The sequence below is a fragment of the Pseudomonas sp. SM4 genome (genome assembly GCF_051913165.1).
In the GTDB taxonomy this organism is placed as follows: Bacteria; Pseudomonadota; Gammaproteobacteria; order Pseudomonadales; family Pseudomonadaceae; genus Aquipseudomonas.
This window is the reverse complement of the sequence record NZ_JBODOE010000018.1, coordinates 55,980-112,058: the sequence shown is the minus strand read 5'-3', so window position 1 is coordinate 112,058 and position 56,079 is coordinate 55,980. Positions and strand designations below refer to the sequence as shown.

General features: G+C 60.4%; 56 protein-coding genes (2 of these 56 running past the window's edge). 26 read left to right on the top strand and 30 right to left on the bottom strand.

All coding sequences use genetic code 11. From position 1 onward, the window contains the following. From ACQ4MY_RS26685 to ACQ4MY_RS26650, 8 genes are all read right to left on the bottom strand, one after another. A protein-coding gene (locus tag ACQ4MY_RS26685) for an OmpW/AlkL family protein (protein WP_008081866.1) crosses the window boundary here: on the bottom strand, window positions 1-105 show its start. 594 nt of this gene lie to the left of the window's left edge; the window shows 105 of its 699 coding nt (coding positions 1-105); its start codon is at window positions 103-105; its stop codon lies beyond the left edge, outside the window. A 310-nt stretch (window positions 106-415) separates the two neighbouring features. Next, window positions 416-934: a DUF3299 domain-containing protein gene (locus tag ACQ4MY_RS26680; RefSeq protein WP_158834218.1), complete on the bottom strand. Its 519-nt coding sequence runs from the start codon at window positions 932-934 to the stop codon at window positions 416-418. An 11-nt stretch (window positions 935-945) separates the two neighbouring features. After that, entirely contained in the window at window positions 946-2,211 is a 1,266-nt protein-coding gene (locus ACQ4MY_RS26675) for an ABC transporter permease (RefSeq protein ID WP_008081862.1), read from the bottom strand. A gap of 1 nt (window position 2,212) precedes the next feature. After that, window positions 2,213-2,923, bottom strand: coding sequence for an ABC transporter ATP-binding protein (locus ACQ4MY_RS26670; RefSeq protein ID WP_440096996.1), 711 nt, complete (start codon window positions 2,921-2,923; stop codon window positions 2,213-2,215). A 140-nt stretch (window positions 2,924-3,063) separates the two neighbouring features. Continuing rightward, window positions 3,064-3,663: a DUF2796 domain-containing protein gene (locus tag ACQ4MY_RS26665; RefSeq protein WP_440096995.1), complete on the bottom strand. Its 600-nt coding sequence runs from the start codon at window positions 3,661-3,663 to the stop codon at window positions 3,064-3,066. Between the two features lie 158 nt (window positions 3,664-3,821). Further along, on the bottom strand, window positions 3,822-4,388 hold the full coding sequence (locus tag ACQ4MY_RS26660; protein WP_008081856.1) for a hypothetical protein: 567 nt from the start codon (window positions 4,386-4,388) through the stop codon (window positions 3,822-3,824). Further along, a complete protein-coding gene (locus ACQ4MY_RS26655; RefSeq protein WP_440096994.1) occupies window positions 4,385-4,999 on the bottom strand; it encodes a hypothetical protein in 615 nt (204 codons plus the stop codon). Before ACQ4MY_RS26655 ends, ACQ4MY_RS26660 begins: the two co-directional genes overlap by 4 nt. A gap of 48 nt (window positions 5,000-5,047) precedes the next feature. Further along, window positions 5,048-5,452: a PAAR domain-containing protein gene (locus ACQ4MY_RS26650; protein WP_440096993.1), complete on the bottom strand. Its 405-nt coding sequence runs from the start codon at window positions 5,450-5,452 to the stop codon at window positions 5,048-5,050. A 134-nt stretch (window positions 5,453-5,586) separates the two neighbouring features. On the opposite strand from ACQ4MY_RS26650, the gene ACQ4MY_RS26645 reads away from it, so the two are divergent. Beyond that, window positions 5,587-5,946, top strand: a complete 360-nt coding sequence (locus tag ACQ4MY_RS26645) for a hypothetical protein (protein ID WP_440096992.1) — start codon at window positions 5,587-5,589, stop codon at window positions 5,944-5,946. A 113-nt stretch (window positions 5,947-6,059) separates the two neighbouring features. Here the strand turns inward: ACQ4MY_RS26645 and trxA are convergent, their stop codons facing one another. From trxA to ACQ4MY_RS26630, 3 genes are all read right to left on the bottom strand, one after another. After that, window positions 6,060-6,932 (bottom strand): thioredoxin, encoded by an 873-nt coding sequence (trxA, locus tag ACQ4MY_RS26640; protein ID WP_440096991.1) that lies wholly within the window; start codon window positions 6,930-6,932, stop codon window positions 6,060-6,062. 198 nt (window positions 6,933-7,130) lie between these two features. After that, a complete protein-coding gene (locus ACQ4MY_RS26635; protein ID WP_440096990.1) occupies window positions 7,131-7,784 on the bottom strand; it encodes a class I SAM-dependent methyltransferase in 654 nt (217 codons plus the stop codon). Next, window positions 7,781-8,245: a hypothetical protein gene (locus ACQ4MY_RS26630; RefSeq protein WP_008081849.1), complete on the bottom strand. Its 465-nt coding sequence runs from the start codon at window positions 8,243-8,245 to the stop codon at window positions 7,781-7,783. Before ACQ4MY_RS26630 ends, ACQ4MY_RS26635 begins: the two co-directional genes overlap by 4 nt. A 128-nt stretch (window positions 8,246-8,373) precedes the next feature. On the opposite strand from ACQ4MY_RS26630, the gene nrdR reads away from it, so the two are divergent. The 12 genes from nrdR (at window position 8,374) to ACQ4MY_RS26570 (ending at window position 17,331) form a co-directional block, all read left to right on the top strand. Continuing rightward, entirely contained in the window at window positions 8,374-8,838 is a 465-nt protein-coding gene (gene nrdR, locus ACQ4MY_RS26625) for a transcriptional regulator NrdR (RefSeq protein WP_007910946.1), read from the top strand. Continuing rightward, window positions 8,835-9,968 carry a bifunctional diaminohydroxyphosphoribosylaminopyrimidine deaminase/5-amino-6-(5-phosphoribosylamino)uracil reductase RibD gene (gene ribD / locus ACQ4MY_RS26620; protein ID WP_440096989.1) on the top strand — a complete coding sequence of 378 codons (1,134 nt, stop codon included), beginning with the start codon at window positions 8,835-8,837 and terminating at the stop codon, window positions 9,966-9,968. The genes nrdR and ribD overlap by 4 nt, the downstream gene beginning before the upstream one ends. A 47-nt stretch (window positions 9,969-10,015) precedes the next feature. Continuing rightward, the gene (locus ACQ4MY_RS26615; protein ID WP_440096988.1) at window positions 10,016-10,693 is read left to right on the top strand and encodes a riboflavin synthase; all 678 of its coding nucleotides are present in this window, start codon (window positions 10,016-10,018) and stop codon (window positions 10,691-10,693) included. 16 nt (window positions 10,694-10,709) lie between these two features. Next, window positions 10,710-11,801, top strand: a complete 1,092-nt coding sequence (gene ribBA, locus ACQ4MY_RS26610; protein ID WP_008081846.1) for a bifunctional 3,4-dihydroxy-2-butanone-4-phosphate synthase/GTP cyclohydrolase II — start codon at window positions 10,710-10,712, stop codon at window positions 11,799-11,801. 235 nt (window positions 11,802-12,036) lie between these two features. Next, window positions 12,037-12,513 (top strand): 6,7-dimethyl-8-ribityllumazine synthase, encoded by a 477-nt coding sequence (ribH, locus tag ACQ4MY_RS26605; RefSeq protein WP_003228649.1) that lies wholly within the window; start codon window positions 12,037-12,039, stop codon window positions 12,511-12,513. Then, window positions 12,510-13,010, top strand: coding sequence for a transcription antitermination factor NusB (gene nusB / locus ACQ4MY_RS26600; protein ID WP_034153728.1), 501 nt, complete (start codon window positions 12,510-12,512; stop codon window positions 13,008-13,010). The genes ribH and nusB overlap by 4 nt, the downstream gene beginning before the upstream one ends. 18 nt (window positions 13,011-13,028) lie before the next feature. Then, a complete protein-coding gene (gene thiL, locus ACQ4MY_RS26595) occupies window positions 13,029-13,994 on the top strand; it encodes a thiamine-phosphate kinase (protein ID WP_440096987.1) in 966 nt (321 codons plus the stop codon). Continuing rightward, a complete protein-coding gene (locus ACQ4MY_RS26590; protein ID WP_440096986.1) occupies window positions 13,991-14,494 on the top strand; it encodes a phosphatidylglycerophosphatase A family protein in 504 nt (167 codons plus the stop codon). Before thiL ends, ACQ4MY_RS26590 begins: the two co-directional genes overlap by 4 nt. A gap of 37 nt (window positions 14,495-14,531) precedes the next feature. Beyond that, window positions 14,532-15,275: a substrate-binding periplasmic protein gene (locus tag ACQ4MY_RS26585; RefSeq protein WP_440096985.1), complete on the top strand. Its 744-nt coding sequence runs from the start codon at window positions 14,532-14,534 to the stop codon at window positions 15,273-15,275. Between the two features lie 222 nt (window positions 15,276-15,497). Beyond that, window positions 15,498-16,115: a GTP cyclohydrolase II gene (ribA, locus tag ACQ4MY_RS26580; RefSeq protein ID WP_008081835.1), complete on the top strand. Its 618-nt coding sequence runs from the start codon at window positions 15,498-15,500 to the stop codon at window positions 16,113-16,115. Beyond that, window positions 16,112-16,531: a hypothetical protein gene (locus tag ACQ4MY_RS26575; protein WP_008081834.1), complete on the top strand. Its 420-nt coding sequence runs from the start codon at window positions 16,112-16,114 to the stop codon at window positions 16,529-16,531. Before ribA ends, ACQ4MY_RS26575 begins: the two co-directional genes overlap by 4 nt. Further along, window positions 16,531-17,331: a cobalamin-binding protein gene (locus ACQ4MY_RS26570; protein ID WP_440096984.1), complete on the top strand. Its 801-nt coding sequence runs from the start codon at window positions 16,531-16,533 to the stop codon at window positions 17,329-17,331. Before ACQ4MY_RS26575 ends, ACQ4MY_RS26570 begins: the two co-directional genes overlap by 1 nt. A gap of 132 nt (window positions 17,332-17,463) precedes the next feature. On the opposite strand, the gene ACQ4MY_RS26565 is transcribed toward ACQ4MY_RS26570, so the two are convergent. The 4 genes from ACQ4MY_RS26565 to ACQ4MY_RS26550 all read right to left on the bottom strand — a co-directional run bounded on the left by ACQ4MY_RS26565 (window position 17,464) and on the right by ACQ4MY_RS26550 (window position 22,607). After that, the gene (locus ACQ4MY_RS26565) at window positions 17,464-19,350 is read right to left on the bottom strand and encodes a TonB-dependent receptor domain-containing protein (RefSeq protein ID WP_440096983.1); all 1,887 of its coding nucleotides are present in this window, start codon (window positions 19,348-19,350) and stop codon (window positions 17,464-17,466) included. Window positions 19,351-19,490: 140 nt separating this feature from the next. Continuing rightward, window positions 19,491-21,389 carry a 1-deoxy-D-xylulose-5-phosphate synthase gene (gene dxs, locus ACQ4MY_RS26560; protein WP_440096982.1) on the bottom strand — a complete coding sequence of 633 codons (1,899 nt, stop codon included), beginning with the start codon at window positions 21,387-21,389 and terminating at the stop codon, window positions 19,491-19,493. Between the two features lie 91 nt (window positions 21,390-21,480). Then, window positions 21,481-22,368, bottom strand: coding sequence for a (2E,6E)-farnesyl diphosphate synthase (gene ispA / locus ACQ4MY_RS26555; protein ID WP_008081830.1), 888 nt, complete (start codon window positions 22,366-22,368; stop codon window positions 21,481-21,483). Next, a complete protein-coding gene (locus ACQ4MY_RS26550) occupies window positions 22,365-22,607 on the bottom strand; it encodes an exodeoxyribonuclease VII small subunit (protein WP_003228627.1) in 243 nt (80 codons plus the stop codon). Before ACQ4MY_RS26550 ends, ispA begins: the two co-directional genes overlap by 4 nt. A gap of 565 nt (window positions 22,608-23,172) precedes the next feature. Between ACQ4MY_RS26550 and ACQ4MY_RS26545 the strand changes: the two genes are divergently transcribed. From ACQ4MY_RS26545 to ACQ4MY_RS26520, 6 genes are read left to right on the top strand one after another with little or no spacing between them, the layout of a single operon-like run. Beyond that, window positions 23,173-23,964 carry a YfaP family protein gene (locus ACQ4MY_RS26545; RefSeq protein ID WP_008081828.1) on the top strand — a complete coding sequence of 264 codons (792 nt, stop codon included), beginning with the start codon at window positions 23,173-23,175 and terminating at the stop codon, window positions 23,962-23,964. Between the two features lie 48 nt (window positions 23,965-24,012). Beyond that, window positions 24,013-25,725: a DUF2138 domain-containing protein gene (locus tag ACQ4MY_RS26540; protein WP_440096981.1), complete on the top strand. Its 1,713-nt coding sequence runs from the start codon at window positions 24,013-24,015 to the stop codon at window positions 25,723-25,725. Continuing rightward, window positions 25,710-26,360 (top strand): DUF1175 domain-containing protein, encoded by a 651-nt coding sequence (locus ACQ4MY_RS26535; protein WP_008081825.1) that lies wholly within the window; start codon window positions 25,710-25,712, stop codon window positions 26,358-26,360. Before ACQ4MY_RS26540 ends, ACQ4MY_RS26535 begins: the two co-directional genes overlap by 16 nt. Then, the gene (locus ACQ4MY_RS26530) at window positions 26,357-30,931 is read left to right on the top strand and encodes an alpha-2-macroglobulin family protein (RefSeq protein WP_440096980.1); all 4,575 of its coding nucleotides are present in this window, start codon (window positions 26,357-26,359) and stop codon (window positions 30,929-30,931) included. The genes ACQ4MY_RS26535 and ACQ4MY_RS26530 overlap by 4 nt, the downstream gene beginning before the upstream one ends. 1 nt (window position 30,932) lies before the next feature. Then, window positions 30,933-32,552, top strand: coding sequence for a DUF2300 domain-containing protein (locus ACQ4MY_RS26525; RefSeq protein ID WP_440096979.1), 1,620 nt, complete (start codon window positions 30,933-30,935; stop codon window positions 32,550-32,552). Window positions 32,553-32,555: 3 nt separating this feature from the next. Continuing rightward, window positions 32,556-33,368 (top strand): YfaP family protein, encoded by an 813-nt coding sequence (locus ACQ4MY_RS26520; protein WP_253481692.1) that lies wholly within the window; start codon window positions 32,556-32,558, stop codon window positions 33,366-33,368. A 9-nt stretch (window positions 33,369-33,377) separates the two neighbouring features. Here the strand turns inward: ACQ4MY_RS26520 and ACQ4MY_RS26515 are convergent, their stop codons facing one another. The 11 genes from ACQ4MY_RS26515 to exaC form a co-directional block, all read right to left on the bottom strand. After that, complete coding sequence (locus ACQ4MY_RS26515; RefSeq protein WP_440096978.1) at window positions 33,378-33,809, bottom strand: hypothetical protein; 432 nt, start codon at window positions 33,807-33,809, stop codon at window positions 33,378-33,380. A gap of 76 nt (window positions 33,810-33,885) precedes the next feature. Continuing rightward, the gene (locus ACQ4MY_RS26510; RefSeq protein ID WP_440096977.1) at window positions 33,886-35,055 is read right to left on the bottom strand and encodes a GGDEF domain-containing protein; all 1,170 of its coding nucleotides are present in this window, start codon (window positions 35,053-35,055) and stop codon (window positions 33,886-33,888) included. Window positions 35,056-35,541: 486 nt separating this feature from the next. Beyond that, window positions 35,542-36,288, bottom strand: a complete 747-nt coding sequence (locus tag ACQ4MY_RS26505; RefSeq protein WP_158834283.1) for a S24 family peptidase — start codon at window positions 36,286-36,288, stop codon at window positions 35,542-35,544. Between the two features lie 222 nt (window positions 36,289-36,510). Further along, the gene (gene ppa / locus ACQ4MY_RS26500) at window positions 36,511-37,038 is read right to left on the bottom strand and encodes an inorganic diphosphatase (protein WP_008052339.1); all 528 of its coding nucleotides are present in this window, start codon (window positions 37,036-37,038) and stop codon (window positions 36,511-36,513) included. 112 nt (window positions 37,039-37,150) lie between these two features. Beyond that, window positions 37,151-37,963 carry a zinc-dependent peptidase gene (locus ACQ4MY_RS26495; RefSeq protein WP_008081800.1) on the bottom strand — a complete coding sequence of 271 codons (813 nt, stop codon included), beginning with the start codon at window positions 37,961-37,963 and terminating at the stop codon, window positions 37,151-37,153. A 4-nt stretch (window positions 37,964-37,967) separates the two neighbouring features. Beyond that, window positions 37,968-38,618, bottom strand: a complete 651-nt coding sequence (locus ACQ4MY_RS26490) for a DedA family protein (RefSeq protein ID WP_008081798.1) — start codon at window positions 38,616-38,618, stop codon at window positions 37,968-37,970. Between the two features lie 246 nt (window positions 38,619-38,864). Beyond that, window positions 38,865-39,326, bottom strand: coding sequence for a GNAT family N-acetyltransferase (locus tag ACQ4MY_RS26485; protein ID WP_440096976.1), 462 nt, complete (start codon window positions 39,324-39,326; stop codon window positions 38,865-38,867). A gap of 115 nt (window positions 39,327-39,441) precedes the next feature. After that, on the bottom strand, window positions 39,442-40,275 hold the full coding sequence (eutC, locus tag ACQ4MY_RS26480) for an ethanolamine ammonia-lyase subunit EutC (RefSeq protein WP_440096975.1): 834 nt from the start codon (window positions 40,273-40,275) through the stop codon (window positions 39,442-39,444). Further along, window positions 40,272-41,666, bottom strand: a complete 1,395-nt coding sequence (locus ACQ4MY_RS26475; protein ID WP_440096974.1) for an ethanolamine ammonia-lyase subunit EutB — start codon at window positions 41,664-41,666, stop codon at window positions 40,272-40,274. Before ACQ4MY_RS26475 ends, eutC begins: the two co-directional genes overlap by 4 nt. A 164-nt stretch (window positions 41,667-41,830) precedes the next feature. After that, a complete protein-coding gene (eat, locus tag ACQ4MY_RS26470) occupies window positions 41,831-43,201 on the bottom strand; it encodes an ethanolamine permease (protein WP_008083672.1) in 1,371 nt (456 codons plus the stop codon). Window positions 43,202-43,484: 283 nt separating this feature from the next. Further along, on the bottom strand, window positions 43,485-45,005 hold the full coding sequence (exaC, locus tag ACQ4MY_RS26465; protein ID WP_008083670.1) for an acetaldehyde dehydrogenase ExaC: 1,521 nt from the start codon (window positions 45,003-45,005) through the stop codon (window positions 43,485-43,487). A 380-nt stretch (window positions 45,006-45,385) separates the two neighbouring features. Here exaC and ACQ4MY_RS26460 point away from each other — a divergent pair, with 380 nt between their 5' ends. From ACQ4MY_RS26460 to ACQ4MY_RS26445, 4 genes are all read left to right on the top strand, one after another. Then, complete coding sequence (locus tag ACQ4MY_RS26460; RefSeq protein ID WP_440096973.1) at window positions 45,386-47,296, top strand: sigma-54-dependent Fis family transcriptional regulator; 1,911 nt, start codon at window positions 45,386-45,388, stop codon at window positions 47,294-47,296. Between the two features lie 185 nt (window positions 47,297-47,481). Further along, window positions 47,482-48,831: a UDP-N-acetylmuramate:L-alanyl-gamma-D-glutamyl-meso-diaminopimelate ligase gene (mpl, locus tag ACQ4MY_RS26455; RefSeq protein WP_008083666.1), complete on the top strand. Its 1,350-nt coding sequence runs from the start codon at window positions 47,482-47,484 to the stop codon at window positions 48,829-48,831. Beyond that, complete coding sequence (gene ubiX / locus ACQ4MY_RS26450; protein WP_007909567.1) at window positions 48,828-49,475, top strand: flavin prenyltransferase UbiX; 648 nt, start codon at window positions 48,828-48,830, stop codon at window positions 49,473-49,475. The genes mpl and ubiX overlap by 4 nt, the downstream gene beginning before the upstream one ends. Continuing rightward, window positions 49,468-49,752, top strand: coding sequence for a YceK/YidQ family lipoprotein (locus ACQ4MY_RS26445; RefSeq protein WP_008083664.1), 285 nt, complete (start codon window positions 49,468-49,470; stop codon window positions 49,750-49,752). Before ubiX ends, ACQ4MY_RS26445 begins: the two co-directional genes overlap by 8 nt. Before the next feature lie 130 nt (window positions 49,753-49,882). On the opposite strand, the gene ACQ4MY_RS26440 is transcribed toward ACQ4MY_RS26445, so the two are convergent. From ACQ4MY_RS26440 to ACQ4MY_RS26430, 3 genes are all read right to left on the bottom strand, one after another. Then, window positions 49,883-50,524 carry an oxidoreductase gene (locus ACQ4MY_RS26440; protein WP_008083662.1) on the bottom strand — a complete coding sequence of 214 codons (642 nt, stop codon included), beginning with the start codon at window positions 50,522-50,524 and terminating at the stop codon, window positions 49,883-49,885. A gap of 27 nt (window positions 50,525-50,551) precedes the next feature. Beyond that, window positions 50,552-52,279: a C13 family peptidase gene (locus ACQ4MY_RS26435; RefSeq protein WP_440096972.1), complete on the bottom strand. Its 1,728-nt coding sequence runs from the start codon at window positions 52,277-52,279 to the stop codon at window positions 50,552-50,554. Between the two features lie 102 nt (window positions 52,280-52,381). Beyond that, window positions 52,382-52,837, bottom strand: a complete 456-nt coding sequence (locus tag ACQ4MY_RS26430; protein ID WP_007909575.1) for a MaoC family dehydratase — start codon at window positions 52,835-52,837, stop codon at window positions 52,382-52,384. Window positions 52,838-53,027: 190 nt separating this feature from the next. On the opposite strand from ACQ4MY_RS26430, the gene ACQ4MY_RS26425 reads away from it, so the two are divergent. From ACQ4MY_RS26425 to ACQ4MY_RS26415, 3 genes are read left to right on the top strand one after another with little or no spacing between them, the layout of a single operon-like run. Further along, window positions 53,028-53,390, top strand: coding sequence for a CidA/LrgA family protein (locus ACQ4MY_RS26425; RefSeq protein ID WP_440096970.1), 363 nt, complete (start codon window positions 53,028-53,030; stop codon window positions 53,388-53,390). Beyond that, the gene (locus ACQ4MY_RS26420) at window positions 53,390-54,106 is read left to right on the top strand and encodes an LrgB family protein (protein ID WP_008085111.1); all 717 of its coding nucleotides are present in this window, start codon (window positions 53,390-53,392) and stop codon (window positions 54,104-54,106) included. The genes ACQ4MY_RS26425 and ACQ4MY_RS26420 overlap by 1 nt, the downstream gene beginning before the upstream one ends. Before the next feature lie 10 nt (window positions 54,107-54,116). Further along, window positions 54,117-54,707, top strand: coding sequence for an LON peptidase substrate-binding domain-containing protein (locus ACQ4MY_RS26415; protein ID WP_440096969.1), 591 nt, complete (start codon window positions 54,117-54,119; stop codon window positions 54,705-54,707). Between the two features lie 91 nt (window positions 54,708-54,798). On the opposite strand, the gene ACQ4MY_RS26410 is transcribed toward ACQ4MY_RS26415, so the two are convergent. Then, a protein-coding gene (locus ACQ4MY_RS26410; protein ID WP_008085115.1) for a bifunctional DedA family/phosphatase PAP2 family protein crosses the window boundary here: on the bottom strand, window positions 54,799-56,079 show its 3' portion. 36 nt of this gene lie beyond the right edge of the window; only the last 1,281 of its 1,317 coding nucleotides appear in the window; its start codon lies off the right edge, out of view; the stop codon is at window positions 54,799-54,801.

Here is a 56,079-nt window from a genome sequence, read left to right as displayed (position 1 = left end):
GATTGCACCGGCGCGAACGATGATGTCACCGGCATCGTGGGCGTGGGCGAGCGGGGCTGCGAGCGCGAGGGCAAACAGCGAAGCGCTGAGCAAGGACTTGTTCATGGGGGCTCCAAAGGACGTTAAAAATTTCTGATGTCCTATGGTACGAAGCCAACTGATACGGTCTTTTGACTCAGCTCAATGAAACAGTGAAGTCCGCAAAAGATCGCAGCCTTCGGCAGCTCCTACAGAGAAACATGATCCCCTGTAGGAGCTGCCGAAGGCTGCGATCTTTTGATCTTGAACTACCGGGATTTACTCCGGCAGCAACCTTTGCGGCCCCATCGCGAGCAGGCTCACTCCTACATTGGAATGCGTTCACCTGTAGGAGCTGCCGAAGGCTGCGATCTTTTGATCTTGAAACTACCGGCGTTTACTCCGGCAGCTCATACACATAAATCTTGTCCGCCTCCATCTGATACCCGGCATCCGCCAGCTCGCTGCTCGACGCCTTGACCTGCAACGGCCCCTCGATCCAGTACGGCTGATACAGCTCGTCGAGCTTCACGCCCAACTCGCTTTTCACATGCACGATCTGGTTCGACGGCGGTGGCGGCACATGAATGCACGCGCCGAAATACGGCACCAGCAAGAAGTCCGTGGTACGCCCCTCTTCATTGACTTCCAGCGGCACGATGTAACCCGGCAGTCGAATAGTCTGACCGTCGAGCGACTGCACCACCGGCGCATTCGGCATGTCCTGCTTCGCCGCTGGCGCGGATTCGGCAGACAGCGCATCGCCCATCTTCGACAGGTCGTGCAGCGGGGTCATGTTCGGCACTTCCGGGGCGGCGTCCGGCGGGATCATTTCCGACCACGTCAGGTCTTTCGGCGCCGCGGCCCATACGGGCAAGGCGACCAGCAACAGTAGCGCAAGCAAGGCGCGGGGCATGGTGAACATCCTCATAAACGGATCGACAGGCCATCGGCCAGGGATTGGCGATACGCACGCCAGGCCGGCACGCTGCCCATCAGCAGCGCGGCCGCCAGAATGCCACCGAGCAGCGTCCATTCATACTCGCTCGGCCATGCCAGCGGCAGGAACAAACCGTAATTGGCTTGCACGTAACCCTGCGCAGCGGCGATGCCGATGTACAGCAATGCCAGACCTGCGATGACGCCGGTCAGCGCCAAAGCAAACGCTTCCAGCACCAGCAGACTCGCGATGTGCCACGGCCTTGCGCCGACCGAACGCAGAATCGCCATCTCGCGGCGGCGTTCGTTGAGGCTGGTGAGAATCGCCGTGAGCATGCCGATCAATCCGGTCAGCACCACGAACAACGACACCACGAACAACGCTTTTTCAGCGGTGCTCATCAGGCTCCACAATTCCTGCAACGCCACGCCCGGCAGGATCGCCAGCATCGGCTCGCCACGGAATTCGTTGATCTCGCGTTGCAGCGCAAAGGTGGAAATCTTGCTGTTGAGACCGAGCATGAATGCGGTGATCGCTTGTGGCGTCAGGTCCATATTGCGCGCCTGATCAGCGCTGATCCGCCCATTGCCTCGGGCCGGCACGCCGTTGTGCCAGTCGATGTGAATCGCCTCCATGCCACCGAGGCTGATGTGCAACGTGCGATCGACCGGGGTGCCGGTGCGCTTGAGAATGCCGACCACGGTGAACGGTTTGTCATCGTGTTTGACCAGACTGATCGCCGCCACGCCGTGGGCCAGCACCAGTTTGTCGCCGAGCTTGTAATGCAGCGCATCGGCCACTTCAGCGCCGAGCACCACTTCAAACGGATCGGTGGCAAATGCACGACCGTCGGCCAGTTGCAGATGCTGCTGGCGACCGTACTGGTAATGCTCGAAATAGGCCTCAGTGGTGCCCATCACCCGGTACCCGCGATGGGAGTCGCCGAGGGACATCGGGATCGCCCACTTCACTTTCGGGTTGTTGGCGAAATGTTCGAAGCTGTCCCAGCGAATGTTGTTGGTGGCGTTGCCGATGCGGAACACCGAGTACAGCAGCAGGTTCACCGAACCGGAGCGCGCGCCGACAATCAGGTCGGTGCCGCTGATGGTGCTGGCGAAACTGGCTTTGGCTTCGGTGCGCACCCGTTCAACAGCGAGCAACAGGCACACCGACAGGGCGATGGCGAAAGCCGTGAGTAGCGCGGTGAAGCGACGGTTGGCCAGGCTGGCCATGGCCAGACGAAACAGATACATCTCAGACCTCGGCAGACGTGGCGGCGCGATTGAGTTCGGCCAGGGATAGATGACGGTCGAACAGCGGCGCCAGACTCTGGTCGTGGCTGACGAACAACAGACTCGATCCGGCCTCGCGGCATTCGGCGAACAGCAGGCGAATGAAGTTTTCCCGGGCGTCGTAATCCAGCGCCGAGGTTGGCTCGTCAGCGATCACCAACTCTGGCTGACCGATCAACGCGCGTGCGGCGGCGACCCGTTGCTGCTGACCGATCGACAGCGAATCGGCGCGACGGCTGAGAATGCTTTCATCCTTCAAACCCAAGTGCGCGAGCAGGGTGGCGGCGGCTTGATCAACGCTGCCGTGACGCTGTTTCGCCCGTTGCGCACGCAGTTTGGAGAAGTGGCATGGCAGCTCAACGTTCTCGCGTACCGAGAGAAACGGCAGCAAGTTGAACTGCTGGAAAATGTAGCCGGTGTGATCGACACGAAAGGTATCGCGGGCGCCGGCCGAGAGTTGAGTCAGCTCCTGGCCGAGCAGACGAATGCTGCCACGACCGGGTTTCTGCACACCGCCGAGCAGGCCGAGCAGGGTGGTCTTGCCGCTGCCGCTGGGGCCTTTGAGGAACAGGGTTTCGCCGGCTTCCAGGCGAAACGCCGGGATGTCCAGCAACGGCGGGTGACCGGGCCAGTTAAAGCCCAGGTCGGACAGTTCGATGAGTGCTTGGGTCATGACACCAATTTCATGAGTTTTCATAGCCCCTGTAGGAGCTGCCGAAGGCTGCGATCTTTTGCTCCTGATTTTTTTGAAAGCAAGATCAAAAGATCGCAGCCTGCGGCAGCTCCTACATTGGAATACATGTTTCGGTGTTATCAGAATTTCAGTGAGGCAGCCTTGGCCGTCACTTCGGTCCCTTGCTGGCCGCTGGTGCTGATCAGTTGTACCTGAATTTTCTGCGTCGCCGGGAAGGTCTTGAACACGTTGGCCAGGTCCAGCGTCTTCAACGCGCCCGGTGCCGCGCAGTTGAATTGATAATGCGCGTGGATTTCGCTGTGGTCGTGGTGATGCTCATGACCGTCCTTGTCCGCTTCATCGGCGTCATGATCGTCGGCATCCGGTTTGTCGCCGAACAGCGGGCTCTCCAGCTCCTGACTGACCACTTTGCAGCCAGCAGCGGCTGGCAGGCTGAACAGTGCCAGCGGTTTTTCCAACTGCGCACGGGCGGCGGCGACCTTGGCCTTGTCGGCATCGCTGGTGGCGACGTGTTCAAAACCCACCAGGTTCATCGCCGGGCTTTCCAGCTCCAGTTCCAGAGTCTGACCGTCCAGCGCAGCGTTCAGACGGCCAACGCCGTGTTCGTGCGCGCCGAGGCTGCCGTGTTCATGGTCGTGATCGTGGTCATGCTCATCGGCCGCGTGGGCGATGGCCAGCGGCAACAGGGCAAACGGCAAAGCGAGCAACAGACGACGCATGGCGGTCTCCGGGAAGTAAAGTGAAGAGTTTGTTATGTAATCTTATAACGAAAGTCCGCAGAGTTTGCCCGTGCGTTCCGCTTTGCGCAAGGCATGACTGAGCACCGCCCGGGACAGATTCCGGGGCGGTACATAGATTGGAGGTAATGCTTGTAGAGTCAGAAGCCTGCGCCGGGATAGTCGAACCAGTAATGGCCCGATAGCACATACTTGATCAGATTTGCCTCAAGCACGCTCGCGGCATCGCGAGTGAAGCGCTGGCGCCATGCTGGCAGCCACCAGTAATTGATGGCTGTTCCGCGTGGACGTATTACCACTTTCATGACCTCCTGATCTATTTTGCCCTCTGCATAGAGTTGATGGGTGCGATCCATGAAGGCCATGTATTGGCCTATCGGCAACTGGAACATCAACGCAGTGGTGAAGATTTTTTCACTCTGACTGAACGCCGGGCTTTGTAGTATCTGCAGTGCTTCGCAGGTGTACGGCTTTGGTTGGCCAGCGATTTTTTGGCCTTCAGGAGTAGAAAGTATGTCGAAACGGTCGTCCATATCCCGCCAGTCGATGCGGCTATTGCCCTCAAAATAATTGCGGACCACGGCGGTCAGCGGACCCGGCGCTATGTTTTCGTAGGTACAGGCTGAAAGGTTGGCGGGCGACCAAAATCGCCATGCCACAATCAGTAAAAGTGAAGCAGTCAGGATTATCCAGAAAAGACGTTTCATTGTGGTTTGCTGTATTTGTAGCGTCGGAAGATGGTGAAGTCGTGGTCACCGCGAGCGGCATTGCCCGATGCGATTCGAAAACCGACATCGTTGACTTCTATTTTGTCCCAGCCTGCAGAAATGCAGACACCCTGGGTCAGAACAAAACCTACGTGGCCGCTGGCATCCGTGTAATTGACAGCATAAGCACCGACGTCTCCGGGAAGCGGTGATTTCTCGGCGTTCCAGCTATTAAGCAGTCGGGTTTCGTCTGCCCATTCTCCTGCGGTCGGCGGACTCACTTTGGAATAACCCGGAATGTATTTTGAAGAGCCATGTTCGATCATCGCCACATTGACACCGATTGCGGTCAATACGTCATAGACGAACACATTGCACTTGTTTGATTCCGCCCGGAATTCCACGCTTTTCTTAAGTGTTGGATGCGGTAAAGAGTGTTTAACGTTGTTACCGGCCCATACGGTCGAACCTCGGTGTGAAAGCGCCTCCATCAATATGCGGCGCGGCATATCCTGGATGACCACTTTCACGGTGCGGGTCTCGTTTTTGCGTTTGACCCCGTACTCCACCTCGTAAAAGGTGTCATTGGAAACGGCACCGCTGGTGGACAAAGGCACCTTCACCCACGGTGAAACGGCGACGATCGACAGGGACTTGCCTTAGGTCAGCGTGGCTGTGTGCATCGCCTTCGTCGCTCCCGATGAGCCGACGATCTGAACAGTAACTTCGTGGCTATCGCGGGTTTTTACCGAGGGTAATGTCTTTGAACCCGAGAGTGTGATGCCGGTTTGCCCCTTGTCAGAGATGAGCGAGTAAATGCGAGGCTTGTCATCGTTCTGAATAATGTTGTCGTCGATGATCGATCCATCCACCAGCATCTGAAACTTGATGCCTTTTGGTGGCTGGATCGGACCTTTGCCGGGGCCGCAAACCGGACAACTGGCGAGTTGTCCGATGGAGGCGATTATTTTTCCTTCGATATTGAGGTTTTCATTTCCCTCAAGTACCACACCTCCCGTAGAGGTCGGGCCTCCCTTTGAGGCCAGTTTTCGTCCTGAAGACATTGGGATCCTTCCCGCGAAAAAGAGATCAACGTAGTCGATTACCCAAGAATTACCAGATGCGTTTGGCGCCTTTACTTGGCGTTGCACAAGTCCCGTGGGAGCATGCAGGTCAGAAATGTGCGGGAGCGAACGCAATGTTGCGGATACGTGGAACCGTCGGCGAAGTGCCGGTGGATTTGACTGTTGAACTGGATGACAGTGACTGGGTCAAGCTGGGTTCGGCGCTGAATACGCAGGCGCCGATCGGCCAGTCTGAAGCGGTGGCGTCGGCGCCTGCGGCGAAACCGCTGAATCAGGACGATGCGTTGTGGCAGCTGGCCAAGGATCTGTTGCGCAAGGCCGGGCAGCTCAGCGGGCCGGATCTGCTTGAACAGCTTGAAGGGCTGACCGGCAGCGCGGTGGCGGGCAAGCGCTTGCTGGTGCGCTTGCGCCATAGCGCGGACGTGAAAGTGGTGAGCGGCGGGGATACGCCGCTCTACAGCTGGATCGAGTGAGCCGCTAAAGATCGCAGCCTGCGGCAGCTCCTACATTGGGATCGTGTTCACCGCGCATTTTGCGGATGAACGCTGAACCTGTAGGAGCTGCCGCAGGCTGCGATCTGTTGATCTTAATAAAGTGCAGCAAACATCTTGCGGCGGTAAACACTGACCAGCGGATGATCATTGCCCAGCAACTCGAACACCTGCAGCAAGGTCTTGTGTGGCAAGCCTTCGGCATAATTGCGATTGCGGATAAACAGCTTGAGCATCGCCTCAAGCGCCGCCTCATACTGCTGGCGAGCGAGCTGCTGAATCGCCAGTTGATACACCGCCTCATCATCCTGCGGATCTTTCGCCAAACGCGCTTTCAGGTCGGCGGCATCCGGCAGGTCACGTGCCAGACCGAGGAACTTGATCTGCGCCTTGGCCCCAGCCAAAGCAGCCTTGTGCTCATCGCTCTTGACCGCATCAAGCACGGTTTGCGCTTCGTCCAGCTCGCCGCGTTCAGTCAGGCAGCGCGCGTAGAGGATCAGCGCCTTGGCGTTGGTGTTGTCTTCATTGAGCATCACCACCAGCGCCGCTTCGGCATCGGCGTAACGACCGTCATCGAACAACGCCTGAGCCTGTTCGAACGGATCGGCAGCCGCCGGCGGCGGCATCTGCAAATGCGGCTCCAGCAGTGCGCGCACAGCGGATTCCGGTTGCGCGCCGGCAAAGCCGTCGACCGGTTGACCGTCCTTGAACAGCACTACGGTCGGCAGGCTGCGAATACCGAAACGGGCAACGATGTCTTGCTCGATGTCGCAGTTGACCTTGGCCAGCAGCAATTCGCCCTGATAACTCTCGGCTATGCCTTGCAGCATCGGCATCAACGCCTTGCACGGCGCGCACCAGTCGGCCCAGAAGTCCACCAGCACCGGTTTGTTAAAAGAAGCCTCGATCACCGACTGGTCGAAATCGGCAGTCGTGGCGTCGAAGATGTACGGCGTTTGCTCACTCATGGGGGATCTCGTCAAAGCGTGGATAGGGCAACTATACGGCTTGGCGGGGTGTGGCCGGAAGCGGGGCAGATTTGAGAGGTGTACCGCTAGGCAGGACGCCATCGCTGGCAAGCCAGCTCCCACAGGGTTCTGTGTCGTATACGAAATGTTGGTTCGACTCGGTCACTGTGGGAGCGGGCTTGCCCGCGATGCTTTTGGTTAGCGCCGCGCGTGGTACAGGCTGACATGCCGAAATTCCTCAGGCTCGGCCAGATCCGGCAACGTCATCGCCTCAAGCATTTCAATGCGCTCGTACAACGGATGGCGAAAATCCCTGACCCGCGAATCCGCCACCAACGCCTCGCGGCCACGGCTCAAAAATGCATCGAGCAATGGCAGGTTCGCCCGGTCATACAACACGTCCGCTACCAGAATCAGATCAAAGCGATCTGCCTCGGCAAAGAAATCCGTCGAGTAACTCATCTCTACATTATTCAGCGCGGCATTCGCCCGGCACGCGGCAATCGCCAGCGGATCGAGATCGCAGGCCACCACCTCCAGCGCCCCGGCCTTCACCGCCGCAATCCCGGCAATCCCCGAACCTGCGCCGAAATCCAGCACGCGTTTACCGCGCACCCACTGGGGAAACTCCGCCAGATAACGCGCCACCGCCAGACCGCTGGCCCAGCAGAAACCCCAATAGGGTGGCTCGTGGAGAATTCGCTGAATTTCTTCCTGACTGAATTCGCGATCCATGTTGTCGCCATCGATCAGCCATAGCTGTAAATCAGTGTCCGGCAACGCGCAGACCTTGAGTCTGGCGTCGCCGAGCAATTCACCTAACGCCTGTTGCAGGTCGAGCGGTGCCGTCATGGCGCTTTGACAAATTGCAGTTGGCCCAACGCCTGCGTGGTCGGCTGGGTGATGGTTTGCGACGGCAGATGCAGGATCAACTGGCCGGACTGGCTGGCGCGGCCACGCAATTCAACTCGCGCACCGACCGGAAAGGCCTCGGGGTTGAAGCGCACATGGAACGGCAGGATCTGGTTGTTGCCGATCAGGCTGGAACTGGCGAGCAATTGTTGCGGGCGATCCTTTTCATCGATCACGAGCAACGCCAATTCGACTTCGGCACCGGCCGGCACGCCTTGCAGGGTGCCGCTCAGTTCGCGTTGATAAGCCGGTAGCGGGCCAAGCTCGGCGGCTTCCTTGGCTTTTTTCTGCGCTTGTTGCGGTGCCGGGCCTGGCGTCGGCGGCTGGGGCTTGGGTGCATCGCTGCCACAGGCCACCAGCAGGCTGAAAAGACTGAGCAAAACGAGCGGACGTAACGGCATTGGATGCTCCGGCAAAATGAAATCCATGGATCAAACGATCATGCCGTTCTGTATACCGCAAAGCCTATGGCTTGTCTTGCCACCGGGATGCGCTACCATGGCCCTCCCTTTTTTTGTTGCCAGCCACCATGCACTGTCCCTTCTGCGGTGCCAACGACACCAAGGTCATCGACTCGCGTCTGGTCGCCGAGGGCGAACAGGTGCGCCGCCGGCGTGAATGCCTGGCCTGCGGCGAGCGTTTCACGACGTTCGAGACGGCCGAACTGGTGTTGCCGCGCCTGATCAAAACCGACGGCAGCCGCCAACCGTTCGACGAAGAAAAACTCCGCGCCGGCATGCAACGCGCCCTGGAGAAACGTCCGGTGAGCGTCGAGCGCCTCGAATCCTCTCTGGTTCACATCAAGCACAAGCTGCGCGCCACCGGCGAGCGCGAGGTCAAATCCCTCGTGGTCGGCGAACTGGTCATGGCTGAATTGCAGAAGCTTGATGAAGTCGCCTACATCCGCTTCGCTTCGGTGTACAAGCGCTTCCAGGACCTCAACGAATTCCGCGAAGAAATCGACCGCCTCGCCCGCGAACCGGTGAAGGAATGACCACCGTCGCCGAGCAGGCCATCCTCGACGCGCACTTTATGGCGCGAGCGCTGGAACTGGCGCGCAAAGGTCACTACACCACCCATCCCAATCCTCGGGTCGGCTGTGTGGTGGTGCGCGACGGGCAGATTGTCGGCGAAGGCTGGCATGAACGCGCCGGCGAACCGCACGCTGAAGTCCATGCGCTGCGCGCCGCTGGTGAACTGGCTCGGGGCGCTACCGCGTATGTGACCCTCGAACCGTGCAGCCATCATGGCCGCACGCCGCCGTGTGCCGATGCGCTGGTGAATGCCGGTGTCGCCCGAGTCGTAGCGGCGATGCGTGATCCGAATCCGCAAGTTGCCGGACGTGGTTTGCAGCGCCTGGCCGATGCCGGCATCGCCACCGAAAGCAGTGTGCTCGAAGCCGAGGCGCGCAAGCTCAATCAAGGTTTCCTGAAACGCATGGAACACGGCTTGCCGTTCGTGCGGGTCAAGTTGGCCATGAGCCTCGACGGGCGCACGGCGATGGAAAACGGCGAGAGCCAATGGATCACCGGCCCGGCGGCGCGTTCGGCGGTCCAGCGTTTGCGCGCTCAGGCGGCCGTGGTGCTGACCGGCGCTGACACGGTGCTGGCGGATGGCGCGCGTTTGACCGTTCGCGCTGACGAACTCGGTCTGGACAGCGAGCAAACCGCGCTGGCCATGAGCCGACCGCCGCTGCGCGTGTTGATCGACGGCCGCCTGCGCGTGCCGCTCGATGCACCGTTCTTCAAGGCTGGCCCGGCGTTGGTCGCCACCTGCGTCGCGATCGAAGAGCAATACGCCCACGGCCCAGAATGCCTGATCGTGCCGGGCGATGACGGTCAGGTCGATCTGCATCAATTGCTGATCGAGCTGGCCAATCGCGGCACCAACGAAGTGCTGGTCGAGGCTGGCCCGCGTCTGGCGGGCGCCTTTGCTCAGCTCGGTCTGGTCGACGAGTTCGTGATCTTCATCGCCGGCAAGTTTCTCGGTTCCACGGCGCGTCCATTGCTGGACTGGCCGCTGGCCCATATGAAGGATGCGCCGGAGCTGAAAATCACTGAAATTCGTGCGGTCGGCGATGACTGGCGAGTCACTGCCATCCCTGTCCGTTCGGCGAGCGTATAATTCCCGGCCATCGTTATTACGCTGGCTTAGTTCTCAAGGAGAACCCCATGTTTACCGGCATCATCGAATCCATCGGCAGTATCCGCGCACTGACCCCAAAGGGCGGTGATGTGCGGGTCCACGTCGCCACCGGCAAGCTCGACCTGAGCGACGTCAAACTCGGCGACAGCATCGCGGTCAACGGCGTGTGCCTGACTGCCGTTGAACTGCCGGGCGACGGCTTTGCCGCCGACGTCAGCCGTGAAACGCTGGACTGCACCGCCATGAATGACCTGAAAAGCGGCAGCCCGGTCAATCTGGAAAAAGCCCTGACCCCGACCACCCGTCTCGGCGGGCATCTGGTCAGCGGCCACGTCGACGGTGTCGGCGAAATCGTCTCGCGCTCCGACAATGCCCGCGCCGTGGAATTTCGCATCCGCGCGCCGAAAGACCTGGCCAAGTACATCGCCCATAAAGGCTCGATCACCGTCGACGGCACCAGCCTGACCGTGAACGAAGTCGATGGCGCCGAGTTCATGCTGACGATCATTCCGCACACCCTGAGCGAAACCATCATGGCGTCGTACACGCCAGGTCGCCGGGTGAATCTGGAAGTCGATTTGCTGGCGCGTTATCTGGAGCGTCTGCTCTTGGGTGACAAGGCTGCGGAGTCCGGCTCTTCACAAAAGCCTGGTGGCACGATCACTGAAAGCTTTCTGGCCGCCAACGGCTATCTCAAATCCTGACTGAAGGGGGTGCCTTGTGGCGCTCAATAGCATCGAAGAACTGGTTGAAGACATCCGCCAAGGCAAGATGGTCATCCTCATGGATGACGAAGACCGCGAGAACGAAGGCGACCTGATCATGGCCGCCGAATGCTGCCAGGCCGAACACATCAACTTCATGGCCAAGCACGCCCGTGGCCTGATCTGCATGCCGATGAGCCGCGAGCGCTGCGAACTGTTGAAGCTGCCACTGATGGCGCCGCGCAACGGTTCCGGTTTCGGCACCAAGTTCACCGTCTCGATCGAAGCCGCCGAAGGCGTCACCACCGGCATCTCCGCCGCCGACCGTGCGCGCACCGTGCAAGCTGCGGCCGCCAAAGACGCCAAGGCTGAAGACATCGTCAGCCCCGGCCACATCTTCCCGCTGATGGCTCAGGCCGGCGGCACCCTCGCTCGCGCTGGCCACACCGAAGCCGCTTGCGACCTCGCGCGCATGGCCGGTTTCGAGCCGAGCGGGGTGATCTGCGAAGTGATGAACGACGACGGCACCATGTCCCGTCGCGCTGAGCTGGAAGCCTTCGCCGCTGAACACAACATCAAGATCGGCACCATCGCCGACCTGATTCACTACCGGATGATCCACGAACGTACCGTTCAGCGGATTGCCGAGCAGCCACTCGACAGCGAACTGGGCCAATTCAACCTGGTGACCTATCGTGATTCGGTGGAAGGCGACGTGCACATGGCGCTGACCCTGGGCACTGTTTGCGCCGAAGAGCCAACGCTGGTTCGCGTGCACAACATGGATCCGCTGCGCGACCTGTTGATGGTCAAGCAACCGGGCCGCTGGAGCCTGCGCGCCGCGATGGCTGCGGTTGCCGAGGCGGGCAGCGGTGTGGTGTTGCTGCTCGGTCACCCGCTCGATGGCGACGTGCTGCTGGCGCATATCCGTGAAACCGGTGATCAGCCAGCGCCGAAAAAACCGACCACCTACAGCATCGTCGGTGCCGGTTCGCAGATCCTGCGTGACCTCGGTGTGCGCAAAATGCGCCTGATGTCTGCGCCAATGAAATTTAATGCGATATCCGGTTTCGATCTGGAAGTTGTAGAATACGTGCCCTCCGAATAATGACCGGTCGTTTCCGGCATTGTTGACATGGATTCTTGTGGTGAGGGGATTCATCCCCGACGGGCTGCGCAGCGGCCCCTGTTTTGGGACTGCTGCGCAGTCCATCGGGGATGAATCCCCTCGCCACAAGGGTGCAGTCGAGTAGCAATGCGGGTTTTTCCGGCCATGTGTTCGTGGCTAATATCACTGAGGGATGCGTACGAAACGCGTCCCGGCTCTTTAAGAGAACTGACGAATGACCCTGAAGACCATCGAAGGTACCTTCATCGCCCCTAAAGGCCGCTACGCTTTGGTAGTGGGCCGCTTCAACAGCTTCGTCGTTGAAAGCCTGGTCAGCGGTGCAGTTGACGCCCTGGTTCGCCACGGCGTGAGCGAAAGCGACATCACCATCATCCGCGCACCTGGCGCCTTCGAAATCCCGCTGGTTGCGCAGAAAGTCGCCCAGAAAGGCGAGTTCGCAGCAATCATCGCCCTGGGCGCGGTCATTCGTGGCGGTACTCCGCACTTCGAATACGTGGCCGGCGAATGCACCAAGGGTCTGGCCCAGGTGTCCATGGAGTTCGGCGTGCCGGTCGCTTTCGGCGTCCTGACCGTTGATTCCATCGAGCAAGCCATCGAACGTTCCGGCACCAAGGCCGGTAACAAAGGTGCCGAAGCTGCCCTGTCCGCTCTGGAAATGGTCAGCCTGCTGGCACAGTTGGAGGCCAAGTGATTAGCGACGAAAGCGATCGTTTCAACCCGCGCGAGCCGCGTCCAACCGACGCCGGCAAGCCTTCGAAAAGTGAAAAGCGCCGCGCTGCCCGTCAGTTGGCGACGCAAGCGCTGTACCAGCGCCACATGGCCAGTACTTCGCTGAACGAAATCGAAGCGCAGTTTCGCGTCGACAACGATTTCACCTTCGCCGATGCCAGCTACTTCCACGACATCCTGCACGGTGTTCCGGCCAGTCTGACCGAGATCGACACTGCGCTGGCGCCGTGCCTGGACCTGACCATCGAAGAGCTGGATCCGGTTGAACTGTGCGTACTGCGCCTGTCGACCTGGGAACTGCTCAAGCGCGTCGACGTGCCGTATCGCGTTGTGATCAACGAAGGGATCGAACTGGCGAAAGTCTACGGTTCCACCGACGGTCACAAGTTCGTCAACGGCGTGCTCGACAAACTGGCCCCGCGCCTGCGTGAAGCTGAAGTGAAGGCGTTCAAGCGCTGAAACGCGCTTGATACTTCAATGGGCGAGTTTGAGCTGATCCGCAACTTCTTCGCCGCCGCGCCTTGTGCGCAGGGCGGCGAAGGCGTTGCTCTCGGGATCGGCGATGACTGCGCCTTGCTCGCTGTTCCTTCCGGGGAACAGCTGGCGATTTCCACCGATACGCTGGTGGCCGGTGTGCATTTCGCCGACCCCTGCGATCCGTTTCTGCTCGGTCAGCGCTCGCTGGCCGTTGCGGTCAGCGATCTGGCCGCCATGGGCGCCACGCCCGTTGCCTTTACCCTTGCCCTGACTGTGCCGACGGTGACCGCCGATTGGCTGCAAGCCTATGCCCGCGGTTTGAACCGCATGGCGCAGAGCTGCGGTGTCGCGCTGGTCGGCGGCGATACCACGCGCGGGCCGTTGAGCCTGACTGTCACCGTGTTCGGTCGTATTCCTGCCGGTCAGGCCTTGACCCGCAGCGGCGCGCAGCCGGGTGACTTGCTGTGTGTCGGCGGAGAGCTGGGCAATGCTGCCGGTGCCTTGCCACTGGTGTTGGGCCAGCGTGAGGCCGAGCCAGAAATCGGTCAGCCGCTGCTCGATCATTACTGGTCGCCACAACCGCAACTCGCGCTCGGTCAGGCCTTGCGCGGCAAAGCCACGTCGGCGCTGGACATCTCCGATGGCCTGCTCGCCGATTGCGGGCACATCGCGCTGGCGTCGAAGGTTCGGCTTGAGATTGAACGCGAGCGTGTACCGCTGTCGGATGCTTTAGTGGCGTTTCTCGGCCAGCGTGGCGCCGAACGTGCAGCGCTCAGCGGCGGCGATGATTATGTGTTGGCCTTCACCCTGCCGTCCGTCGAGTTGCCAGCGTTGCTGGCCAATGGCTGGCCGATCCACGTGATCGGTCGTGCGGCAGAGGGGCAGGGCGTGGCGCTGCTGGATCGTGACGGGCGCGACATCACCCCGCAAATCCGGGGTTATCAACATTTTCAGGAGTCACCGTGACAGACCACCCGAAACAGGTTCCGGGCGAATTCGTACCGCCATCGGTGTGGCGCAATCCCTGGCATTTCATTGCCTTCGGTTTCGGTTCCGGCACCTTGCCGAAAGCACCGGGCACGTGGGGCTCGTTAGTTGCGCTACCCTTTATCCCGTTGTGGCAGATGTTGCCCGACTGGGGTTACTGGCTGATGCTCGGGATCACCATGCTGTTCGGCTTCTGGCTGTGCGGCAAAGTGGCCGACGACCTGCGGGTACACGACCACGAAGGCATCGTCTGGGACGAAATGGTCGGCATGTGGATCACCCTGTGGCTGGTGCCGGAAGGCTGGTACTGGTTACTTGCGGGTTTCCTGGTGTTCCGTTTCTTCGACATTCTCAAGCCTTGGCCGATCCGCTGGGTTGACCGGCATGTGCATGGCGGCTTTGGCATCATGCTCGACGATGTGCTGGCCGGTGTGTTCGCCTGGCTGGCCATGCAGGGCCTGGTGTGGACTTTCGCCTGATTCCAAGGGATATCAGGGTCAAGTGAGGTATTTACGGATGGCGCGACGCTGGTGGGCGGTAGTGTTTCTTGCTTTGCTGGGCTCTGTGGCCAGTGCGCAGGACGCTGCGCCGACGCCTGCAGTCATCCATCTGGCCAGCGAAGACTGGGAAGACTACACCGCCGCCGATGGCCATGGTCTGGGTTGGGATGTATTGCGCAAGGTGTTCGAGCCGGCGGGGGTCAAGCTGGATATTCGCACGGTGCCGTACACCCGTTCGGTGGGGCTGGTGCAGTTGAAGGAAGTCGACGCGCTGGTCGGCTCCTACCGCGACGAAGCCGAGCAAGTGCTGTATCCGCAGTGGAATTTCGATTCCGACCATATCTACGCATTGGGCCTGGCGAACAACCCATCGCCCACCCAGGCGACGCTGGGCAAGTATCGACTGGCGTGGGTGCGTGGCTATCGTTACGAAAATTACCTGCCGAACATCAAGCGCTACAACCAGATCGAGCGCCGCACCGGCATTCTCTCGATGCTCAAGCAGGGGCGGGCGGATTACTACATCGATGCGCTGACCGAGATTGAAGCGGTGGTGAAAACGGCGACGGATCCGACGCAGTATCGCTATTCGCACCTGGCCGAGTTGCCGCTGTTTCTCGGGTTTGCCGACACTCCGCAGGCCCGGGCCTTGATGGCGCTGTATGACCAGCGCATGGAGCAACTGGTGAAGAGCGGCGAGCTGAAGCCGATCTTCGAGAAGTGGAAGCAACCCTACCCCTTCGCCACAAATCCCCTGTAGGAGCTGCGGCACGCTGCGATCTTTTGATCTTGATTCTAAAAAACAGATCAAAAGATCGCAGCCTCGTTTCACTCGACAGCTCCTACAGGGATCCATGTTGTCCGGGTAGTTATCAAACTTTTTGATCGTTATGCCCGATAATTCAGCCTAAGCGCCGGTAGGAACCTGCTGTTACAATGCCGGCCTGCGAATTTTCAGACTCTTTAGATCAGGAGCACACCGGTGCCTGTCGTCTTTGTCGCCGCTTCCAAGCTGCCAACGCCTTTTGCGCAATTCACCATGCACGGTTTTCTCGATGAAGCCACCGGCCGCGAGCACGTCGTGCTGAGCCTGGGTGAGTTTGCCGACGGTGCCCCGGTTCTCGGCCGTTTGCACTCCGAATGCCTGACCGGCGACGCCTTGTTCAGCCAGCGTTGCGACTGCGGCTCGCAACTCGAAGGCGCACTCAAAGCCATCGCCCGCGAAGGCCGTGGTGTGTTGCTCTACCTGCGTCAGGAAGGTCGTGGCATTGGCTTGTTGAACAAGATCCGCGCCTACGAATTGCAGGACGGCGGTGCCGACACCGTTGAAGCCAACGAGCGTCTGGGTTTCGCCGCCGACCAGCGCGATTACGCCATGTGCCTGCCGATGCTTGAGCATCTGGGCGTGAAATCCCTGCGCCTGATGACCAACAACCCGCGCAAGGTCAAAGCCTTGACCGACATGGGCATCACCGTCGCCGAGCGCGTGCCGCTGCACACCGGCCACAACCCGCACAACAAACTGTACCTGGCGACCAAGGCCAGCAAGCTCGACCACATGATGGGCAACGAGCATCAGGGCGAGGTTGATCGCGCGTGACCCGTGGTCAGGTGCGACGCCGATTGTCAGTCGCCTGGTGGAAATACCTGGCGCTGGCGTTGGTGCCGCTGTTCGTCCTCAATGCGCTGTTCGGGCAGGACGAGGGGATTTTACCGGTGTTGGCGATGCCGCTGTTTATTGCCGGCGTGGCGTCGATGTTTGTCAGCCTGAAGTTTTTCGGCCGCTACAAGCATGCCCTGATCGCCACGCAAAAAGCCCTTGATACTCCTGAAGAGCCCGACGCATGGATTGCCCTCGCGGCGAACCGTCGTTCGGCGTTTCTCGCGGCAGCCTTGCCGGCCTGGATCGGCGCACTGGCGGTATTCGTCGGTCTCGAAGCGGTGCCGTTGATGCTGCTGGCGCTGTCCACCGCCGTGCTGTTTTACCTCTACCGTATCCCGCGTCAACTCGGCTGATGCGCCGTCTCTGGCTGGCGGTTCTGCTGCTGGCCGTCAGCGGCTCGGTGCTGGCAAACCTGCGGGTGGTCAGCCTGGCGCCGTCGCTTTCTGAAATCGTTGTTGAACTGGATTCTGCAGACCTGTTGGTCGGTGTGCTGGATGCCGGTGAACGCCCGGCTGAAATTGCCAACGTTGCATCGGTCGGTCGTTATGGCCAGCTCGACGTGGAACGGTTGCTGAGCCTCAAACCTGATTTGTTGTTGCTCTTGCCCGGCAGCGTCGGCCCGGCGCAGCGTGATCAGTTGAAGCGCCTGGGCATTCCGACTTTCATCGCCGAACCGCATTCCCTTGATCAGCTTTCTGCGCAGATTGAAGCCATTGCCGCGCAATTGGGTCGACCTGAGCGTGGGCTGAAGCTGGCGGCGGAGCTGCGGCAAAAACTCGCCGAGCTGCGCCAAAGCTATCACCGGGAAGTGCCGTTGCGGGTGTTTTATCAGGTGTGGGACAAGCCGCTGTATACCGTCGGTGGCGGGCAGATTATCAGCGATGCGCTGGAAGTGTGCGGGGCGCGCAATGTGTTCAGCGATCTGACCTTGCCTGCGCCGCAAGTCAGCATCGAATCAGTGTTGCAGCGTGATCCCGAAGTGATTCTGGCCAGCGACCAGTCCCAGCTCAACGCCTGGAAAAACTGGCCGCAGGTCGCCGCTGTAAAACAGCAGCATTTACTGCTGATCACCGACAAAGGCCTTGAACGCCCCAGCGGCCAGATGATCGACGCCACCGCCAAGCTCTGCCAACTCATCGCAACACACCAATAACCCCTGTAGGAGCTGCCGAAGGCTGCGATCTTTTGACTTTGCTTTGTGGCTGAGTCGGAATTGCCGAAGATCAAAAGATCGCAGCCTGCGGCAGCTCCTACAGGGTGTCGGGGGATATCCAGATGCGCGGTCTTAGCGGATTTCGGGTGTCCAGGTGACACCAAACATCCACACACGACCTTCCTCGCGATAACCGTATTGGCCGCCGTCATAGCTGTAATTCGCCCGGCTGTAACCCTTGTCGAAAACGTTATCGACCTTCAGATCCAGCTTGATCTCGCGGTTCAACGCCCAACTGCTGCGCAATCCGAATAACGCATAACCACCCAACGGATTTTCGTTTTTCAGATCGTCATAACTACTGCTCACCGCCTGCCAACTTGCACCGACGCCGATCTGGTCAAACTGGCGATCCAGATCCCAGCTCAACGTCCGCCGCGCACGTCGTGCCAAGGTATACCCGCTATCACGATCGCGGGGGTCGATGATCGACACGCCAAGGTTGCTCTGCCAATCGAACAGTTCCTGTTTCAGCGCCGCTTCGAAACCGTTGATTCGCGCTGAAGCGACGTTCTCCGGACGTGAATTGCTGCCGAATATGATTGCGTCTTGCAGATCCGTACGGTAAATCGACGCTTCCAGACGGCTGCTGTCGCTCAACTGACTGCGCCATTGCAGCTCATAGCTTTTCGAGGTTTCCGGTTTCAGATCGGGGTTGCTGAAATCCGGGTAATACAAGTCGTTGAACGTTGGCGCGCGGAAGCCTTCGCTGTAGCTGAGCAGCAGGTCGTTATCCGGGTTCAACGGCAACGTGAACGTGCCGCTCCAGGTGTTCTGGCTGCCGAACTGCTGATTGTCATCGTGACGCAGACCCAGCTCGGTGGAGAAGCTGTCAGCCTGATAACGATGCTGGATGAAGGCGGCGCGGTTCCAGCGGCTGTCCTCGTCGAACGCGGTGCTGCTGTTGACGCGATCCTCGTACCAGTCACCGCCGAGGATCAGGCTGTTGCGCGAATTCAAGGTCAGGTCGTTCTGCCAGTTCACCGAGTCGCGATAGGTGTTGAACACCGTGCGCTCGTCACTGAGTTTATCCAGGGTCTTCTCGCGGTTCTCGGTATGGCCGAACTCGACGCGGGTTTTCCACAGGTCGTTGACCCGTGCGTCGAAGTAGCTGCTGATGCTGCTGACGTTGAAATCGCTGTAAGGCTGCTGTTGGTAGGATTGACCCGTCACGACGTCATATCTACCGAACGGGCTGTCAAACTCGCTCTTGCCACGGTTATCGAGCAGATTGGCGCCGATCTCAATGTCGTCGGTCAACGCATGGCTGAGGCTCAGGCTGACGGATTTGTTGCGGTAGGCATCGTGATCGCTATCGCTTGGATACGATTCGTGCGTGCGATCAATCCCGGCGGTTTCATCGAGGCTGGCGCCGAGGTTGAAACGGGTTTTTTCATCGCCGCCGGACAAACCGAGGCTACGCTCCCAAGTCTGGTTGCTGCCGAAACCGACGTGCATGCGTGGCTGAAGACCTTGCTCGGTACCGCGTCGGGTGAAAATCTGAATCACCCCGCCAATCGCATCGCTGCCATAAATCACCGAACGTGAACCGCGCAGCACTTCGACGCGCTCGATCTGTTCGATGTTCAGGTGTTGCAGATTGCTGTCGCCGGACGTCGAGTTGCCGATGCGCTGGCCGTCGACCAGCACCAGGCTTTGCGCCGACTGTGTGCCACGAATATAAACGCCCGGCAGACTGCCGCGCCCACCGGTTTGCGCCACTTGCACACCCGGCACGCGACGCAGCAAGTCCGGCACGTCGCTCGGTTGCAGGCGGTCGATGTCTTCGCGGGTGAACACGGTGTTGGCGGCGCTGCTGTCATTGCGCGCTTCAACCTGACGGTTGGCGGAGATCAGCACATCCGGCAGCTTCAGCGCCTGATTGCGCTCGAAGGTGTCGGCGAGGGCATTGGCGGACGGCAGCAGGAAGAAAGGCAGGGCGAGGCGCGAGAGTTTCATGGCAATCCATGGCTTATGCAAAACCCGGTAGGAGCTGCCGAAGGCTGCGATCTTTTGATTTTGCTTTTTTGGAAGGTCTGGAGCCGCCGAGAAGCAGGATCAAAAGATCGCAGCCTTCGGCAGCTCCTACAGGGGAACGCTTAGCGGTTGAGCAATTCCAGGCGCTGACGAATCGACGCTTCGATCCCGGCCTCATCCAGCCCGCACTCGGCCAGCATCTGCGCAGGTTTGGCGTGCTCGACGTAGATATCCGGCAAGCCCAGGTGCAGCATCGACTTGAGGATATTCTCGCGGGCGAGAAACTCACTGACCGCGCCACCGGCGCCGCCCATGATCGCGTTCTCTTCAATCGTCACCAGCAACTCGTGGCTGCCGGCAATCTCGCGCACCAAGGCTTCATCCAGCGGTTTGACGAAACGCATGTCGACCACCGTGGCATCGAGCGTCTCGGCGACTTTCAGCGCTTCGGCCAATTGCACGCCAAACACCAGCAGGGCGACTTTGCTGCCCTGACGACGGACGATGCCCTTGCCGATTTCGATCGGCTCGAGATCCTTCTCGATGGTCGCATTCGGGCCGCTGCCGCGCGGATAACGCACCGCCGCCGGGCCGTTGTAGAGGTGGCCAGTGGTGAGCATTTTGCGCAGTTCGTTTTCATCGCTCGGGGTCATGATGACCATGCCCGGAATGCAGCGCAGGTACGACAGGTCGAAGCTGCCGGCGTGGGTCGGGCCGTCTTCGCCGACCAGACCGGCACGGTCGATGGCGAACAGCACGTCAAGGTTCTGCACCGCGACGTCATGCACCAACTGGTCGTAACCACGCTGCAGGAACGTCGAGTAGATTGCCACCACCGGTTTCGCGCCTTCGCAGGCCATGCCGGCGGCGAACGTCACCGCGTGTTGCTCGGCAATCGCCACGTCGAAGTAGCGCAGCGGGAAGCGTTCGCTGAACGCCACCAGGTCCGAGCCTTCCTTCATTGCCGGGGTGATCCCGACCAAGCGCGGATCTGCTGCGGCCATGTCGCACAGCCACTCGCCAAACACTGCCGAATATTTCGGCCCGCTGGCAGGCTTCGGCGCAGCGGCTGGAGCGTCCAGGGGTTCAAGTTTGGTGATGGCGTGGTAACCGATCGGGTCGACTTCCGCCGGGGCGAAGCCTTTGCCCTTTTTGGTGACGATGTGCAGGAACTGCGGGCCTTTGAGGTCACGCATGTTGCGCAGCGTGGCGATCAGGGTCGGCAGGTCGTGGCCGTCGATCGGGCCGATGTAGTTCCAGCCGAGCTCTTCGAACAGGGTGCCGGGGACCAGCATGCCTTTGGCGTATTCTTCGGTGCGACGGGCGATTTCCCACGCGCCGGGCAGGCGCGACAGGACCTTTTTGCTGCCTTCACGCATGCTCGCGTAAGTGCGGCTGGAAAGGATCTTCGCCAGATAATTCGACAGACCGCCGACGTTGCGCGAGATCGACATGTCGTTGTCGTTGAGGATCACCAGCATGTTGGCGTTCACTTCCGGCGCGTGGTTCAGCGCCTCGAAGGCCATGCCGGCGGTCAACGCGCCATCACCGATCACGGCAATCGCCTTGCGATCACTGTTTTGCAGGCGGGCGGCAATCGCCATGCCCAGCGCAGCGCTGATCGAGGTGCTGGAGTGGCCGACGCCAAAGGTGTCGTACTCGCTCTCGGCGCGACGCGGGAAGGCAGCGATGCCGTCCTTCTGGCGCAGTGATTCCATGCGCTCACGGCGACCGGTAAGGATCTTGTGCGGATACGCCTGATGACCAACGTCCCACACCAGCCGGTCATCCGGCGTGTCGAAGACGTAATGCAGCGCGATGGTCAGCTCGATCACGCCCAGGCCGGCACCGAAATGCCCACCGGTCTGACCGACCGTGTAGAGCAATTCCAGGCGCAACTCATCGGCCAGGGTTTCCAGCTCGGCTTCGCCTAACCGGCGCAGGCCGTCCGGCGTATTCGCGCGGTCGAGCAGGGGCGTGGTCGGGCGCTTGCGGGGAATCTCATGAAACGTCGTGGGCATCAGGCGAATCGTTATAGGTATAGAAGATGCGGCAGTTTACCTGATGCATCGCCCCCTGCCCACGCGTTGGTCTTTTTTGGCGGATTCGCCGTCAGCTGCGGCGCTCGACGATATACCGGGCCAGCTCGCGCAAGGGCTCGGCTGCCGCGTCAAACGGTCGCAGGGCATGCAGGGCCTGATCGCGCAGTTCCAGCGCGTAGGCTTTTGCCGCATCGAGACCGAGCAGGGCCGGATAGGTCGGCTTGTCCCGGGCAATGTCGGCGCCCTGGCGTTTGCCGAGGGTTGCGGTATCGCTTTCGACGTCGAGGATGTCGTCCTGCACCTGAAAAGCCAGGCCGATGGCCTGTGCATAAGTCTGCAAGGCGCGCAGTTCGTCCGGCTCGGCACGGCCGCTGGCCAAGGCGCCGAGTTTGACGCTGACTTCGATCAGCGCGCCGGTCTTGTGCCGGTGCATCTGTTCGAGGGCTTTTTGATCGAGCTTGAGGCCGACCGAACCCAGGTCGATGGCCTGGCCGCCAACCATGCCTGCCGGGCCCGCAGCCTGCGCAAGCGCGGTGACCATTTGCAGGCGGATATCGCTGCTGCAATCGCTCAGGCGCGGATCGAGCAGGGCGCTGAACGCCAGGCTCTGCAAACCATCACCGGCAAGAATCGCGCAGGCTTCATCGAATTTTTTGTGAGTAGTCGGCTGACCACGACGCAAATCGTCGTCGTCCATCGCCGGCAAATCGTCGTGCACCAGCGAATAAGCGTGGATCAACTCGACCGCGCAAGCGGCGCCGTTGGCTTGCTCAGCCTTGCCGCCGAGCGCTTCGCACGCCGCATAGGCGAGCAGCGGACGCACGCGTTTGCCGCCGTTCATCACGCTGTAGCGCATGGCTTCGTAAAGCCGCGCCAGTTCCGGCAGCGGCGCATTGAACAGGGTTTCCAGCGCCGCGTTGACCCGGCCCTGGCTGGTCGCCGTGTACGCTGCAATCATTCTGGCTGTTCCGCGTCGAAGGGTTCCTCGGCGAGTTCGCCATCGCGCTCCAGCAGCACTTGCACCTTCTGCTCGGCTTGCGCCAGCGCTGCCTGGCAATCACGGGTCAGACCGATGCCCTGCTCGAAAGCGGTCAGCGAGTCTTCCAGCGACAATTCACCGTTCTCCAGACGCTCGACCAATGTTTGCAGGTCGGCGAGGGACTGTTCGAAATCCAGTGCAGCTTTTTTGCGGGCCATGGCGGCGATTTCCGGTTGACGTTAAACCGGCGCGACACTAGCAGATAGGGGGTTTATGGGCAAATGAGCGGGGCGATGCCAGCGACAACGAGTGATCCCTGGTGCAGAACAAGAATCCCATCTGAATACAAGGATCTCCTGTGAGACCAAAGATCTCGTGTGAGAACAAAGATCCCTGTGGCGAGGGGATTTATCCCCGATGGGCTGCGTAGCAGCCCCAAACCTATATATGTGTATCTTCAGGTCTATCAGGTCAGCTCACATTGCGACTGCTACGCAGCCGATCGGGGATAAATCCCCTCGCCACAGGATTTGTGGTGATTCAGGCTTATTCGGCTCATTTTGTGAGCCGAATAACCGCTCTATTCGGCTCACATCCCTCAAAAGGCACGTTTCCTACAGCTATCGCACCTGTATCCGATTGTTAAAAAGCCACCAAATGGCTAATCTTCGCGCCTTCTACGACCCGATAGTCACGGGTCTTTCAGACGAAACGCAGTTTCACCGCTGTGAAGTACCGAGGATCGGGTGCAAGGTTTCGTTCAGGCATGGCAGGAGGCATCACATGCGTTCATTTCTTTTGCTGCTGATCGGGTTGGCCTGCGCGCCCGCGCTGCTGGCCGCGCCGAGTGCCGAGTTGTCGGAACCGGTGGGCGGCTGGCGCTATCACGGTTTGCTCGACCGCACGGAAAACCCGCAAGTCGCCTATCCGACGCCGCCGATCGATCGCGGCATCCAGCGTAATCGCACGATGATCCAGGGCCAACTCAAGGCCATCGGACACATGCGCCCGCCGCACAGCCTCGCCGTGAATGGCAATCCACTGAATCTGTACACCGACGACCAAGGGCGTTTCGCCCGGCCGTATGCGTTCGGCGCTGGTTCCAACAGCGTCGAGGTGATCAGCGCCGAAGGCCAGTCGCTCAAGCGTGTGCAATTTTATGAAGCAAACAATTTGCGCACGCCGGCGCGTATTCGTCTTGTCTTGGGATGGGACGATCCAAAAGCCGAACTCGATCTGCACATTGTCACGCCCGACGGTCAGCATGCGTTCTGGGCACGGCCGGCGCTGAGCAATGGCGGCGGTCTGGACCCGGATGGTGTCGATGGCCCCGGCCCGGAAATGTTCACCATGACCGCGCCGCTGCATGGCACCTATCTGGTTTACGTCAACTATTGGGGCAACTTCGGCAACGGCGGCTATAACTTCGATGAGACCAGCAACCAGAACGAGGTGATCACCTCGCAAATCACGCTGGTGCTCAACGAAAACACCGTCGACGAAAAACGCGAAACGTTCATCGTGCCCCTGCGGGCGATCGGTGATCTGCTGCTGGTCAAGACTTTCAACTATTAAGCATTCCGCCACGGATGAAATCCTGAGCTTTGGGAAATGAGCGAGAAGATGAGCGATAACACTGTGACTTCGGCTGTCGAAACGCCAGCGGCCAAACCTTCGCGACGCTGGCCTTTGCTGCTGGCCGGGTTGTGCCTGGTGGCCGGCGTGGCGGGTGGTTTTGGCTGGCTGCTGCTCAAGCCCAAGGCGCCGCCGGCGGAGCTGGCGAGTGACAAGCTCGGCCTGAGCCGTCCGGATGCCTTGCTGGAAACCCGCTCCTTGAGCCAGTTGCCCAAGGACCTGCTGACGGTGCCGTTCCTCAAGGCCACGCTCACCGAAGATTTCGTCTTCTATTACGAAACCCACGCCGACCGCCTCGGGCTGATCGGCAGCCTGCGCCGGATCATCTACGAGCACGACCTGAAGTTGCAGGACAGCCTGATCGAGCAGCTTTTCGATCAGCCGGCTGACGTCGCGCTGTGGCGTGGCGCGGATGGTCGCTTGAAGGATTTCCTGTTGGTGATGGATCGCGGCGGTCTGGCGAAACTGCTCGAACCGCTGGCGAAAGTCGCACTGGATGACACGCAGCTCAGTCAGATGGGCGAACTGAAAGTCGGCGGCGATAGCGTACCGCTGTACCAACTGGCCTACAACGCCAACAAAGCCCTGTTGTTCGCCTCCCACGGCGACAAGTTGGTGGTGCTGTCCAACCCGGCCAAGTATTACGACCCGGAAAGCGGCGCCTCCGAAGAGTCGGGCCACGTTTCACCACAAGCGCTGGCGGCGTTGCTCAATGGCGAAAAACTCTTCCCTGAAGCGTTCGGTCTGCCGGCGAAAAACCCGGAAACCAAACAGCGTCTGTCGGTGAATTCCAGCGTCCTCGCCATGGGTTATCAGCGCTTCATCCCGAATTTCGCCGGGCTGCGGTTCGACATGGACGACAAGGGCTGGCACAGCTATCTCGCCATGGACGAACTGGAAAACCAACCCGACTTCGACTTCAAACCGGTGTGGCAAGCGATGCCGCTGGGCGCCAGTGCCTGCGTGACCCTGCCGGTGGCTGCTGAACCGCAAAAACCACTGCTGGTGAAACTCGGCGCTGAAGACGCGGTGGCGCAGACCCTCACCGACCACGTGGCCGGCGCGGCAGGCCTGTGCTGGTACGCCGATTCGCGTTTGTACACGCCGCTGTTGGTCGCCAGTCTGAAAGACGAGGACAGCAGCAAACTCGATGGCGACCTCGGCAAGCTGTTCGGTTCGATGGTCGGTGCGTTCGAGTCCAACGTCGAAGAAAACGTCTTCCCTGTGGTCGAGAAACAAGAAGGCCAGAACCACGTCTGGCAGCGTCAGGTCAGCTCCAACTTCGGCCCGTATGCGGCGAAGACTGCGGAGAACCCGGACGCGATTTCCGGCAAGGCGTTCATGAAAGTAAGCCTGGCCCGTCATGGTTCGACGCTGCTGTTTTCCCTCGACGACAAACTCGTCGACAAAGCCCTTGGTACCCTCGACAAGCGCTTCCCGCCAATGGCCGACGTGCTGCCCAAAGATGTGCTGATGCCAATCTACTTCGGCCCGGATTCGATGGCGCAACTGATGCAGCAGGAAACCCTCGACAGCCTGCCGCAGGACATGGAACCGGTGTTCTACAACGCCGCGCAAACCTACCTGATCCCGAAACTGCGCACCCTCGGCGGCTACGGCAAATATGCCCTGACCCTGCCTGAAGACAGCGAGCCTGACGGCCACTGGCAATGGCTGCCGCTGGAATGGAAAGCGCTGTGACCGCACTGATCCGCAGCCTCGGCCTGCTCGCGCTGTTACTCAGCGCGGGCGCCCGAGCCGTTGAAGCACCTGCACTGGATCCGGCGCAATCCCAGGTGTTTCGCGCCTGGTTCGTGCGCATCGCCCAGGAGCAATTGAGCCAGGGGCCGAGCCCGCGCTGGTATCAGCAGGACTGCGCCGGGCTGGTGCGTTTTGCCGCCAACGAAGCACTGAAAGTCCATGACGACAAATGGCTGCGCAGCAATGGCCTGTCCAATCGTTATCTGCCGCCGGAACTGGCGCTCAGCGACGAGCAGCGCAAGCTCGCCCAGCAATGGCAGCAGGGCGGCGGCAAGGTTGGGCCGTACGTCAATGCGATCAAACTGATTCAGTTCAACAGCCATCTGGTCAGCCGCGACGTGTCGCAGGCGCGGCCCGGTGACTTGATGTTTTTCGATCAGGGCGACGACCAGCACCTGATGATCTGGATGGGCCGCTACATCGCCTATCACACCGGCACCACCACCCCGACTGACAACGGCATGCGTTCGGCAAGCCTGCAGCAACTCATGACATGGAAGGACACCCGATGGATACCCGACGCAGCCAACCCCAACTTCATCGGCGTCTATCGACTGAACTTTCTCTCCCAATGACCGGTGCCCGCATGTTGCGACTCTGCTCCCGAATTCCTTTGCTGCTGGCGCTGTTGCTGCCATTGGCCACCGTCAACGCCGAAGATTCGGTCGAGCCGAGCGGCTACACGCCGGTCTCCGGTGAAAGCTTCTTCCTGCTGGCCGATAGCAGCTTTGCTGCCGACGAACAGGCGATGGTGCGCCTCGAAGCGCCGGGCCGTGATTACCGTCGTTTCCGCATGGAACCGTACGGCGGCGCCGACATTCGCGTGTATCGCATCGACAAGCCGCTGGATTTCCTCAAGCGCCAGAAGAATCTGCATCGTGTGGTCAGCGACGGCCAGTTCAAGGGCGAAGGCCTGTCCAACACCCTCGCGTACCTGTGGGATAACTGGTACCGCAAATCCCGTCGAGTGATGCAGCGCGCGTTTTCTTATGAATCGCGCAAACAGGTCACCGAAGAAGTGCCGGAACTGAAGATGGGCAACGCCATCGCCGCACCGACACCGTACGACGCGCAGCCGCACTTTGCGTTGATTCCGGGCTTGCCGGTAGTGAGCCAGTTCCGCTATCCGCTGTGGCAGGCCAAGCCGATCCAGCCGCCGGAAGGGGTGAATCTGGCCGGTTCTTCCAGTGATTTCGTCAGCGTTGCACCGGGCAACGTTTACATCCCGTTGGGCAATCTGAAACCCGGTCTGTATCTGGTCGAAGCGCTGATCGGCAAGTACCGCGCGACCACCATGGTTTTTGTCTCCAACACCGTCGCGGTGAGCAAAATTGCCGGCGATGAATTGCTGGTCTGGGCTGCGCGCAAACACGAAGGCAGTTCGGTGCCGAAGGTCAATGTGCTGTGGACCGATGGCCTCGGCGTGATGAGCAGCGGCGCCACCGATGCCGATGGTTTGCTGCGCCTGAAACACGTCAGTCCGGAGCGTTCGTTCGTGATTGGCGAGGACGAAGAGGGCGGCGTCTTCGTCTCGGAAAACTTCTATTACGACAGCGAAATCTACGACACCAAACTGTATGCCTTCACCGACCGGCCGCTGTATCGCCCGGGTGATTGGGTGTCGTTGAAGATCGTTGGCCGCGAGTTCAAGAATGCGCGGGATTCAGTGTTGCCGGGGGCTGCGGACGTCAACGTCAGCGTGCTGGATGCTACGGGTACCGAGTTGCAGCACCTCGATTTGAAACTTGATTCGAAGGCCGGTACTCAGGGCCGCTTCCAGTTGCCGGACAACGCTGTGGCGGGTGGTTACGAGATTCGTTTCAACTACAAGGATCAGGCCTACAGCAGCGCCTTCCGTGTGGCGGAGTACATCAAGCCGCACTTCGAAATCTCACTGAACCTGGCCAAACAGGATTACCGCACCGGCGAGCCGGTCAAAGGCAGTCTGGTGTTGCTCTACCCGGACGGCAAACCGGTGGCCAACGCCAAACTGACCCTGAGCCTGCGTGCCCAGCAACTGTCGATGGTCGACAACGAATTGCAATACCTCGGGCAATTCCCGGTGGAGCTGACCAGCACCGAACTGACCACCGACAGCAAAGGCAACGCGACCCTCGACCTGCCGGCCGCCGACAAACCGAGCCGTTACATGCTCACCGTTTTTGCCAGCGATGGCGCGGCGTATCGGGTCAAGACCACCAAGGAAATCCTCATCGACCGCGGTGCCGCGAGCTTCCGCTTGAGCGCGCCGCAACGCTTCAGTGCGGTCGGCGACAAGGTTGCGTTCAGCTACGCCAACGAAGGCGGCACTGAGCAAAGCAAAGCAGTGACGCCGAGCACGTATGGCTGGGTGCGTCTGGAAGACCAGAGCACCGGTGAAGGCAAACTTGCCGCGAAGGATAAAGGCTTCAGCCTCGCTTTCGAGCGTCCGGGCACCTACAACCTGACCTTGAAAGATCAACACGGTCGCGTCCTCGGTGCTACCGGGCATGCGGTCACTGGCGATGGCGTCAAAGCGGTACCAGGTACCGTGGAAATCGTCCTCGACAAGCCTGAGTACAAGGCCGGCGATGAAGCGCTGGCGCTGATCACGTTCCCGGAACCGGTCAGTGACGCATTGCTCTCGCTGGAGCGCGACAAGGTCGAAGCCACCGCGCTGCTGGCCAAGGGCGGCGACTGGCTGAAACTGGAAAAACTCAGCGACACCCAATACCGCGCGCGCATCCCGGTGAAGGATAACTTCGCGCCGAACCTGACCTTCTCCGTGCTCTACACCAAGGGCGGTCAGTACAGCTTCCAGAATGCCGGGATCAAAGTGGTCGCGCCGCAAATCGACGTAGCGATCAGTACTGACAAAGCGGTGTATCTGCCGGGCGACACGGTCACTGTTGACCTGACCACGCAGTTCGCCGGCAAAGCGGTTCCGGCGCATCTGACCGTCAGCGTCGTCGACGAAATGGTCTATGCGCTGCAACCGGAAGTCGCACCAACCATCGACCAGTTCTTCTATCACCCGCGCCGCAACAACGTGCGCACCAGCGCCAGTCTGTCGTTCATCAGCTACGACGTCGCGTTGCCGGGCAGCCCAGGCGCACCGGGCAAAGCCAACCGCAGCGAACGCGGGGTGAAAGTGCTGGAGCGTCCGCGTCGTGAAGACGTCGACACCGCCGCGTGGCAGCCGGAGTTGTTGACCGGTGTCGACGGCAAAACCCGCTTCACCTTCAAGATGCCGGACTCGCTGACCCGCTGGCGCATCACCGCCCGCGCCATCGCCGATGACGGTCAGGTCGGGCAGAAGAAACAGTTCGTCCGTTCGGAAAAACCGCTGTACCTGAAGTGGAGCGGCCCGAGCAAATTCCGCAAGGGCGATCAGCCGCAACTCGGTGTGTTCGCCTTCAGTCAGGCCGAAAAACCAGTCAAGGCTGAACTGGTCACTCACTATGCTGGCGCCGAACAACGCCTGCCGGTGACCCTCAACAACGGCATCAATTACCTGCCGCTGCCGGCGTTCGCCTTGGCTTCAGGCGAATGGACAGCGGAGTTGGTGCAGGACGGCAAGACCGCCGACTCCCTCGCTGTGCGCCTGAGTGCGACCGGTGACGGCTGGCAAGTGACGCAGACGCAGAGCCTTGATGTCGCCAGTGGTGACACGCCGTTGAGTCTGCCGGCCGACGCCACGGATATTCGCCTGCGCCTGGATGACAGCCCGCAAGCGCTGTTCCGTTCGGCACTCGATGATCTGCTCAGCTATCCGTATGGCGGCGTCGAGCAGACGGCCAGCCGTTTACTGCCGTTGAGCATCGCTTATCCATCGCTGGCGTCGAGCCCGCAGATCCGCGATCGCTTGCGCCTGATCATGCAAAACAGCCGTCTGCGTCTGGTGCAAATGGCCGGGCCATCGGCGAGTTTCACCTGGTGGGGTTACGACGGTGAGCCGGATGCGTTCCTCACGGCCTATGCCTATTACGCCGACTTTAACGCCAGCCATGTGCTGGAACTGAGCTTGCCGCCGGAGCATTGGCAGCGCGTGCTGGAGGTTTACGCCAAGCAAGCGCCGAACACGCCGTTGCTGCAACGGGCGCTGATTCTGTCGTTTGCCAAGCAGATGCATCTGCCGGTGAACACGCTGCTCAGCGGTTTGATGGACGATCTGGCCAAGGCCGGTGAAGGCAATGTGCAGACGCTGATGGACGATGGCGAAGACAGTCTGGTGATGAGCGATCCGGATTCGGCGCTCGGTCTGGCGGCGGCGCGGGTGCTGACCTCAGCGCTGGCCACGCAGTCGAAAGTGGCCTTGCCGGATGCATTCAATCGTCAGGTGGGCGCTGCGCAACAGCGTCTGTCGGTCAGTTCGCAGCCGTTTGCCGAAGCCTTGAACCTGTCGTTGCAGCCGTTCGATCAAGCGCGTGCGCAAGCGCTGCTGCAACGTCTGCTGCCGCAACAATCGACCTTGGAACGCGCGCTGGCGCTGACCTGGCTGCAACGCAGCATCGCCCAGGCGTCACCGACCATTGCACTGACGCCGGGTGAAGGCTGGAAGAAAAACTACGGCGCCAGCGGCGAAATGTATTGGACTTGGCAAGGCGCGACGCCAGTGCCAAGTGTGTTGACTGTGTCTGGCACACAAGAGCGTCCGCTGCGCGCGGCGTTGAGCTTCCAGACTCAGCAACCGGCAGTCGATCCAATGGCCGTAACCATCACCCGTCGCTTGTCGCGACTGGTGCCGGGCGATGAAGCGTTCACCTTCAAACTGGAGCCGGTCGGGACCAAGCCGCTGTCCAGTGACAGCCTGTATCTGGACGAAGTGATCCTCACCAGCAAAGCGCCGAAACCGCTGCGCTACGGCATGCTCGAAGTGCCGTTGCCGCCGGGCGCCGATGTCGAGCGCACGACGTGGGGCATCAAATTGCAGGGTAAGGATGGCACCGAACCGACCGCGCTGGAGAAGGCGCGTTTCGAACCGGGTCAACTGGCTTACGCGGTGCCGGTCGATGCGTTGAGCGGCGAGTTGCGCCTGCGCCATCTGGTGCGTTTCTCGCAGAAGGGCCAGTTCAACCTGCCGCCGGTGCGCTTCACCCAGATTTACGCGCCGCAGCATCAGGCCCAGGAAGCGAAAGCCGCCCTCGGTCAGGTCACGGTCAACTGACATGAGCCGGCCGCTGCTGTGGCTGCTGATGTGTGTGATCCCTGCGCTGGCGACAGCGCAGGATGAGCCGTTGCGCGTGGCCTTTAAGGGCGAGTTGTTATCGTTGAGTCAGACGCAACTGATCAAGCGTGAACCGTTGCCGTCATCACTGGATACGCCGTTGGGCAGCCTGTGGAAGTTGTTTGTCTACGCGTGGCTGGTCGATACAGGTGCTCGGGAACCGGCGTATGAGTGTCGCGGGCAGTCCAAGGAAGAAGTCTATTGCTGCTTGGCGGGCGGCAAGATCGAGCGTGATCAGGCGCTGGTGAAATCCTGCGGCTTGTATTTCGAGCCTGCGCGATTGGGCATTGCGGCGGCGGATTGGCGGACGTATTGGCAGGCGCGGCAGGCGCCGTCGTGGCTGCTGGGTTTGCCGTCGGTGCAACCGGCGCAACGGGTTTCCGTGGTTGAACTGCTGAAGGTCCTGGCGACTTTGCCGGCGCAGGATCAGGCGCGTCGAGTGCTGCTCGACGTGGTGCTGAACGCGGCGGACGGCAATGTCGTCGGCGAGTTGGGCGGGCGTCTGCGGGTGAAAACCTGGAGCTGGCTCGGCGACCAGGATGCGCAATCGCGTCAGGGTGGATTCGCCGGCTGGACGGTCGATGGCTCGCCAGTCTGGGCAGGCGGTCACGGCACCAGTCAGATGGTTTTGCGCCACTACGGGCAGGCGCTTGCGACCGTGCTGCCAGCGGCTTGGCCGGCAGAAGCGGGGCGTTGTGTTGAAGTCGGGTTGTTCTCGCGTTATCCGGTTACACGGGTTCTGACTGGTGAGCGGGTCATGCCTTCCGGCCCTTTGCGTGGCGATTATCGCGTCGAATTCGCCAACGGCAACGCGCTGGATATCCACAGCGATGGCGAACTGTTTCTGCTCAACGACAAACTCGTCGCAAGGCTTGATCGCGAAGAATACGTCGCCCGCGTGCTGGAACGTGAAGCCAAACCTGAACCCGCCGAAGCGGCCAAGGCGCTGGCCGTAGCGATCCGCACTTATCTGCTGCAAAACGCCACACGCAACGGCGATTGCCTGAGCATCGACGACAGCAGCACTCGCCAACGCGTCGCACCGCGCCCGGCCTCCGCTGAATCGCGCAACATCGCTGCATGGACGGCAGACCTGGTGTTGGCCGGCAGCACCGTCACCTATCACTCCGATCAACCCGGCCCGGACAAGCTCGCCTGGCAACAAGCCGTCGAGCAAGCTAATGCCGGTCAGCGCTATGACGCGATTCTGCTGCACGCCTACCCGCGCGCCAGTCTCAGTCGTTGGGACAACCCGGTCGCTTCCTGCGAAGCATTGCCCGCCGCGCAAGACTGGTTGCAAAAACAGCGTCGCGGCTGGCGCCCGAAGCTGGAAAGCGAAACCGGCTACAACGAAGTCAGCACATTCGCAGTGTGCAAACTGGCCTTCGGCCGGCCCTTCGTCGACCGTGAACGCCAACGCATCTACGTGCGCGGCGTACTGACCTTGCAGGATCGCCTCGACCTGACCCACGAATATCTGCACCTGGCCTTTGAAGCACACCCCAACGGCCAGGATGAAACCTACATCGAAGGGCTTGCCCGTCACCTTTTGCTGGAATAGACCATGACACTTCGTTATCCACAGGTCTTGCTGCTGCTCTGCACGTTGACCGCGCTATCGCCGGCGATGGCCGCCGACAGCGTCAAACTCGACACCCCGGTCGGCGGCTGGCGCAGCGGCGCACCTGAAGGCGAGGGCGAAAGCTTCCGCCAGACCGTCAACTACCCAGCCTCGTCGGTCAACACCCCGGTCGGTCAAGCCAACACCGCACGCATCAGCGGCGAAATCAAAGCCACACCAAAGAACAATGAGCCCGGGCGGCTGATCGTCAACGGCGTCAGCATGCCGCTGAAAATCGACGACAGCGGCCACTTTGATCGCCCGTTCTCCTTCCCCAACGGCAGCAACAGCGTCGAAGTGCGCAGCCCTGACGGCCAACAACGCCATCGCACGCAATTTCTCAACACCAGTGGCGGCGCCACCCCGGCCAAGCTGCGCGTGCTGCTGGCCTGGGACAGTGACGGCACCGACCTCGACCTGCACCTCGTCACCCCCGACGGCGCACACATCTGGTACGGCAACCGTACCGCCGCCAACGGTGCCGCGCTCGACGTCGACGTCACCACCGGCTACGGCCCGGAAATTTTCGCCATGCCCGCGCCGATCAAAGGCCAGTACCTGGTGTACGTGAACTACTTTGGGGGTGGCTATCGCGGGGATGACGAGGGTGGCGATGAACCGGTGCAGGCGCTGACCACCGCGCAGGTGACGGTGATTACAGAAGAGGGCACGCCGAACGAGAAAATGGAGACGTTTCTGATCCCGATGCGCGCGGTCGGCGAACTGACACTGGTGAAGTCGTTCAGTTATCCGTGAATCAATGGATCAGTCAGGAAAAACACCGCACAGCGCATTACCTTCGTAACCGTGAACGATCGGCCCCAGCACCATGAGTGGGCCACAGGCGTAGAGCGGGGATGGCACTGATTGTCGGGTGTTGAGCAGAACGGTCTCCCTCCCGAACTCGTCACTGCCGAAGGATTGCTCGGAGTACGAGTGGCAGACCGGCAGTTTCAACGGCACCGGAATCACCAGCGCCCAGACAGTGATTCCGCACCATTCGCGGGTGGGCGTCGATGTTGCTGTTCGGGTGATTTGTGGGGTGATTGAGCGGTAACTTTGCGCTCTGTAGGCGTCGGTTTTCAGTGTGACTTTTTCGGGCAGGGAGATGCCTACTCCGACACACCCGATCAAGCAGAGGCACAGGGTTGTTGCGGCAACGGATTTCAGCTGTGAGTTCAGCGTGTGGGGAATCAATTTCTAACTTCCTTGTGGGGCGTTTCTCGGTTTTATAGCCCGGCTAACTGCGTTGGACGGCTACCTTAAAGGGTTTTTACGCCAGACCCAGATACAACGAGCGCAACGTCTGAACCCGGTTGCGTCCCTGATGCTTGGCGCCGTACAGCGCCTGATCCGCCTCTGAAAGCAGACGCGACAGGTCGTAACCCGATTCACGGGTAGTGACCACGCCGATACTGACGCTGAGCAGCCCCGGTTCCAGAATGGAGAGTCGGGCGAAGGAGTGACGGATTCGCTCGGCAGTCTCCAGTGCAGTCGGCTCATCGCATGCGCAGAGCAGGCAGGCAAACTCCTCGCCACCGATGCGCCCGAATACATCCTCTTTGCGCACGCTTTCCGTCAGGACTTCGCTGAACGCGATCAACGCTTGATCGCCGACCGGATGGCCGTAGGTGTCGTTCAAACGCTTGAAGTGATCCAGATCGCAAAGGAGTAACGCCGCCGGTTCGGCCCGCTGCTGACAGCTGTCCAGCAAGTGACTGGCGTGCTGCATGAACGCGCGACGATTGCCGATGCCGGTCAACGGATCGCTGAATGCCGCGGCCTTGAGCTTGAGTTCGGCGCGTTCCTTGACCATCGCCAAGGTGATGTAGGCAATGCCGATGACATACAACATCGACTCGAACAGCATGAATGAGAAAAACGGCACGCCTTCGCCACTGCCCAGCAACGCCTTGTTCACCGGCAGCCCGTCATCGGTCGCGCTGCGCACCGCATAGAAAAGGGTGTGCAAAACGGTCAGCACCAACGCCGGCATGAACGCGACGTCCAGGCTGTGACGGTTGCGCCAGAGTTCCAATGTCGTCAGCACGCCATAACCGAATGCCAGGAGCGAGTAGATCAGTACTCGATTCGCCATCGAGTCGTAAAAGGCGGGTATCAGGCACAACAGCAGCCAGACCACAGAACCCGCCAAAATGCCCGGCAGATACGGTTTGCGACCGGTCAGCGTGCGCATGGCCGTCCAGTTCATCGCGGCGCTGAGTAACAGCACAATGTTGCCGAAGATGATCGGAACGAAATCCACCCCGCGATCCCGCCAACTCACCAGCACCACCCCCAGCGCGCCCAACAGCATCATGCTGCCGAGGTAGGCCAGCGGCGGCTCGCGGGTTTCGCGATACCAGGCGTGCAGCGTCAACAGCCCCATCAAAAAGAAGACGAAGACCGAAACGACCAGCAGGGTCGGGATATGCAGGGCCATTCCATGGATTCCCGTGAGGCTCAATACCGGAATCCGGCCGGGGTCGGGGATGCGGGTAAAAACAGAGGGGTTGGGTGTTGGGCAGGATTTAGCACTGAGGGGGTTAGGGTTGGCAAGTGTTGAGTCAAGCTCGCCAAGGTAAACGTGTTTTTTTGCAGGCATTAAAAAGCCGGCTTGTGGCCGGCTTCTCGGGGACTGGCTTGGCCTATTTTTGGTAAGCCTTGCCAGCCTTCAAAACGTACATCCGGATCTGCGTCCGGCTGTGGGACTTGGTCAGACGTTGGTCTGCCGCGTCGGGCGCTCTCTGAGCCGCGGGGCGGGTCGATGCGCAAATGTGGGGCGCAGGATACTGAGTTTTGCTGTGAATTCCCAGTCTGAAGTGCGGTTTAGAGCGACTGCTGCAGTAGAAATTGGGGATTTGTACTGTTTTTCAGGGCCTCATCGCGAGCAGGCTCACTCCTACAGGGGGAGGTGCTGGCCGTCAGATCAGAGGAACGGCACCACCGGCCGGCGTTTGCCCGCGGTCGACCACCAGAACACCCAGCCCAATATATGAATCCTTTGCTCCTCGATCTGCGCCGGGCGGAACACTTCGTCCGGGTATTCGGCGTTGTTGTGGCTGCGCAGCCGTAAGCCGTTGCCGGGCATGCGGTGCAGGTATTTGATGCGCAGCATGCCGTCGTGTTCGATGGCGTAGATTTCGCCGTCGACGACTTGGGTCAGGCCACGGTCGATGGCGACGACGGAACCGTCTTCGATGCGTTCGGCCATGCTGTTGCCGATCATGTGCGCGCAGATGGCGTCGGTGTGTCTGACTTCGAGTTGATCGAGGTGGTTGCGCAGCAGGCGGATGGATTGGTCCGGGTCCTGGATGACGTGGGTTTTGCCGGAGCCGTCGGTGAGCGGCGTTTCCTTGAAGAACAGCAGATTGATGTCGTTGGGATCGATGACGGTGTAGACGCCACGGATGGCGTGGGCGTCGAAGGTGTCGCCGTTGCTGGCAGGCGCGTTCAGGCTCGGCGCTTCTTTGTTGCCTTCGCCGGTTTTCAGCCATTCGCTGTTGACGGACAGCAGGCGTGAGACTTCTTCCATGCGATACGCCGGGACGCCCCGGGTGTACCAGTTGTGGACATTTTGGGCTTCCGTGCCCCAGAACTTTGCGAAACCCGTGGTCGAGATGTTCGCTGCTTCCAGGAGTGCCCTGAATCTTGGACCGCTAGTGTTCTTTCTCATAAACACGGAGTCTACGGCCGTGCCAGAGCGGTTTGAATAAACCGGGCGTTCAAAAACGGGCTGAATTTTGCGACGGGATGTAAGACGTTCTTGTGGGAAATTACACAGGTTAAAACTTTTCTGTAGTCCGTCGTAAACACCTTGTTTAAGACGACCTTTCCCGAGCATAAAAAACCCCGGATCGACCGGGGTTTTCTTCAAGCGGACTGCGGCTCAGAGTAATTAACCCTTGTAGGCAGCAACCGACTTGGTGATCGCGTCGCGGGCGGCGTCAGCACCGGCCCAGCCTTCGATCTTGACCCATTTGCCTTTTTCGAGATCTTTGTAGTTCGCGAAGAAGTGCTCGATCTGCTGGATCAGCAGTGGCGGCAGGTCAGTGTATTCCTTCACGTCGACGTACAGCTGGGACAGCTTGTCGTGTGGGACTGCGATGACTTTGGCATCGCCGCCGCCGTCGTCGGTCATGTTCAGGATGCCGACTGGACGCGCGCGGATCACCGAGCCTGGCGCAACCGGGTAAGGGGTTACAACCAGCACGTCGAGGGGATCACCGTCGTCAGCCAGGGTGTTCGGGATGTAACCGTAGTTGGCCGGGTAGAACATTGGGGTGGCCATGAAACGGTCAACGAACAGGCAATCGCTGTCTTTGTCGATTTCGTATTTGATCGGCGCGTGGTTGGCCGGGATCTCGATCGCGACGTAGATGTCGTTCGGCAGGTCTTTGCCAGCCGGAATCTTGCTGTAGCTCATTGGGCGTTGCCCCCGTAGTTGACCAAAAACACTTGGCCGGATTGACCAAAAAGTGGCGGCGATTATAGGCATATTCCTACGCCGACGCCACGTACCAGAAGTCGTGCAGCGCTTAGTCGTGCGCCTGATAGACCGGGTCGCTGGCCTGAAGTTGCCGCAACCTGCCCAACGGATCCTGACGGTAGAAAAGCTGCAGTTGCGCATAGACCTGTGGATAAGCCTCGTGCAGCAGATCCGGAGCGCTGAAGAAGTATTCGCTGGTGACCGCAAAGAATTCCGCCGGGTTTTCGGCGGCGTAAGGATCTATGGCCGTTTCGGCATCGGGGTTACGCTCAAGCTGGCCATCAAGATCGTCATAAGCGGCCTGCATGACCTCGGCCCAGTCGCTGACGCGCATGTCGGCGTGCAGCGGCGGCAGGCCGTTGGCGTCGCCGTTGAGCATGTCGAGCTTGTGCGCCAGTTCGTGGATCACCAGGTTGTAACCTTCCCAGCCACCACTGGCCATCACGCCCGGCCAGGCGAGGATGATCGGCCCTTGTTGCCAGGCCTCGCCACTGTGCTCGCCATCCCACTCATGCTCGACACCGCTGGCATCGCGGTGACGCTGCGGGCTGAGGAAGTCATCGGGGTAGAGGACGATTTCGTGGAAACCCTGATACCAGTTCAAATCACCGAGGTTGAGCAGTGGCAATTGCGCCTGAGCGGCGAGCAACAGGCGTTGCTCCTGATGCAGCTCGACGCCGGGCAGGGCGGTCAGATGTTTTTCTTCGAGGAACAGCACGCACGCTTCGCGCAGCCATTGGTCTTGCGCGGCGGTGATGCCGTCAAGAAAGCTCAGGTGATCGCGCACCCGTTGCCACATATCGTCGGCAATCGGGTGCTTCGCCAGAATGCGCCGGCGTCGCCAGGCGCTCAGCGACCACATGGGCTTAGTGCGATTCGGCTTTGCTGCCGCTGAAACGGCTGCGAACCACGCCAAGGATCATCGGCACCAGCGACAGCAGGATGATCGCCACAACCAGCAACGACAGGTTTTTCTTGATGAACGGAACGTTGCCGAAGAAGTAGCCCAACGTCACCAGGCCGCCGACCCAGAGAATGGTGCCGAGCACGCTGAAACCAAAGAAGCGCGGGTACGGCATTCTTGCCACACCAGCGACGAACGGTGCGAAGGTACGAATGATCGGCAGGAAGCGCGCCAGCGTTACGGTTTTGCCGCCGTGCTTGTCATAGAAATCGTGAGTCTTCTGCAGGTAATCGCGGCGGAAGATTTTCGAGTTCGGGTTGCTGAAGAGTTTTTCCCCGGCCGTTCGTCCGATCACGTAGTTGGTGCTGTCACCGAGTATCGCCGCGAGCATCAGCAGACCACCGAGTAGTACCGGGTCCATTCCGCCACCCGCCGCTACGGCGCCGGCGATGAACAACAGCGAATCACCCGGCAGGAACGGCATCACCACCAGTCCGGTTTCGCAGAAGATCACCAAAAACAGAATGGCGTAGATCCATGGCCCGTAGTTGGTTACCAGCATGTCGAGGTAAACATCGAGATGCAGGATAAGGTCGAGCGGGTTGAAATCCATGGAGGCACCTGTGTGTCGGCCCGACTCAGCGGGTCTGTGCGGGTGAATCGGGTGTAAGCCTACAGTGAGGTGTAGTTTTTCTTACAAGCCGGAAAGATCGCGATTATACGGTCTGAGAGTTGAAAAGCGTGTTGGTTTTGTAGCGAGGGATGTCGGGCGTGAAAATTTGTCAGGGACACAGGAGGGATGGGTAAGGCGAAAAGATCGCAGCCTTCGGCAACTCCTGCAGGCTGCGATCTTTTGCTGTCAGAGCTCGTCGCTGATCGGCAATACGTAGTTCTTGAACTCGGTGTCTTGCTTGAATCCGATGGATTCGTAGGTTTTCTGCGCGACTTCGTTGTTGCTGCTGGTGGAGACGCGCATGCGCACGGCCTGGGTTTCCTTGGCCATTTTCTTCGCAGTGCGGATCAGGTTGTCGGCGACCAGTTGGCGGCGGGCGTCTTCGGCGACATAGATGTCGTTGAGGATCCAGACGCGCTTGAGTGACAGCGAGGAGAAGCTCGGATAAAGCTGACAGAAACCCATCAGTTTCTTGTCGTCATCGTCGGCCAGGGCCAGATAGATCACAGACTCCTTGCGGCGCAGGCGTTTTTCGAGAAACGCGCGGGAGGAATCCGGGTAAGGCAGGGAACCGTAGAACTCGCGATATTTGACGAACAACGGAGTCAACAAATCCAGATGTTCGAGGGTCGCTTGAATAATCCGCATGATAGGTCTCGTCTTCAAGTGGCTGTCTTCAACTGCTCTGACGGCGATGGGAAACCCTGGCGGCCGTGCATCGATCCTGCCTGAAACCGGCGCAGAAACGCAATGCGGAAACGGTTCAGGTTGTGGGCGGATCGAGTAGGAAGTTTCCTTTTATATCCTTCCCTGTGTCCGACTCCAGTGTCTGCACCTGTGCTTCGTCCTTCAGATTGACCCCCGACAGCTGACGCCGACAGGCTTCGCGCATCAGGTACAACAAGCGATGCGCGGCCATGCCGTAGCTCAAACCTTCCAGCCGCACATTGGAAATGCAGTTGCGATAGGCATCGGTCAGCCCGATCTTTGGATTGTAGGTGAAATATAAACCCAGACTGTCCGGTGAACTCAGGCCTGGACGCTCGCCGATCAGCATCACCAGCATTTTTGCACCGAGCAATTGGCCGATTTCATCGCCGACGGCAACGCGGCCCTGTTCCACCAGCACGACGGGCGCGATCGACCAGTCATCGCCGCTCATCTGCTCCTCCAGGCGGGTGAGAAACGGCAACGTGTGGCGATGCACTGCCAGCGCCGATAAACCATCCGCCACGACAATGGCCAGATCCACGCCACCCGGATGCGCCGCCGCGTAATCACGCAGGCTTTGCGCCGAGTCATCGCTCAGTTTGCGTCCCAGATCCGGGCGTTGCAGGTAGCTGTTTCGATCCACGGCGGCGCTGTGCAGCAGCAAGCTCTCGCGCCCACGTTCACTCAGTTGCGCACTGAGCCCGGCATGATCGAAGGGCAGGTGCACCGCATCGCGCGCCTGGGCGTGGGCAAACTGAAAGTCCAGTTGGGCGCTGGTTGGCAGGCTGGTGCCGGTGCGGCCGAGGGCGATCCGCGCCGGAGTCAGGCGGCGTAGCTCCAGCCATGGGTTTTGCGGGTCGATGGGCGGTTTTTCCATGTGACTCATCCCAGTTGTGCCAGCGCTTGGCGGAAGGCCGGCGGCAGGTTGTTGCCAAAGCGAACCTTGCCATCCGCTTGCGTGAAGATGCCCATGTTGGCCAGCCACTGTTCGAACTCCGGTGCCGGTTTCAGCCCCAGGGTCTGCCGGGCGTAGAGCGCATCGTGGAACGAGGTGGTCTGGTAATTGAGCATGATGTCGTCGGAGCCGGGGATGCCCATGATGAAGTTGATCCCGGCGACACCCAAGAGGGTCAGCAGGGTGTCCATATCATCCTGATCGGCTTCGGCGTGGTTGGTGTAGCAGATGTCACAGCCCATCGGCACGCCGAGCAGCTTGCCGCAAAAGTGGTCTTCAAGGCCGGCACGGATAATCTGTTTGCCGTTGTAGAGGTATTCCGGGCCGATAAATCCGACGACGGTATTCACCAGAAACGGTTTGAAATGCCGCGCCACGGCGTAGGCTCGGGTTTCGCAGGTCTGTTGATCGACACCGTGGTGGGCGTTGGCCGACAGAGCGCTGCCCTGACCGGTTTCGAAATACATCAGATTTTGCCCGAGGGTGCCGCGATTCAGGCTCAGGCCGGCGTCATAGCCTTCCTGCAACACGTTGAGGTTGATGCCGAAGCTGGCGTTGGCCGCCTCGGTGCCAGCAATCGACTGGAACACCAGATCCAGTGGCACGCCACGGTTGATCGCCTCGATGGAGGTGGTGACGTGGGTCAGCACGCAGGCCTGGGTCGGAATGTCGTAGCGCTGGATGATCGCGTCGAGCATCTCCAGCATCGCGCAGATCGAAGCGATGCTGTCGGTGGCCGGGTTGATGCCGATCATTGCGTCGCCATTGCCGTAGAGCAGGCCGTCGAGAATGCTCGCGGCGATGCCGGACGGTTCGTCAGTCGGGTGATTCGGTTGCAGGCGCGTCGACAGGCGCCCGCGTAGGCCGAGGGTGCCGCGGAACTTGGTGACGACGCGAATCTTCTGCGCCACCAGGACCAGATCCTGCACACGCATGATCTTCGACACGGCGGCGACCATTTCCGGGGTCAGGCCGGGGGCGAGGTTGCGCAGGCTGGTTTCATCGGCGGCGTCGCTGAGCAGCCAGTCACGGAAACCGCCGACGGTGAGGTGGCTGACCACGGCAAAGGCTTGTTTGTCGTGGGTATCGATGATCAGTCGAGTGACTTCATCGGACTCGTAAGGGATCAGCGCTTCCTGCAGGAAATGCGTAAGCGTGATGTCGGCCAGCGCCATTTGCGCGGCGACGCGCTCGCCGTCGTTGAGCGCAGCGACGCCGGCGAGAAAATCCCCGGAACGCGCGGGGCTGGCCTTGGCCATGACCTCTTTGAGGCTGTCGAAGCGATAGGTCTGGGCGCCGACGGAATGGGCGAATGCGGCCACAATATCCTCCTGTAAACGATAAACCCCCTGTAGGAGCTGCCGCAGGCTGCGATCTTTTGACCTTGATCTTCTTAACAGCAAGATCAAAAGATCGCAGCCTTCGGCAGCTCCTACAGGGTTCCAGCACAGTGCCTGGATGGGTGCTGTGCACTTTTATATGGCAGTCAGATACCTTCGAGCATAGCGTCTGCCGGTGCATCGGCGCGTTGCTTGGCGGTCAGCTGGAAATACAGGTAACCGGCAGCCATGAAACCGAGGAATACACAGCCGATCAGCGTGTTGAACCACGCCATCGCCACCAGACACACCACCGCCAGAAACAGCGCGATCGCCGGCACCACCGGATAGCCCGGCGCGCGGAAGGTGCGTTCCAGGTTCGGCTCGGTTTTGCGCAGTTTGAACAGGCTGAGCATGCTGATGATGTACATCACGATGGCGCCGAACACCGACATGGTGATCATCGCCGCCGTCAGGGTCATGCCTTGCAGATTGACCAGACCGTCGCTGTAGATTGCCGCAATGCCGATCACGCCACCGGCCAGAATCGCCCGGTGCGGGGTCTGGAAGCGCGAGAGTTTGGCCAGCCCCTTAGGCAGATAACCTGCGCGGGCGAGGGCGAAGAACTGCCGCGAGTAACCGAGGATGATCCCGTGAAAACTCGCCACCAACCCGAACAGGCCGATCCACACCAGCATGTGCATCCACGTCGAGTTATTGCCGACCACGGCTTTCATCGCCTGCGGCAGCGGATCGTTGATGTTTGACAGCTGACGCCAGTCGCCAACGCCGCCGGCCATGACCATCACGCCGATGGCCAGAAACACCAAGGTCAGAATGCCGCTGACGTAAGCCTTGGGAATCGTGCGTTTCGGGTCTTTGGCCTCTTCGGCCGCCATGGCCGCGCCTTCGATGGCGAGGAAGAACCAGATCGCAAAGGGTATCGCGGCAAAAATGCCCGGGATTGAGGCCACGGTGAACTCATTGGAGCCCGACCAGCCATTCAGCACGAAATTGCTGAAGCTGAAACCCGGCGCGACCACGCCCATGAACACCAGCAACTCGGCGACGGCGAGCACAGTGACCACCAGTTCGAAAGTCGCGGCGATGCTGACGCCGAGGATGTTTAAGGTCATGAAGACGAAATACGCACCGACGGCGGCGATCTTCGGATCAAGCTCCGGATACTGCACATTCAGATAAGCGCCGATGGCCATGGCAATGGCCGGTGGCGCGAAGACGAACTCGATCAGCGTGGCGATACCGGCGATCAATCCGCCTTTCTCGCCGAACGCCCGACGGCTGTAGGCAAACGGCCCGCCGGCGTGTGGGATGGCGGTGGTCAATTCGGTAAAGCTGAAGATGAAGCAGGTGTACATCGTCGCGACCATCAGGGCCGTGACCAGAAAACCCAGAGTGCCGGCGGTGCCCCAGCCGTAACTCCAGCCGAAGTATTCGCCGGAAATCACCAGGCCGACGGCAATGCCCCAGAGGTGCAGGGTGCCGAGTGTGGGTTTGAGCTGTGTGGTTGAAGTCATAAGTCCTCGCTGTCTTTTTTATTGTTCGATTTTTTGGACTTGCGGGTGTGGCGGTTGGGTGGATGGGTGCTGTTCACGCAGCGGCGATTTCAGTGCAAAACCTGAATGACGGGTACGCAAGGGCCGTGCCAGAGCGGCCAGACCTTTTGTGTTGTGTCATTCAGGATGCTGATCGCGAGCAGGCTCACTCCTACAGTAGGAATGCGGTGCAAATGTAGGAGTGAGCCTGCTCGCGATAGCAATTGAGAGGGCGACACAGGAATATCCGTGTCGCCCTCAGGTTTTAGAAGAAGCCCAACGGATTGATGTCGTAGCTCACCAGCAGGTTTTTGGTCTGCTGATAGTGATCGAGCATCATCTTGTGCGTCTCACGCCCCACGCCGGACTTCTTGTAACCGCCAAACGCAGCATGCGCCGGGTACAGGTGGTAGCAGTTGGTCCACACGCGACCGGCCTTGATCGCACGGCCCATGCGGTAGGCGCGGTTGATGTCGCGGGTCCACAGGCCGGCGCCGAGGCCGAACTCGGTGTCGTTGGCAATCGCCAGTGCTTCGGCTTCATCCTTGAACGTGGTGATGCTCACCACCGGCCCGAAGATTTCTTCCTGGAACACGCGCATTTTGTTGGTGCCCTTGAGCAGGGTCGGCTGGATGTAATAGCCGGTCGACAGATTGCCCTCGAGTTTTTCCACCTTGCCGCCGGTCAACAGTTCGGCGCCTTCGCCCTTGGCAATTTCCAGATACGAAAGAATCTTGTCGAATTGCTGCTCGGACGCCTGTGCGCCAACCATGGTGTCGGTGTCCAGCGGATCGCCGCGTTTGATTTGCAGGACTTTCTTCATCACCACGGCCATGAACTCGTCGTAAATCGACTCCTGCACCAGTGCACGCGATGGGCAGGTGCAGACTTCACCCTGGTTGAAGAACGCCAGCACCAGGCCTTCAGCGGCTTTTTCAATGAAGGTCGGCTCGGCCTGCATGATGTCTTCGAAGAAGATGTTCGGCGATTTGCCGCCCAGTTCCACGGTGGACGGAATGATGTTCTCGGCCGCACATTTCATGATGTGCGAGCCCACCGGGGTCGAGCCGGTGAAGGCGATCTTGGCGATGCGTTTGCTGGTGGCCAGTGCTTCGCCGGCTTCTTTGCCATAGCCCTGAACAATGTTCAGCACGCCCGGTGGCAGCAGGTCGCCAATCAGTTCCAGCAGCACGGTGATGCCCAGCGGGGTTTGCTCAGCTGGTTTGAGCACGACGCAGTTACCTGCTGCCAAGGCTGGCGCAAGTTTCCACGCGGCCATCAGAATCGGGAAGTTCCACGGGATGATCTGGCCGACCACGCCCAGCGGTTCATGAATGTGATAGGCCACAGTGTTGCCGTCGATTTCGGCCGCGCTGCCTTCCTGGGCGCGCAGGCAGCCAGCGAAGTAGCGGAAATGGTCGGCAGCCAGCGGGATGTCGGCGTTGAGGGTTTCGCGGATGGCTTTGCCGTTGTCCCAGGTTTCGGTGATCGCCAGCAGTTCGAGGTTTTGTTCGATGCGGTCGGCGATTTTCAGCAAGATCAGCGAGCGCGCCTGCACGGAAGTGGAACCCCAGGCATCGGCAGCGGCGTGAGCGGCGTCCAGTGCCTTGTCGATGTCTTCGGCAGTGGAGCGCGGGAATTCGGCAATCGGCTGGCCATTCACTGGCGAGGTGTTGGTGAAGTACTGACCTTTGACAGGTGCGACGAACTCGCCGCCGATGTAGTTACCGTACTTGCTCTTGAACGAGACTTTGGCGCCTTCAGTACCGGGGTGAGCGTAACGCATGATGATGTTCTCCTTGGCTTTGTACTTATTAGAGAAACGCGCAAGTGCGCTTGCTATAAGCGTAGAGCAAAGGTCGGGCCACTGCCGTGCAGGTCAGGCAAATCAAGGTGTTGCGTGGTTTTTGTCGGACGAGCGGATTGCCCCTGTGACGGTATCGGTACAGGTGGGGTGACAGTTTGTACCGCTTTTGGCACAGCGTGTGACCGGGCAGTCTTGCCAGCATTGCAATGGTGCTTGAGCTGGAGGATGCTCAGCCAACAGCAACCCCTGTAGGAGCTGCCGAAGGCTGCGATCTTTTGATCTTGATCTTCAAAAATACAAGATCAAAAGATCGCAGCCTTCGGCAGCTCCTACACGGGGAATATGGAGAACAATAAGAAATGCACGACAATCATTTGAGTCGCCATGCCCAGCAGGTTCTCACCGTCAGCCAGGGCAAACCGCACCTGCACGGGCCCGGTGCTGATCCTTCGATTGCCCGGTCGTGGCTGCGCTGTCTTGAGGACTATCATCTCGACCCGGCGCTGAGCATGGCGCCGACCGTGCTCGAACATGGCCGCGTCCTCGAAAGCCGCGAACGTCTGCAACAAGTGCTGCAGATCGCCGGCAATGAAATGAGCAGCCTCCATCAACAACTTTCCGGCGCCGGCCATGCGGTGCTGCTGACCGATGCGCGCGGGGTGATCCTCAACTGCGTCACCGCGCCCGCCGAACGCAAGATTTTCGAACGCGCCGGCCTCTGGCTCGGAGCGGACTGGAGCGAGGCCTGCGAAGGCACCAACGGCATCGGCACCTGCCTGGTCGAACGTCAGGCGCTGACCATTCATCAGGACGAACACTTTCGCGGGCGCCACACCGGGTTGACCTGTTCGGCGAGCCCGGTGTTCGACCCGCATGGTGAATTGCTGGCGGTACTCGACGTGTCCTCGGCCCGCCACGATGTCTCGCGGCAGAGCCAGTTCCACACCATGGCGCTGGTCAATCTGTCGGCGAAGATGATTGAGAGCTGCTATTTCCTGCGCTGTTTCGATAACCAATGGTTGCTGCGTTTCCACTTGCAGGCCGAGTCTGTCGGGTTGTTCAGCGAGGGGCTGCTGGCGTTTGACGGCGAAGGGCGGATCAGTGCGGTCAATCAGAGCGCACTGAACCTGCTCGGGCATATTCGCGGTGGTTTGCTGGGGAAACCGGTCGAGGCGTTTTTCGATTGTTCACTGGATGAGCTGCTCGGTCGCGCCAGCGCGAATGCCAGCGCCAGTTGGCCGCTGCGCACCCGTGATGGTCGCCATCTGTTTGCGGTGCTGCGCGGTGAGTCGCGTAAACCGACGCCGAGCATGCCCGCGCCAATGGTGGCTGAGGCTCCGCGGCTGTCGGGCATCTGTCTCGGTGATGAGGCGTTGCAGGCGGACTTCCGCAAATCGCTGCGTGTTTTTGAACGCGATGTGCCGCTGCTGATCAACGGCGAAACCGGCTCCGGCAAAGAAGCTTTCGCCAAGGCCGTGCATCAGGCCAGTCAGCGTTCGAGTAAAGCCTTCGTCGCCCTCAACTGCGCGGCGATCCCGGAGAGCCTGATCGAGAGCGAACTGTTCGGGTATCGCGGCGGCAGTTTCACCGGCGCACGCAAGGACGGCATGCGCGGCAAGTTGCAGCAGGCCGATGGCGGTACGTTGTTCCTCGATGAAATCGGCGACATGCCGTTGGCTTTGCAGACGCGCTTGTTGCGGGTGCTGGAGGATCGGCAAGTGGTGCCGATCGGCGGTGAGCCGGAGTCGGTCAACGTGCGGATCATCAGCGCCACGCACCGCAACCTGCTGGAGCGAGTTGCCGACGGCAGCTTTCGTGAGGATCTGTATTACCGCTTGAATGGGCTGGAGGTGGCGTTGCCTGCATTACGCGAGCGCAGTGATAAGTCGCAGTTGCTGGATTTTTTGCTGGCCGAAGAGGCGGGCGGCGATACGATCATCATCGAAGAGTCGGCGCGTCAGGCGCTGCTGGCGTTCAACTGGCCGGGGAATGTGCGGCAGTTACGCAATGTGCTGCGCACTTTGGCGGCATTGTGTGATGAAGGGCGGATCGGCATCGAGGATTTACCGGCGATGATTCGGCAGGTGCGCCCGGCAGCGGTGGAGTCCATTCCCTGCGAGCAACCTCTCGAGGATGCCGAACGATTGGCTTTGCTTAATACACTGGAGCGCACGCGCTGGCACATGACCCACACCGCTGAGCAACTTGGCGTGAGCCGCAACACCCTCTACAGAAAGCTGCGCAAACACGGCATCGCCCGAACTGCCTGAATCCCCCTGTAGGAGCTGCGGCACGCTGCGATCTTTTGATCTTGTTTTTTTTAAGGTCAAAAGATCGCAGCCTCGTTGCACTCGTCAGCTCTTACCTGTGTGGTGGTGTAGGTGGGGGCATCAGCTAAAGAGTGCGATTTCCCCCTCCCTACGCTAACCTGCGGCCATGTTTTACGAGGTCGACTATGCACATTCATATTCTGGGTATCTGCGGGACTTTCATGGGCTCGATGGCGGTGTTGGCCAAAGAGCTGGGCCATCACGTGACCGGCTCCGACGCCAACGTCTATCCGCCAATGAGCACGCAGCTTGAAGCCCAAGGCATTCAACTGACGCAAGGCTACGACCCGGCGCAGCTCGATCCGGCGCCGGATCTGGTGGTGATCGGCAACGCCATGTCGCGCGGCAACCCGGCGGTGGAATATGTGCTGAACAAAGGCCTGCCGTACGTCTCCGGCCCGCAGTGGCTGGCCGACCACGTGCTGCAAGGTCGCTGGGTGCTGGCGGTTGCCGGCACTCACGGCAAAACCACCACCAGCAGCATGCTCGCCTGGGTGCTGGAACATGCTGGCATGAGCCCGGGCTTCCTGATTGGTGGCGTGCCGCAGAATTTCTCGGTGTCGGCGCGACTGGGCGGCACGCCGTTCTTCGTGATCGAGGCCGACGAATACGACAGCGCCTTCTTCGACAAGCGCTCGAAGTTCGTTCACTACCGTCCGCGCACCGCGATCCTCAACAATCTTGAGTTCGATCACGCCGACATCTTCCCGGATCTGCCGGCGATCGAGCGGCAATTCCATCACTTGGTACGCACCATTCCGAGCGAAGGCCTGGTCATCCATCCGACCACCGAGCCGGCCTTGCAGCGTGTGATCGAAATGGGCTGCTGGACCCCGGTGCAAACCACCGGTGCCGGCGGTCAGTGGCAGGTCAAACTGCTGAGCGAAGACGGCTCGGCGTTCGAAGTGATGTTCGAAGGCGTGTCGCAAGGCACCGTCGAGTGGGAGCTGACCGGCCAGCACAACGTTGCCAACGCCTTGGCGGCTTTGGCAGCGGCGCGGCATGTTGGCGTGGTGCCATCGATGGGTATCGCCGGGTTGAGCGCGTTCAAGAACGTCAAACGCCGGATGGAGAAAGTCGCCGAAGTGCGCGGCATCACCATTTACGACGACTTCGCCCACCACCCGACCGCCATTGCCACCACCCTCGATGGCCTGCGCAAACGCATCGGCGACGCGCCGCTGATCGCGATCATCGAACCGCGCTCCAACTCGATGAAGCTCGGCGCCCACCGTGACGGCTTGCCGGCCAGCGTGGTCGATGCCGATCAGGTGATCTGGTACGCCCCGGCCAACCTGGGCTGGGATCTGGCCGGCACTGCCGCGTTGTGCACGGTGCCGTCGATTGTCAGCGATTCACTGGAAGGCATCATCGAACGCGTGAAGAGCCAGGCCCAGCCCGGCACTCACGTGGTGATCATGAGCAACGGCGGCTTCGGCGGCCTGCACGGCAAACTCGCCGAGGCGCTGCAATGAACACTCGTTTTGAGAGCAATGGCCCGGAACGCATCACGCTGGCGATGACGGGTGCGTCCGGCGCGCAGTATGGTTTGCGCCTGCTGGATTGTCTGGTGCGCGAAGATCGCGAAGTGCACTTTCTGATCTCCAAGGCTGCGCAATTGGTTATGGCCACTGAGACCGATGTGACCCTGCCGCCCAAACCGCAGATGATGCAGGCGTTCCTCACCGAATACACCGGGGCTGCCGCCGGGCAGATCCGCGTGTACGGCAAGGAAGACTGGATGTCGCCGGTGGCTTCGGGCTCCGGCGCACCGGCGGCGATGGTCGTGGTGCCATGTTCCACCGGAACGTTGTCGGCGATTGCCACGGGCGCTTGCAACAACCTGATCGAACGCGCTGCTGATGTGACGTTGAAGGAGCGCCGCCAGTTGATTCTGGTGCCGCGTGAAGCGCCGTATTCGAGCATTCACCTGGAGCACATGCTCAAGCTGTCGAACATGGGCGTGACCATTCTGCCGGCGTCGCCGGGTTTCTATCACCAGCCGCAGACCATCGATGATTTGATCGATTTCGTCGTGGCGCGGATTCTCAATCTGCTGGGCATTCCGCAGGACATGCTGCCGCGGTGGGGTGAGCATCACTTGAGCAGCGATGAATAAGCTGCTGGTCATCGGGCTGGCGTTGTTGCTGAACGGGTGCGCCACGGCGCGCACGTTGGACGCGGCCAAGCCGGGGGCGCCAGTGGTGTACTCCGGGACGCGGCTGGACTTGTATGCGTTGAATGGCGGGTGCTGCGCGATGGATCGTTTCGGGGCTGCGGCGCCGAGCTATCCGGGGGTGGATCTGCCGGGCAGTGCGTTGTTGGATACGCTGTTGTTGCCGTTGTCGCTTCTTACCGTGATCGGCGTGAGTTTTCAGGCAACAGGCGGATTGTAGAAGCGAACACAACCCCCTGTGGCGAGGGGATTTATCCCCGATCGGCTGCGCAGCAGTCGTCGCTTTTAAGATTCTTGGGGGCGCTGCGCACCCCATCGGGGATAAATCCCCTCACCACAAAGTCCTGGAACTATTTGCCGAGTTTGCGCAAATCATCCGACTCGATCACCCGAACCCCATCCTGCTCCTCCAGCGCCAATCGCCACATCGCCCGCGCCAATTGGCACGCCTCGATGCCACGATATTTGCCCGGAATCAGCTTCGACAACGGCCCGGCCAACTGCTCGGCCAGACGTGGCTCCGTGCGTTCACCCAACAACAGCGAAGGTCGGCAAATGGTCAGTTGCGGCCAGTCCTGCGCGCGCAAGGCCTGCTCCATTTCGCCTTTGACCCGGTTGTAGAAAACCGACGACTTCGGATCGGCGCCAATCGCGCTGATGACAATCAGATGCCGCGCGCCCATCTCCCGTGCACGCTTGGCGAACGCCACGACCATGTCCAGATCGACCGCGCGAAACGCCGCTTCGGAACCGGCCTGTTTGATTGTGGTGCCGAGGCAGCAATAGGCGATATCGACCCGGCCGCTGAGCTGCGGCAGGAACACCTGCGGATCGCCGACCGGATTTTCCAGGTGCGGATGTTCCGCCAACGGCCGACGCGACGGGGCGAGCACGCGAGAAATCGTTGGCTCATTGAGCAAACGGTCGAGTAGATGTTCACCGGTCAAACCGGTGGCTCCGGCAAGCAATACGTGCTGAGGCGTCAAGTACATAGTGTCTCTCCCTTGATACTGTTCAGCTTAGTTGCTCTTTATCGCTCCGTCGTTCAATGCAGCACTTTGCAAAGCTTTTCTTGCTTGCTGTTTACGCAGCAGTTGCCAGTGCGCCAACACGGTTTTCGGCGCCCAGATCTGCGGCTCCGAGGCTTCGAAATTGTCCGCCAGTTCGCGTTCGGCGACGGTGGCCTTGGCCAGTTTGAAGGCTTGCTCCAGGTCATCGGTCTGGTTCAGCGCCTGGGCGAACAGCGCGTCGCCGAAGTAGGTGAAATTGGCTTCTTCCGAGCAGCCGAAGGACACGCGATCGGCGCGCGAGGCAGTCATGATCAGCGTGCGTTCGTCTTTCAGCGCCGGGATGAAACCGCCGGAGTAGCAGGATGAAATGACGATGATCTTGTCGCGGTTTTTCAGCGGCGCGAGCACAGCAGCGAGTTCGTCGGCGGGCAGGTCGGCCAGCTCCATGCGCGGCTGGTCGAGCACCAGTTCATGTTCGGCGGTGCCGTGGCTGGTCAGGTAGATAAACAGCAAATCTTCCGGGCCGCTGCGTTCAGCGAGGGTTTGCGCGGCGCGGCGCAGGTTCTCGCGGGTGGCCATCGGCCGGTCGCCGAGGTGGTCGCGGTGGTTGACCAGACGGATCTGGCCGTAGGCGCCGAAGCGCGTATTGAGCATGTTGGCGACATAATCGGATTCGCGCAGGAACACACTCTGCTTGCCGTCGCCGCCGAGGGTCAGCGTGTACAGCTCGACCGCCGGGGTCGAGGCGGGAATGGCGGCCAAGGCGTCTTCGAGCAGGCGGCCCTGAGCAAGCAAACCGAGCTCAAGTGTATCGGGCAGCAACTTGCCATCGGCGTCGCGCACGCGCTGGCCGTTGATCCAGGTGCCGCTCATGACGCTGCCATCGGTGAGCACCAGAGTGCCGCGCCCCGAGTAACTGTCGTTGTCGAAACCGCCGATGTAGAAACTGCCATCAGACAGATTCAAACGGCCCGGCCCACTGAAACGCCAGTCGCTGAACGAGCCGATGTAGTGGCTGCCGTCGGCGCCGATCAGTTCGCCCTTGCCGGTCAGCGCGCCTTCCTTGAACTGGCCCAGCCAGACATCGCCGTCAGCGTTTTCGTAGCGGCCCTTGCCGTGCAATTGATTGTTCTTGAAGCCGCCGACATAAATGTCACCGTCAGCGCTGTTGAACGTGCCGTTGCCTTCCAACTGACCGTTGACGAAATGTCCGCTGAACGTGTTGCCACTGGAGTCGCCACGCTGACCTTCGCCGTTGGGCTTGCCGTGGGCGAACTGACCTTGATAGGAGCTGCCGTCGTCCATTTCCAGACGGCCGAGCCCGGAATATTGATCAGCCTTGAATTCGCCACGGTAGGTCATGGCGTTTTCTTTCAGGGTGCCTTCGCCGTCACGCCGACCCTGCTTGAAACCGCCGGTGTAACTGCTGGCGTTGGTCGTCAGGCTGCCCTGACCGTCGAACAGCCCAAGCTGGAACTGCCCGCGATAGACCTCGCCATTGCTGCCATGCCATTCGCCCTGACCATGCCATTGGCCCTTGTCGAACTGCCCGGCGTACCAACTGCCATTGGGGTAGTCGACGCGTCCCTGACCTTGCAGCAAGCCGTCGACCAGTTCGCCGCGATAGCGTCCGCCATCCGGCAGACGCGCATCCGGGGGCAGCAGCGATTCGCCGTCGCCGCACGCGGTGAGCATCAGGGTCAAGGCAATGGGGGCGAGGGCAGCGAGTGAGCGCATAGCGGGATCCGGGCAATTAGGCGACCGAGTATGCCGCAGCTATGCGTCGCATAAATAGAGACGTGACGCGAAACAGCGTGCGCTGCTTCGCATCCGGAACGTTTACACGAAGCAGAGTGACAGCGGCTCGGCGATGTAGGCCGGTTTGTCCGAACCTTCTATCTCCAGCGTTGCGGTGGCTTTGAGCAGCCACTGGCCAGGTTTTTTCTCGGTCACTTCGCCTAGGTCGACCTTCAGGCGAACTTTCGAATTGACCTTGACCGGCTGGATGAAACGCACACTGTCCAGGCCGTAGTTGACCACCATCTTCACGCCTTGCGGCAGGATGAGGATGTCTTCCATCAATTTCGGGATCAGCGACAACGACAGGAAACCGTGGGCAATGGTGCTGCCAAATGGCGTTTGCGCGGCTTTGACCGGGTCGACGTGAATGAACTGATAATCCCCGGTGGCTTCGGCGAACAGGTTGATACGCTCCTGATCGATGGTGAGCCATTCGGAACGTCCGAGTTCCTTGCCGACATAATCTTTGAGCTCTGCAACGGGAACATAGGGCATTGAGACTCTCCTTGGGTTCATCGGTTTTATAGTTTTTCAGGTGGGGGATTTGACCGCCCTGCGAACCACTGTAGATCATCATGGCGATTTGCTCCGGTCAACCGACCATGCTTTTGGCGAATGCCGATCCATAGCGCAGGCGTGCTTATAATGCGGGCGATGAACGGGAGAGAGACGGGAGAGAAGTCGGATGTTGTTACGTGGCCTGACCCTGCTGGTGCTGTTTCAATTGCTCGGCACGGCGCTCAATCATTTGCTGTTGCCGGTGCTGCCGGGGCCGATCATCGGCCTGCTGCTGTTGCTGATCTTCCTGATCGTTCGTGGTGAAGTCGGCGAGCCGCTGAACCTCGCGGCCGGCAGTCTGCTGCGTTATCTGCCATTGCTGCTGGTGCCGCCGGCCGTTGGCGTGATGGTGTATGCGACGGCGATTGCCGCCGATTTCTGGGCGATTGTCGGCGCGTTGGTGCTGTCGCTGATCCTCTCGATGGCGTTTGCCGGCGTGCTGATGCAACGCATGGTCAAACGTCATGCGCACCGGTCGGAGGAGTCCTGATGCTCTTCGACTGGCAAGGGGCCTGGGCCTCGGTAATCCATCATCCATTGTTCGGCATCGGCATCACTCTCGGCGCCTATCAACTGGTGCTGGCGGCGTTCGAGAAAACCCGCTGGATCTTTCTGCAACCAGTGCTGGTCTCCATGCTGTTGGTGATCGGCGTATTGCTCGGCTGCGGCCTGACCTACGCCGAGTACCGCAAGAGCACCGAGATCCTCAGTATTCTGCTCGGCCCGGCCACGGTGGCGCTGGCAGTGCCGCTGTATCTCAACCTCAAACGCATCCGCCAATTGTTCTGGCCGATATTTACTACGCTGGTGATAGGCGGCGTGGTGGCGACCGGCATGGGCGTGCTTTTGGGCTGGTGGTTTGGCGCCGAGCACATGATCCTGATGACCATGGCGCCGAAGTCGGTAACCTCGCCGATTGCGATGCTGGTGGCCGAACAGATCGGTGGCGTCGCGGCGCTGGCAGCGGTATTCGTGTTGATCACCGGGGTGATCGGCGCGATCTTCGGCCCGGCGCTGTTGACCCGACTTGGCGTGCACAGCCCCGAGGCGCGCGGCATGGCGCTGGGCATGACCGCGCACGCCGTCGGCACCTCGGTGGCGTTGCAGGAGAGCGATGAATGCGGTGCCTTCGCGGCGCTGGCGATGAGTCTGATGGGCGTGGCCACGGCGGTGTTCCTGCCGTTGGCGGTGTCGATGGTGGTGTAAGGAAATGTCTATGAGTCTGCCGCTTTTTCCGCTGAACACAGTGCTGTTTCCTGGTTGCAATCTCGACTTGCAGATCTTCGAAGCGCGCTACCTGGACATGATCGGCCGCTGCATGAAACAGGGCGGCGGTTTCGGCGTGGTGTGCATTCTGCAGGGCAGCGAAGTCGGGCTGGCGCCGGAGGGCTATGCGCTGGTCGGCTGCGAGGCGCGCATTACCGATTTCCAGCAGCAGGACAACGGTTTGCTGGGGATTCGCGTGCAGGGCGGGCGCCGGTTCAATGTGTTGCGCACTGAAGTGCAGCGCGATCAGTTGATTCTTGCCGACGTCGATTGGCTGGATGAAGAGCCCGAGCAACCGCTGCAGGACGAAGACGCCGATCTGGTTGCGCTGCTCAAGGCGCTGGCGGAACACCCGATGGTCGAAGCCTTGAACATGGGCATCGAAGCGCTCGGTCAGCAGTCATTGGCCAATCAGTTGGCCTATCTGTTGCCGTTTGCCGAGGAAGACAAGATCGACCTGTTGCAACTCGACGATCCGCAGCAGCGACTGGATGCGATCCAGGCGCTGCTTGATGAGTTGCAGGGCGAACTGTTTGCCTGATCGACCGCAAAAGATCGCAGCCTGCGGCAGCTCCTACATGACGAACACTGAACTCATGTAGGAGCTGCCGAAGGCTGCGATCTTTTGACCTTCAATAAGCGTAACGCAACATCGTGTTTGGCAAATGCCGAAACACAAACAGACTGAACAACACCACCAGCGCCGGCAAAATCAGCCACCAGACCTTGAACGGCATGGCATTCAGTGGCTGTTTACGCTGGCTCAGCCACAACCCCGCCGCACACACGCACGCCGCCAACATCGCCCCGGCGAGGATGTCCGTCGGCCAATGCGCCCCCAGATAAACCCGCGACAAGGCAATCGACAGGGCCGGAATGCAGCCGACAAACAGCCAGGTCAGGCGCATGCGCGGTGGTTGTCCCCGGCCTGCCAGAACGGCCAGCACCAGAAACAGCGCAAACGCGCCGGAAGCGTGGCCGCTGGGCATGCTGTAACTGGTCAGCGGATCGCTCAGCACTTCCGGGCGCACCCGAGCGAAAAACATTTTAGTGCCGGTGTTCAGCAACGCGGTGCAGAGCAACACGCCGCCAGCAAAGATTGCCTGGCGCCACTGTCGGCACAGCAGCAACAGACCGGTGAGCAGGGCACTGAACATCAGCATGTTGCGGAATTCACCGATCAGGGTGAACGTCACGGCGATTTCATCGAGCATCGGCTGGCGATGTTCTTGCACCAGCGTCATCACACCTTGGTCGAGTGCCGTCAGATAGGGGTACCCAATGAACAAACCGATCAGGATCAACAGGCTCATGCTGCTGATCCAGATCGTCGCGCGGCGGTGGCGGCGCAGGCTGCTGTTGACGCTGAGGCCGACCATCACGGCAATGCTGGCCGCGACAATCCCGGCTTGCAGCCAGAAACCTTCCGGCAGGGGCAGGCGAATGGCCGCGCCCGTGGCCCAGCCGGGCAGCAGATAAGCAAGGCTCCAGCCGGCGGCGGCCAGCAGGCTGACAGCGGCGAAACGCGGGAAGGGCATGTCGCACATGCCGGCAACCATTGGCAGCATCGGCCGCAACGGGCCGATAAAGCGCCCGACCAGCAGGCTGGCGATGCCGTAACGCTGGAAGTAGCTTTCGGCACCGGCCATCCATTCCGGGTGATGGCGCAGCCCCGGCAGACGGCGGATGTTCTGGTGGAAGTGGCGGCCGAGGAAGTACGAGATCAAATCACCGAGAATCCCGCCGAGGAAACCCAGCAGCAAGGTTTCGCTCAATGACAGCGCGCCGCTGCCGGCCAGCACGGCCACGGCAAACAACAACACCGTGCCGGGCACGATCAAACCGGCAATCGCCAGGCATTCCACACACGCGACAATGAACACCGCGGCGGCCAGCCACTGCGGGTTGGCCGC

Coding starts and splice junctions, on each gene's coding strand:
- ACQ4MY_RS26615 (WP_440096988.1), top strand. CDS start 10,016: ATGTTTACCGGCATCATCGAATCCATCGGCAGTATCCGCGCACTGACC.
- ACQ4MY_RS26650 (WP_440096993.1), bottom strand. CDS start 5,452: ATGTCTTCAGGACGAAAACTGGCCTCAAAGGGAGGCCCGACCTCTACG.
- ispA (WP_008081830.1), bottom strand. CDS start 22,368: ATGATTGCAGCGTACACGGCGACCAGCCAGGGCCGGGTCAACGCGGCG.
- ACQ4MY_RS26675 (WP_008081862.1), bottom strand. CDS start 2,211: ATGTATCTGTTTCGTCTGGCCATGGCCAGCCTGGCCAACCGTCGCTTC.
- ACQ4MY_RS26635 (WP_440096990.1), bottom strand. CDS start 7,784: ATGACGGCACCGCTCGACCTGCAACAGGCGTTAGGTGAATTGCTCGGC.
- ACQ4MY_RS26460 (WP_440096973.1), top strand. CDS start 45,386: ATGCACGACAATCATTTGAGTCGCCATGCCCAGCAGGTTCTCACCGTC.
- mpl (WP_008083666.1), top strand. CDS start 47,482: ATGCACATTCATATTCTGGGTATCTGCGGGACTTTCATGGGCTCGATG.
- ACQ4MY_RS26495 (WP_008081800.1), bottom strand. CDS start 37,963: ATGTGGTCGCTGAGCGCCTGGCGACGCCGGCGCATTCTGGCGAAGCAC.
- ACQ4MY_RS26545 (WP_008081828.1), top strand. CDS start 23,173: ATGCGTTCATTTCTTTTGCTGCTGATCGGGTTGGCCTGCGCGCCCGCG.
- ACQ4MY_RS26540 (WP_440096981.1), top strand. CDS start 24,013: ATGAGCGATAACACTGTGACTTCGGCTGTCGAAACGCCAGCGGCCAAA.
- ACQ4MY_RS26490 (WP_008081798.1), bottom strand. CDS start 38,618: ATGGATTTCAACCCGCTCGACCTTATCCTGCATCTCGATGTTTACCTC.
- ACQ4MY_RS26670 (WP_440096996.1), bottom strand. CDS start 2,923: ATGACCCAAGCACTCATCGAACTGTCCGACCTGGGCTTTAACTGGCCC.
- ACQ4MY_RS26415 (WP_440096969.1), top strand. CDS start 54,117: ATGAGTCTGCCGCTTTTTCCGCTGAACACAGTGCTGTTTCCTGGTTGC.
- ACQ4MY_RS26660 (WP_008081856.1), bottom strand. CDS start 4,388: ATGAAACGTCTTTTCTGGATAATCCTGACTGCTTCACTTTTACTGATT.
- thiL (WP_440096987.1), top strand. CDS start 13,029: ATGGGCGAGTTTGAGCTGATCCGCAACTTCTTCGCCGCCGCGCCTTGT.
- ACQ4MY_RS26570 (WP_440096984.1), top strand. CDS start 16,531: ATGCGCCGTCTCTGGCTGGCGGTTCTGCTGCTGGCCGTCAGCGGCTCG.
- ACQ4MY_RS26645 (WP_440096992.1), top strand. CDS start 5,587: ATGTTGCGGATACGTGGAACCGTCGGCGAAGTGCCGGTGGATTTGACT.
- ACQ4MY_RS26420 (WP_008085111.1), top strand. CDS start 53,390: ATGCTCTTCGACTGGCAAGGGGCCTGGGCCTCGGTAATCCATCATCCA.
- ACQ4MY_RS26680 (WP_158834218.1), bottom strand. CDS start 934: ATGCCCCGCGCCTTGCTTGCGCTACTGTTGCTGGTCGCCTTGCCCGTA.
- ACQ4MY_RS26530 (WP_440096980.1), top strand. CDS start 26,357: ATGACCGGTGCCCGCATGTTGCGACTCTGCTCCCGAATTCCTTTGCTG.
- ACQ4MY_RS26505 (WP_158834283.1), bottom strand. CDS start 36,288: ATGAGAAAGAACACTAGCGGTCCAAGATTCAGGGCACTCCTGGAAGCA.
- ACQ4MY_RS26550 (WP_003228627.1), bottom strand. CDS start 22,607: ATGGCCCGCAAAAAAGCTGCACTGGATTTCGAACAGTCCCTCGCCGAC.
- ACQ4MY_RS26535 (WP_008081825.1), top strand. CDS start 25,710: ATGGAAAGCGCTGTGACCGCACTGATCCGCAGCCTCGGCCTGCTCGCG.
- ACQ4MY_RS26520 (WP_253481692.1), top strand. CDS start 32,556: ATGACACTTCGTTATCCACAGGTCTTGCTGCTGCTCTGCACGTTGACC.
- ACQ4MY_RS26585 (WP_440096985.1), top strand. CDS start 14,532: ATGGCGCGACGCTGGTGGGCGGTAGTGTTTCTTGCTTTGCTGGGCTCT.
- ACQ4MY_RS26510 (WP_440096977.1), bottom strand. CDS start 35,055: ATGGCCCTGCATATCCCGACCCTGCTGGTCGTTTCGGTCTTCGTCTTC.
- eat (WP_008083672.1), bottom strand. CDS start 43,201: ATGACTTCAACCACACAGCTCAAACCCACACTCGGCACCCTGCACCTC.
- dxs (WP_440096982.1), bottom strand. CDS start 21,389: ATGCCCACGACGTTTCATGAGATTCCCCGCAAGCGCCCGACCACGCCC.
- ACQ4MY_RS26485 (WP_440096976.1), bottom strand. CDS start 39,326: ATGCGGATTATTCAAGCGACCCTCGAACATCTGGATTTGTTGACTCCG.
- ACQ4MY_RS26665 (WP_440096995.1), bottom strand. CDS start 3,663: ATGCGTCGTCTGTTGCTCGCTTTGCCGTTTGCCCTGTTGCCGCTGGCC.
- ppa (WP_008052339.1), bottom strand. CDS start 37,038: ATGAGCTACAGCAAGATTCCGGCTGGCAAAGACCTGCCGAACGACATC.
- ACQ4MY_RS26440 (WP_008083662.1), bottom strand. CDS start 50,524: ATGTACTTGACGCCTCAGCACGTATTGCTTGCCGGAGCCACCGGTTTG.
- trxA (WP_440096991.1), bottom strand. CDS start 6,932: ATGAGTGAGCAAACGCCGTACATCTTCGACGCCACGACTGCCGATTTC.
- ACQ4MY_RS26630 (WP_008081849.1), bottom strand. CDS start 8,245: ATGCCGTTACGTCCGCTCGTTTTGCTCAGTCTTTTCAGCCTGCTGGTG.
- exaC (WP_008083670.1), bottom strand. CDS start 45,005: ATGCGTTACGCTCACCCCGGTACTGAAGGCGCCAAAGTCTCGTTCAAG.
- ACQ4MY_RS26525 (WP_440096979.1), top strand. CDS start 30,933: ATGAGCCGGCCGCTGCTGTGGCTGCTGATGTGTGTGATCCCTGCGCTG.
- ACQ4MY_RS26565 (WP_440096983.1), bottom strand. CDS start 19,350: ATGAAACTCTCGCGCCTCGCCCTGCCTTTCTTCCTGCTGCCGTCCGCC.
- ACQ4MY_RS26430 (WP_007909575.1), bottom strand. CDS start 52,837: ATGCCCTATGTTCCCGTTGCAGAGCTCAAAGATTATGTCGGCAAGGAA.
- ACQ4MY_RS26425 (WP_440096970.1), top strand. CDS start 53,028: ATGTTGTTACGTGGCCTGACCCTGCTGGTGCTGTTTCAATTGCTCGGC.
- ubiX (WP_007909567.1), top strand. CDS start 48,828: ATGAACACTCGTTTTGAGAGCAATGGCCCGGAACGCATCACGCTGGCG.
- ACQ4MY_RS26445 (WP_008083664.1), top strand. CDS start 49,468: ATGAATAAGCTGCTGGTCATCGGGCTGGCGTTGTTGCTGAACGGGTGC.
- ACQ4MY_RS26435 (WP_440096972.1), bottom strand. CDS start 52,279: ATGCGCTCACTCGCTGCCCTCGCCCCCATTGCCTTGACCCTGATGCTC.
- nrdR (WP_007910946.1), top strand. CDS start 8,374: ATGCACTGTCCCTTCTGCGGTGCCAACGACACCAAGGTCATCGACTCG.
- ribH (WP_003228649.1), top strand. CDS start 12,037: ATGACCCTGAAGACCATCGAAGGTACCTTCATCGCCCCTAAAGGCCGC.
- ribD (WP_440096989.1), top strand. CDS start 8,835: ATGACCACCGTCGCCGAGCAGGCCATCCTCGACGCGCACTTTATGGCG.
- eutC (WP_440096975.1), bottom strand. CDS start 40,275: ATGAGTCACATGGAAAAACCGCCCATCGACCCGCAAAACCCATGGCTG.